The following is a 42,535-nucleotide window of genomic DNA, read 5'->3' as shown; positions in this document are numbered from 1 at the left end:
AGATTAAAGCAGCGATCTTTGCGCGACGATAGATCACGGGATGGCCGAAAGGCGAGCTGGAATGGTGTTACAGCGAGGAGTCATGTGGGGGCTAACACCTATTCGATCGCGGAGTGCGGTGTATTCGTCGGGTATAAACCCGAGGAATCGGATGTGGTTCGGGATGGATTCCTACACGAATCAAAGATGTATCTCCTTTCGTGCGGTGTATTCCCGCGGTGTAATCCCAAGCTTCACAGACGTGGCCATGGAGGGCGCGATGTCAAGGTACAGGCCGCGGGATTCGTCGGCAATTCCGAATAGGTCTCGGGGCGCCGCCGCCGGTTCTCCGGGGGCGAACCCGCCTGGTGTTCCAAGCGACACCTTCGAGGGGCCGGGGCCCCCGGCCCCGCCCGTCCGCCTGCTCGACCAGGTACGCGACCGCGTCCGTCGATTGGGGCTGGCCAAGCGTACCGAGGAGGCCTATGTCGGCTGGGTGCGCCGCTTCATCCTGGCCAACGCAAAGCGACATCCTCGCGACATGGGCGGTGTGGAGGTGGAGGCATTCCTCACGATTCTGGCCAGTCGCCACAACGTGGCGCCGTCTACGCAGAACCAGGCCTTGTCGGCGCTCCTGTTCCTGTATCGGGAAGTGCTTCACCAGCATCTGCCGTGGATGGAATCGATCCAGCGGGCGAAGAAGCCCGCGCGCCTGCCGGTGGTGCTCTCGCGCGACGAAGTGGCGGCCCTGTTGGGCCATCTGGCCGGATTGCATGCGCTCCAGGCCGGCCTCTTGTACGGCAGTGGCTTGAGGCTGATGGAATGCATCCGGCTCCGGGTACAGGACATCGACTTCACCCGGCTGGAGATCATCGTGCGCCACGGCAAGGGAGGAAAGGACCGGCGCACCATGCTGCCCAGGTCCCTTGCGCCGTCCCTTCAGGCCCAGGTCGAGGAGGTGCGGCGGCTCCATACGGCCGACCTGGCGGCAGGATTCGGCGAGGTGTGGCTTCCCCACGCATTGTCGCGAAAACTGCCACGCGCGGGGCGGGACTTCGGCTGGCAATACGTGTTCGCGGCCCGCTCGCGCAGCGTCGACCCGCGCTCGGGGGTGGTCAGGCGCCACCACGTCGATGAGGAATCCCTGCAGCGGGCGGTGTCCCGGGCCGCCCGCGTGGCGGGCATCGAGAAGCGCGTCACCTGCCATGCCCTGCGCCATTCCTTCGCCACCCACTTGCTGGAATCGGGCTACGACATCCGCACCATCCAGGAGTTGCTGGGCCACGCCGACCTGGCCACCACGCAGATCTACACGCACGTCCTCAACCGCGGTGGGCGGGGCGTGCGCAGTCCCCTCGACCCCGGCTGAGGCGGGCACGCCGCGCCCACCTTGCTTAACCGCATGCGTGGGCCCGGCATGCCCGGCGCCCCCGTGCCGGGCGCTGCGGTTATTCTTGGGCCATGATCCATCTCGCCTCGAAGTCGCCGCGCCGGCGCGAACTGCTCTCCCAGCTGGGCCTCGACTTCGGGGTGTTGGACGTGGACATCCCCGAACACCCCGCCGCCGGCGAGCCACCGCTGGACTACGTGCGCCGCGTGGCCCGCGAGAAGGCCGGGGCCGGGCTGCTGCGCGTGTCCGGCTCGCCCGGGGCCATCGTGCTGGCCGCCGACACCGAGGTGGTGGCCGATGGCGAGGTGTTCGGAAAGCCGGTCGACGCGCTCCAGGCGCGGGCGATGCTGGGCCGGCTCAACGGACGCGAGCACCAGGTCATCTCCTCGGTGTGCCTTGCCGACGCCGGCCGCGAGGCCCAGGCCGAGTGCGTGTCCAAGGTGCGCTTCGGCCAGCTCGGCGAGGACGAACTCGATGCCTACATCGCCTGCGGCGAGTGGCAGGGCAAGGCCGGCGGCTATGCGATACAGGGCCGCGGCGGGGCGCTGGTCGCCCACCTCTCGGGCAGCTATTCGGGGGTGATGGGCCTGCCGCTGTACGAGACCCGCCAGTTGCTGCGCCGCTTCGGGGTGGCGTTGTGAGCGAGGAGATCCTGATCAACGTCACCCCGCGCGAAACCCGCGTGGCGGTGGTCGAGAACGGCATGCTGCAGGAGGTGCACATCGAGCGCGCCTCGCGCCGCGGCTACGTGGGCAACGTCTACAAGGGGCGGGTGCAGCGGGTCATGCCCGGCATGCAGGCGGCCTTCGTCGACGTCGGCCTGGAGCGCGCGGCGTTCCTGCACGCCTCCGACGTCATCAAGCTGCCGGTGGCGGGCGTGGAGGAGGAGGTCGATGCGGGCCCGGCGCCGACGCTGCCGATCTCCTCGCTGGTCCACGAGGGCCAGGACATCATCGTGCAGGTGGTCAAGGACCCGATCGGCTCCAAGGGCGCGCGCGTCACCACCCAGCTGTCGATCCCGTCGCGCTACCTGGTGCTGCTGCCGTACTCCAAGGTGCTGGGCGTGTCGGTGCGCATCGAGGCCGAGGAGGAGCGCGCCCGGCTCAAGCAGGTGGTCGGCTCCCTGGTCGGCGAGGACGGGCCCGGGTTGATCGTGCGCACCAACGCCGAAGGCGCCGAGGCGCCGGCCCTGGCCCAGGACGTGGCCTACCTGCAGCGGGTGTGGTCGCTCATCCGCGAGGGCTCGCACAGTGCCAAGCGCGCACGCGCATCTACGAGGACCTCGGCCTGCCACTTCGGGCGATGCGCGACCTGGTCCGCGAGGACGTGGAGAAGGTGCGCGTGGATTCGCGGGAAACCTATGACCGCATGTGCGCCTTCGCCGAACAGTTCATGCCCGACATGGCCGGCCGCGTCGAACACTATCCCGGCGAGCGGCCCATCTTCGACCTGTTCGGCATCGACGACGAGATCCAGCGTGCGCTGCTCAAGCAGGTGCCGCTGAAGTCCGGGGGCCACCTGGTCATCGACCAGACCGAGGCGATGACCACGGTCGACGTCAACACCGGTTCCTTCCTCGGCCAGCGCAACCTCGAGGAGACCGTCTACCGCACCAACCTCGAGGCGGCGCAGGCGGTGGCGCGGCAGCTGCGGCTGCGCAACCTCGGCGGCATCGTCATCATCGACTTCATCGACATGACCGACGAGGACCACCGTCGCCAGGTGCTGCGCACGCTGGAGAAGTCGCTCGCGCGCGACCATGCCAAGACCACCGTGTACGACTTCTCGCCGCTGGGCCTGGTGGAGATGACCCGCAAGCGCACCACCGATTCGCTGGCCCGGCAGCTGTGCGAGCCGTGCCCGGAGTGCGGTGGCCGCGGCATCGTCAAGACGGCGGAAACCGTCACCTACGAGATCTTCCGCGAGATCACCCGCGCGGTGCGCCAGTTCGATGCCTCCGAGGCGCTGGTGCTGGCCTCCAGCCAGGTCGTCGCCCGCATCCTCGAGGAGGAGTCCGCGGCGGTGGCCGAGCTGGAGGAGTTCCTGGCCCGTTCCATCCGCTTCCAGGGCGATGAGGGCTACGACCAGGAACAGTTCGACGTGGTGTTGCTCTAAGGGCATGTCGCGGTCCGAACGCCACGACCCGCAATGGCGCCTGCGGCTGCGGCGCGTGCGCCGCCTGCTGGTGTACGGCACCGCGGTGGTGCTGATCGCGCTGGGCGTGGTGGTCGCGCGGCGGCCCAGCTGCTGCCGCTGGTGGAGCGCCACCCGGAGCGGGTGGCGGCATGGCTGACCCAGCGCACCGGCCAGCCCATCGCCTTCGAGCACCTGCAGGCGCAATGGACCCGGCGGGGTCCGTTGCTGGCCCTGCAGGGCTTGCGCATCGGCACCGAGGACGAACCCTTCCGCATCGACGAAGCGCAGTTGCTGGTGTCGATCTATTCCGGCCTGGTGCCGGGACAGCCGCTGACCGAGCTGCGCCTGGGCGGCATCGCGCTGGAGCTCAGCCGCGACGCCGAGGGTCGATGGAGTGCGGCCGGCCTGGCCGGGCGGGCCGGCGACACCGACCTGCAGGGCACCCTCGACGCCCTGCAGGGCCTGGGCGAGGTACAGGTGCGCGATGCCAGCCTCGCCGTCAGCCTGCACGACCCGGCGCGCAGCTGGCACGTGCCCCGCGTCGACCTGCGCCTGCGCGTCAGCGGGCGCCGCGTCCGCCTGGGCCTGCTCGGCTTCACCGACGCGGCGCGCGAGCCGCTGGTGCTGGTGGCCGACCTCGACCGCCGCAGTGGCGATGGCCAGGTGCATGTGCGCAGCCAGGGCGCGGAACTCGAGCGCCTCGCCGGCGAGGGTGACTGGCTGGGTGTGGTGCCGCTCGACGGGCACCTCGACCTCGATGTGCACCTGGGGCTGTCGGGCCAGCGGGTGGTTTCGGTGTCGGGAGGGATCGAACTCGACGGCGTGGTGCTGCAGGGCAGCCGCGTACCGGTGCCGGCCTCGGGCGATGTCGCACTGCTGGTGGAGCCGGTGCCGCGGCGGATCACGCTCGACACGCTGTCGCTGCAAGGCGCCTGGCGCATCCGGGAGGGGCACTGGCGCCTGCAGCTCTCGCAGTTGCTGCTCGGCAGCGGTGGGCAGCAATACGCCTTCGGCGGGGTTGGGGGGGCAGGGCGAGGCGGGGCGCATGGCGTTGGCACTCGACAGCGGGCACCTGGGCCCGCTGGTGCGCGTGGCTTCATTGCTCGACCCGGTCGCGCCGGCCCTGCAGGACTGGCTGTGGCAGGCCGCACCGCAGGGCCGGCTCGACGATCTGGAGCTGTCCTGGATCGACGGCGTGCCGGGGCCGGGGCGGGCACGCCTGGCCGGCCTTGCCTTTGCGGCGGTGGATGGGCGCCCGGGCGTCTCCGGCCTGGGGGGCGCGCTGGCCTTCGACGCCGGCGGCGCGATGCTGGAACTCGACCCCGCGGCGGTGGCGGTGGACTGGTCGCAGGCCTTCGGCGAGGTCCTGCACCCGGAGATCGAGGGCACCGTGGCGTTGTGGCGCGATGGCGACGCCTGGGGCGTCGGCAGCAGTGCGCTGCGCGTCCGGGGAGAGGACTACGGCGTCCACGCCCGCCTGGAAATGCGCTTCGAGCCCGACGGTGGCAGGCCCTGGCTGGCGCTGGCCGCACAGGTCGATGCCGCCCCGGTCACGGCGGCGAATCGCTTCTGGGTGCGCCACCTGATGCCCCCGGCCTCGGTGGAATGGCTGGAGCGGGCGCTCGTTTCCGGCACCGTCCAGGGGGGACACGCAGTACTGGCCGGTGATCTGGACGACTGGCCGTTCGCGGCGGGCGAGGGCATGTTCGATTCCGAGGCCACCCTGAGCGACGTCGAGCTGGACTTCAGTCCCGACTGGCCGAACGCCACGGGTTTGTCCGGCACCGCCGGCTTCACAGGCCAGGGCATGCGGCTGGAGGCCAGTGGCGTGGTCGGTGGGGTCGCGGTGAGCCGTGCCAGCGGGTCGATCCAGGACTGGAGCGACGCTGCGCTGCGCCTGCAGGCCGACGGCAGGGGCGATGGCCGCGCGATGCTGGCGCTGCTGCGCGCCAGTCCGCTGCAGGAACGCTACGGCGAACAGGTCGAAACGCTGCAGGTGCAGGGGCCGGCACGCACGCGCCTGGACCTGGTGCTGCCGTTGGGAGCGGATGCGGCGGCGCCAACCGTGCGCGGCACCGTCGACCTGGACGGCGTGCGCCTGGCGACCCGCGCTGGGAGCTGGAATTCACCCAGGCCAGCGGTCGCCTGCGCTACAGCGAGGCCGGCGTGTCGGCCGAGGAGCTCTCGGTGCGCTACGAGGGCCAAGTGGCAGCCTCAGCCTGGCGGCCGGCGGCCACACTTCCAGCGAGCAGCGCCTGCTCGAGGCCTCGCTGCGCGGGCGCTTCGGCGTCGAGCCGCTGCTGGCCAGGGTGGATGCCCTCGAGCCGTTCGCCGGACGCATCAGCGGTGAAGCCGACCTGGTGGTCGGCCTGCGGGTGCCGCGGCGCCCCGACGGCACCGCCGGCACCGCCATGCTCAGCGTGCGCTCCGACCTGCAGGGCGTCGATCTCGACCTGCCGGCCCCGCTGCGCAAGCGCCCGGGTTCGGCGCTGCCGCTGCGCGTGGACGTGGCCCTGCCGGTGGAGGAGGCGGAGCTGCAGGTGCGCCTGGGCGGCCTGGCCCATCTTCGCGGGCGCCTGGACGAGGTCAATGGCCTGGTCGGCATGCTGGCCCTGGGCCAGCCGGCCGAGGCCCTGCCCGCGGCCACGACGCTCACCGTGGTCGGACAGGTGGCGGTGCTCGATGCGGCCGGCTGGGCCGGCCTGGCCACCGACACGCTGGACGCGGGAGGCCGCGCGGCCGCCCCCGCCGCCGCCGACACGCCGCGCGGCACCCGGGTCGGCGAGGTCGACATCTTTGCCGGCCAGCTCGACCTGCTCGATCGCGCCTTCATCGAAACCCGGCTGCGGCTTTCGCCCATCCCGGAGGGCTTCCGCCTCAATGTCGATGGCCCCGAACTGCTGGGCGAGGTGCAGATTCCCGGCGAACTCGACCAGGGCCTGGTGGGCCGCTTCGAGCGCCTGCACTGGCCGGCCGGGCGCCAGGCCAGCGCCGGCGGCATCGACGTCGACCCCAGTGGCATCCCGCCGCTGGACTTCCAGGTGGCCGACCTGCGCTTTGGCGAGGCGGTGCTGGGCGAAGCGCGGCTGCTGACCTATCCCACGCCGGAGGGCATGCAGGTCGAGCGCCTGCAGGCGCAGTCCGCCGACATGGCCTTCAACGCGGTCGGCAGCTGGTCGCTGATCGAAGGCAGCGCCTATTCGCGCTTCTCGCTGGGCTTCACCTCCGGCGACCTCGGCCGCATGCTGGCGTCACTGGGCTATGCCGGCATCGTGGAGGGCGGGGTGACCGAAGCCTCCCTGGTGGCCGGCTGGGTGGGTTCGCCCGCCGCCTTCGGCCTGGATGCGGTGGAAGGCACGCTCGACGTGCAGGTGGGGCCGGGCCGGATCCTCGATGTCGAACCCGGGGCGGGGCGCCTGCTGGGCCTGGTCAGCCTGGCCGAGCTGCCGCGCCGGCTCACGCTCGATTTCAGCGACTTCTTCGGCCAGGGCTTCGGCTTCAATTCCATCGCCGGCAGCTTCGTGCTGGGCGGCGGCCAGGCCACCACCGACGACCTGCTGCTGGAAGGCCCGGCCGCGCGCATCGTCGTGCGCGGCAGCACCGCGCTGCAGGCCCAGACCTACGACCAGACCATCGAAGTGCTGCCGCGCACCGGGGGTGTCCTGCCGGTGGTCGGGGCGATCACCGGCGGGCCGGCCGCGCGGCCATCGGTGCCGTGGCCCAGGCCATCCTCAACCGGCCCTTCAGCGAGGCGGCGCGCACCGTCTATCGCATCACCGGCCCGTGGAGCGCGCCGGAGGTCGAGGTCATCGAGCGCGGCCCGGCGCCCCGGCCGCGCCCGTCGAAGGCGGGCCCTGAGTACCTGGCCCGGCACCTCGCGCACGCCGGCCGCCACCGCGGCGCGCATTGCGATCGGACCCGCCAGCCCCCCATCCTGAGGACATCTCCGCTGGCCCCACCGACATGACCGACCCGCTGTTGATCGCCGAAAACCAGTTGCTGAGCCCCTCGGGCCTGGCGGTCTCCGACCTCGATCTGCCTTCGGCAGCCTGCTGGGCCCCGGCATCGATTTCGGCGACCTGTATTTCCAGCACAGCCGTCGCGAAGGCTGGACGATCGAGGACGGCATCGTGCGCGAGGGCAGCCACTCGATCGAGCAGGGCGTGGGCGCGCGCGCGATCAGCGGCGAGAAGACCGGCTTCGCCTACTCCGACGAGGTGCGCCCCGACGCGCTGCTCGAGGCGGTCGGCGCGGCCCGCGCGATCGCGCGCAGCGGCACCCAGGCCACCGCCCGTGCCCTGGTGCGCGGCGGCAGCCACGGGCTGTATGCGGCGATCGATCCGGTCGATGGCCTGGAGGCCACGGCCAAGGTCGAGGCGCTGCGCCGCATCGACCAGCTGCTGCGCGACGCCGACCCGCGGGTCAAGCAGGTCACCGTCAGCATCGCCGGCGGCGTCGACACGGTGCTGGTGGCGCGTTCCGATGGCCGCCTCGCCGCCGACGTGCGTCCGCTGGTCCGCTTCAACGTGCAGGTCATCGTCGAACAGGGCGGGCGCCGCGAGAGCGGCTATGCCGGTGGCGGCGGGCGCTACGACTACGCCGAGCTGCTCGGCGACGGCCGGCCCGAGGGCTGGGCGCGCGAGGCGCTGCGCCAGGCCCTGGTGAACCTCGAGGCCGAGGACGCCCCGGCCGGGCAGATGCCGGTGGTGCTGGGGCCGGGCTGGCCCGGCGTGCTGCTCCACGAGGCGGTCGGCCACGGCCTGGAGGGCGACTTCAACCGCAAGGGCACCAGCACCTACGCCGGGCGCATCGGCGAGCAGGTCGCGGCGTCCGGCGTCACCATCGTCGACGACGGCACCCTGGCCGGTCGCCGCGGTTCGCTCAACGTCGACGACGAGGGCGAGCCGACCCGCTGCAACGTGCTCATCGAGGACGGCATCCTGCGCGGCTACATGCAGGACAGCCTCAATGCGCGGCTGATGGGCGTGGAGGCCACCGGCAACGGCCGCCGCGAGAGCTACGCGCACCTGCCGATGCCGCGCATGACCAACACCTACATGCTGCCCGGCCAGCACGTGCCCGAGGAGATCATCGCCTCGGTGAAGAAGGGCCTGTACGCGCGCAGCTTCGGCGGCGGCCAGGTCGACATCACCAGCGGCAAGTTCGTGTTCTCCGCCACCGAGGCCTACCTGATCGAGGACGGCAGGATCACCCGCCCGGTCAAGGGCGCCACGCTGATCGGCAACGGCCCGGAGGCGATGACGCGGGTGTCGATGGTCGGCAACGACCTCGCCCTCGACGAGGGCGTGGGCGTGTGTGGCAAGGACGGCCAAAGCCTGCCGGTCGGCGTCGGCCAGCCGACGCTGCGCATCGATGCGCTCACCGTCGGCGGTACGCGGCAGTAATGCCGCGGGCCGATCAGGTCTCGCCGGTGTCGGCCTCGTCCTCGCCCAGCAGGTCGCGCAGCGTGCGGAACAGCTCGCGCTGGGCATGCGGCGGCTTGTCGCGCGCACGCTCCTGGGTGGCCTTGCGCACCAGCTGGCGCAGCGACTGGCGGTCGGCCTCCGGATGCGCGTCCAGCAGTTCCCCCAGCGCCTCGTCACCCTCCACCAGCAGCCGCTCGCGCCAGGCCTCGGTGCGGTGCAGCGCGGCGGCTTCGCGCCGGGCCTCCAGCTTGTCGCTCTCCAGCACCGCGCGGATGCCTTCGAGCACCTCGTCGTCCTCGCGCCGCAGCATCTTCGCCAGGTACTGCAGCTGCCGCTTGCGCGCGATGTGCGAAGGCGTGCGCTGCACCGCCTCGACCTCCTCGAACAGCCCGTCGGGCAGGTTGATCTGCTTCAGCCGCGCGGCGGGCTGGGACACCAGCAGTTCGGCCAGCGAGCGGATTTCCAGCGCCTCGCGGCGCTGTTCGGTGCGGCTGGGCGAGAGGAATTCGCCGGTCTCTTCGTCTTTGCCACGCATATCGTCGGTCGTCCGGCACTGAAATCAATTGAGGAAGGATACGCAGGTGGATGATTCAATCGCAAAAACCCGCACCGACGCCGCCGGTGGGCCGGCCGAGCGCATCGATGAGCTGGCCGCGATCGCCGCGCGCATGGTCGAGCAGTGCCGCAGCCACGGCGCCGACCAGGCCGAGGTGGGCGTGGACGCCAGCCGCGGGCTGTCGGTGGGCGTGCGCCTGGGCGAGGTCGAGACGCTGGAGTACACCCGTGGCGCCGGCATCGGCCTGACCGTGTACTTCGGCGGCCGCAAGGGCTCGGCCAGCTGCGGCGACCTGCGTCCGGAAAGCCTGGCCGACACGGTCGAGAAGGCCTGCGCGATCGCCCGCCACACCGAGCCCGACCCCGCGGCCGGGCTCGCCGACGCCGCGCTGATGGCGACCGACCCCGGCGATTTCGACACCTGGCACCCCTGGGACATCGACGCCGAGGTGGCGATCGCGCGCGCGCTGGCCTGCGAGCAGGCCGGGCGCGAGGCCGATGCCCGCATCAGCAACGTCGACGGCACCTCGCTGGCCACCAGCGAGACGGTGTCGGTCTACGCCAACAGCCACGGCTTCCTCGGCACCGAACGCGCCACCCACCACAGCCTGAGCTGCGCGCTGATCGCCGGCGCCGGCAGTGGCATGCAGCGCAGCTACTGGTACACGCATGCGCTGGCCGCCCAGGACATGGAGTCGGCCGAGGCGGTCGGCCGGCGTGCGGCGGAGCGCACCGTCGCCCGCCTCGATCCGCGTCCGGTGCCGACCGGCCGCCACCGCGTCATGCTGGTGCCGGAGATGGCACGCAGCGTGATCGGCCACCTGCTCGGCGCTGTCTCGGGTGGGGCGCTTTACCGTCGCTCCAGCTTCCTGCTCGATCGCGTCGGCACCCCGGTGCTGCCCGGCTGGCTGAGCCTGGTGGAACGCCCGCACCGGCCTCGCGGGCTGCGTTCGGCCGCCTTCGATGCCGAGGGCGTGGCCACGCGCGAATCCGACCTGGTGCGCGATGGCGTGCTGGCGCGTTACCTGCTGTCGAGCTATTCGGCGCGGCGCCTGGGCCTGGAAACCACGGCCAACGCCGGCGGCGTCCACAACCTCGACCTCGAGGCCCCGCGCAGCCACCGCCCGGCCGACTTCCAGGCCGCGCTGGCGGCACTCGGCACCGGCCTGGTGGTGACCGAGCTGATGGGGCAGGGCGTGAACCCGGTCACCGGCGACTATTCGCGCGGGGCGGCGGGATTCTGGGTCGAGGACGGCCACGTCGTCCACGCCGTCGACGAGCTCACCATCGCCGGCAACCTCAAGGACATGCTGCTGGGCATCGAGGCGGTCGGTGCCGATGTCGACCCGCGTTCCCACGTCGCCACCGGCTCGATGATCCTGGGCGAGATGATGGTCGCCGGCGCCGGCTAGGCCATCCGGCAGGCTTGACACACCCGACGGGGGCGCAGAGAGTCCTTCACTGAGCTCAAGGCCGTCTTCACACCGAAACGGTCGCCATCGAATGGGGGAAACATCGATGCAAGAGAACGAGAACCAGGGTCCGCCGCAGTCGCCGCCGCCACAGTCGCCGCCACCGCAGTCACCGCCGCCGCAGACGCCGCCACCCTCCCCGGATCCCCATGACACGGCCGCCACCGCGGCGTTGCCGCCGCAGGAAGAACGCACCTGGGGCATGCTCGCCCACCTTGCCGCGCTGCTCGGCGGCCTGCTCAGCTCCTGGCTGGGCGGCCTGGGCGTGTTCATCGGCCCGCTGGTGGTGTGGCTGGTGAAGAAGGACACGATGCCGTTCGTCAACGACCAGGGTCGCGAGGCGTTGAACTTCAACATCACCATCGCGATCGGCGTGCTGGCGCTGATCATCATCACCGTCATCACCTTCGGCATCGGCATCCTGCTCACCGTGCCGCTGGGCATCGCGCTGGGCATCTACTGGCTGGTGTTCACGATCATCGCCGCGATCAAGGCGAACGAGGGCGTGGCCTACCGCTACCCGTTCACGCTGCGCCTGATCAAGTAGGCGTCCCACGCGGCGCTGCGCCGCAAGTCGCAAAGAAGACGCCCGCATCCGCGGGCGTTTTCCTTGCACGACCGGCCGGCCTGCAGCGTGCCGAAGCCGGCACGCGTCCGGGCGCGTGGCTCAGTGGTGGCGTTCGATCGCCAGGCGGCCCAGCGCGGCCAGCGCCGCGGTGTCGCCGGGCAGCGTGGCCAGCGCGTCCTGCATCGTCGCGGCCAGTGCCTCCAGGCGCGCGCGCGAAGCGTCCAGACCGATCAGCGCAGGGAAGGTCAGCTTGTCCTGTGCCTCGTCCTTGCCGGCCGTCTTGCCCAGCTGCGCCGCATCGCCCTCGATGTCGAGGATGTCGTCGCGGATCTGGAAGGCCAGGCCCAGCGCGGTGGCGAAGCGCGCCAGCGCCTGCAGCGTCGCCGGGTCGGCCTGCGCGGCCAGGCCGCCCATGCGTACCGCCGACTCGATCAATGCGCCGGTCTTGAGCGCGTGCAGGCGCTCCAGCGCAGCCAGCCGCGTGCCGTCCGCGCCCCCTGGGGGCGTCCGCCGCGCCCTGGCCCGTCGCGTCCAGGTCCAGGGCCTGGCCCCCGCACATGCCGGCGGCCCCGGCGGCATCGGCCAGCGCCCGCACCAGCGCCACCACGGTGGCCGCGGGTGCGTCCATGTGCGCCAGCAGCGCGAAGGCCTGCGCCTGCAGTGCATCGCCGGCCAGGATCGCGGTGGCCTCGTCGAAGGCCACGTGCACGGTCGGTTGGCCGCGGCGCAGGCTGTCGTCGTCCATCGCCGGCAGGTCGTCGTGCACCAGCGAATAGGCGTGGATCATCTCGACCGCGGCGGCGGGGGCGTCCAGGGTGGCGTCGTCGGCGCCGCAGGCGTGTCCGGCCGCGTACACCAGCAGCGGGCGCATGCGCTTGCCGCCGCCCAGCACCGCATGGCGCATCGCCGCATGCAGCCCATGCGGCGCGTTGCCCGGGTCGGGCAGGTTCGATTCCAGCGTGGCTTCCACCCGCTCGCGCCAGCGCGCGAGGCGCCCCTCAGTCGGCATCGAGGGGAAAGTCGATGGCGCTCTCGGGGTCGTCGAGGTCGCTGAGCAGCTTCACCCGCAGCTCGGCCTGCTCCAGCGTGCCGCGGCACTGCCGGTACAGCGTGACGCCGCGCTCGTAGGCGGCCAGCGACTCGTCCAGCGACAGGTCGCCTTTTTCCATCTTCTGCACCAGTTGCTCGAGCTCGTCGAGCGACTTCTCGAATTCGGCCACGGGTGCGGTCGGGGCGGGGGAGGTCTCGGCCATGCCCGAAGTGTGTCGGTTGCGGGCCGATCCGGTCAAGGCGGCCGGCGATGTACGGCGGGGCGGTTCAGTGCGGCGCGTGCCAGCGCAGGCGGGCATGGCGTTCCACCAGCCACTGCTGCAGGCGGGCCGACAGCAGCAGGTCGCCGGCGGCCAGCACCTCGCCGTCGTCTGCATCCACCAGCAGCGGCAGCTGGGCACGCTCCCAGGTGGGGATGTCGTTGGCCTGCAGCAGTTGCTTGAGGCTGGCGTGCTGCGTGCGCCCCGGTAGATGCAGGCGCTCGCCACCCTGGCGCGAGCGCACCCGGGTTCGCCACGGCAGCTGCAGGCCGGCATCGGGCTCCAGTGCCAGCGTGCCGCCATCGGGCAGCGCCAGCACGCTGCCGCCGGCCCACGCCAGGTCCATGTCGACGGCAGCGGTGCGCGCTCGGGGCCCGGCATGCGCCAGGTCGCGCCAGCGCTGGATGCGCACGCCGTGCCAGGCCACGCGCGCATGGGCGTCGCCCGGCGGCGGGGAGGAGTTCGCGCTGCAGCTGCTGGACGCAGCTGGCGGGGATCGGCGGCAGGTCGAGCGACGCCACCCAGGCGCGCAGCACGCGTCGTTGCCGGGCCGCGGGCAGCGCGCGCAGGTGGGCGAGGTCCAGCACGTTCGGATCCAGCGTCGCGACGTCGCCCAGCAGCACGTCGTCCTCGCGCGTGAGCAGCGCACTGGCCTCGGCGGCCAGCCGGGCACTCGCCGCCAGGTTCGCCTCGGACTGCGGCCAGCGCTCGTGCAGCAGCGGCATCACCGCCTGCCGCAGCCAGGAGCGGTCGTGGCGCGGGTCGCGGTTGGCCGGATCCTCGATGCCGGCCAGGCCGTGCTGCGCCAGATGCGCCAGCAACGTCTCGCGCGGCGTGTCCAGCAGCGGCCGCCACAGCCAGCCGGCGCCCAGCGGGCGCAGCGTGCGCATCGCCGCCAGGCCGTCCACGCCGGAACCGCGCAGCAGCCGCATCAGCACCGTCTCGGCCTGGTCACCGCGGTGGTGGGCGCAGGCCAGCCATTCGCCCGGGCCGAGTGCCGCGGCGAAGGCGGCGTGGCGTGCCTGCCGCGCCGCCCCCTCCTGGCCCAGCCCCGCCGCGTCGTCGACCCGCACCCGCAGCACCTCCAGCGGCACGTCGAATTCGCCGGCCATCGCCTCGCAACGGCCGGCCCAGTCGTCGGCGTCGGCATGCAGGCCGTGGTGCACGTGCAGCGCACGCAGCCCCGGTCGCCGGGCAGCGGGCAGCAGGGAAAGGGCGTGCAGCAGGGCGGTGGAGTCGGGGCCGCCGCTGAAGGCGACCGCCAACGGCGCGTCCGGGCGTGCGGACAGCGCGGTGTCGAGCGTGTGCATCAGCGCGTCAACGGACATGCCGCCCTCCACCAAACTGGGCCCGGTGCGGTGCGGCCCGATGCGAACCGGCCCGAGGCGAACCCGTCAGGCTGTCTCGTAGGCGCCGTAGCCGCGCAGGCGCTGGTAGCGGCGCTCCAGCAGCGTGGGCACGTCCAGCCGCGAAAGCTGGTCGAATTCCTTCAGCACGGCCGACTTCAGGCTCTCGGCCATCGCCTGCGGGTCGCGGTGCGCGCCGCCCAGCGGTTCGGTGATGATGCCGTCCACCAGGCCGTGCTCCATCAGCCGCGGGGCGGTCAGCCCCAGCGCCTCGGCGGCGTCGCGCGCCTTGTCGGCGGACTTCCACAGGATCGACGCGCAGCCCTCGGGCGAGATCACCGAGTAGATCGAATACTCCAGCATCAACGTGCGGTCGCCCACGCCGATGGCCAGTGCGCCGCCGGAGCCACCCTCGCCGATCACCGTGCACACGATCGGCACCTTGAGTTCGGCCATCTCGATGAGGTTGCGCGCGATCGCCTCGGACTGGCCCCGCTCCTCGGCACCGACGCCGGGGTAGGCGCCGGGCGTGTCGATGAGCGTGAGCAGCGGCAGGTTGAAGCGTTCGGCCATCTTCATCAGCCGCAGCGCCTTGCGGTAGCCCTCCGGGCGCGGCATGCCGAAGTTGCGCTTGATCTTGGCCTTGGTGTCGCGGCCCTTCTGGTGGCCGATCAGCATCATCGGCCGGCCGCCGATGCGGGCCAGGCCGCCGACGATCGCGGCGTCGTCGGCGTAGGCGCGGTCGCCGGCGAGTTCATGGAACTCGTCGCAGATCAGCCGCACGTAATCGTTGGTGTAGGGCCGCGCCGGGTGCCGGGCCAGCTGCGAGACCTGCCAGGGCGTGAGGTTGCGGAAGATCTCGGCGGTGCGGCTCTTGAGCTTCTCTTCCAGCCCGCGCGCCTCGCTCTCGATGTCCACGGCCGGGCCGTGGCTGGCGTGCCGCAGCTCCTGGATCTTGGATTCCAGTTCGGCGATGGGCTGTTCGAAATCGAGGAAGTTCGGGTTCATTCGATGCAGGATAGCGGCAGGAAGGGGTCTAAGCGAGGGCGCGAGTATAGCCGGGCTAGAGCAGCGGCTCTAGTTCGAGTTCCACGGCCGCTCCAGCACCGGCCGCACCCGGCCCACGCCGGGCTGGGCGCGCAGCAGGCCCAGCAGCTGCGGATCGCAGCGCACCGCGGCCGTGCCGTTCACGTCGAGCTGGCCGCGGCCGCTTCGCGTGGTCAGCTCCATGCGCAGCGGGGTCTTCCCGGGGCGGTACTGCGCCAGCATCTCCTGCAGCGCGGCGAACGCACCGTCGCCGCGGATGTCGATGCTCACGTCCAGTCGCCGCGTGTACTCGGTGCACACCTGGTTGAAGTCCCAGCAACGCCGCACGCGCAGCGCGTAGCCGCCGCTGAACTCGTCCTCGCGCAGGCCGCCCTCGACGATGATGATCCGGTCGCGGCCGATGAGGTGGCCGAATTCGCCGAAGCTCTCGCCGAAGAACAGGCATTCCAGCCGGCCGCCGGCGTCCTCGATCTGCACGAAGGCCTGGGTGTCGCCGCGCTTGCGCATCCCCACCACCATGCCGCCCAGCACCACCTGCGCCTCGCCACGGCGGTCCTTGCGTGCCGACCACACCGAGTCCAGCTCGCCCAGGCCGTAGCCCAGAAGGGCCTGCAGTTCGTCCTTCCACGGGTCGGTCGGGTGGCCGCTGAGGTAATGGCCCAGCGTGTCGCGCTCACCCGACAGCAGCCGCTGCAGCGGCCACTCGGGCAGTTCCGGCAGGTCCAGTTCGATCGTCGCGGTCTCGCCCACCGCCGGTGCGCCGAACAGCGACACCTGGCCGGCTTCGCGCTCGCGCGCCATCTGTTCGGTGGCGCGGATCACCTCGCCCAGGCTGCCCATCAGCGTCGCCCGGTTGCTGCCCAGCCCGTCCAGCGCACCGGCGTGCACCAGCGCCTCGATGACCCGGCGGTTGAGCTTGCCGGTCTCGATGCGGCGGCAGAAGTCGAACAGGTCCTTGTAGCTGCCCCCGGCCGCGCGCTCGGCGACGATCGCCTCGCACACACCGCGGCCCACGCCCTTCACCGCGCCCAGGCCGTAGGCGATGGTGCGCTCGTCGGTGGCGACGAACATGTATTCCGAGGTGTTGACGTCCGGCGGCAGCACGTTGAGGCCGATCGCGCGGCACTCGTCCAGGAAGGTGACCACCTTGTCGGTGGAGTCCATGTCCGAGGACAGCGTGGCGGCCATGAACTCGGCCGGATGGTGCGCCTTGAGCCAGGCGGTCTGGTAGGCCACCAGCGCGTAGGCGGCCGAGTGCGACTTGTTGAAGCCGTACTCGGCGAACTTCTCCATCAGGTCGAAGATCGAGGTGGCCACACGCGGATCGACGCCGCGCTCGGCCGCGCCGGCCTCGAACATCTTGCGCTGCTTGGCCATCTCCTCGGGCTTCTTCTTGCCCATCGCACGGCGCAGCAGGTCGGCGCCGCCCAGCGAGTAGCCGGCCAGCACCTGGGCGATCTGCATGACCTGTTCCTGGTACACGATCACGCCGTAGGTCGGCGCCAGCACCGGCTCCAGCAGCGGGTGCGGGTAGCTCACCTCGGCGTTGCCGTGCTTGCGGTCGACCCAGTCGCGGTCCATCCCCGAGCCCAGCGGCCCGGGCCGGAACAGCGCCGCCAGCGCGATGATGTCCTCGAAGCGGTCGGGTTTGGCGCGCTTGAGCAGTTCGCGCATGCCGCGCGACTCGAACTGGAACACCGCCACCGTGGCGCCGCGCGCGAACAGTTCGTAGGAGGCGGTGTCGTCGAGGGGCAGCGCGGCCAGGTCCAGCGGCTCGATCCCGGCACGGGCGTGGCGCACGTTGATCGCCTTGACCGCCCAGTCCAGGATCGTCAGCGTGCGCAGGCCCAGGAAGTCGAACTTCACCAGGCCCACCGCTTCCACGTCGTCCTTGTCGAACTGGGTCACCGCACCCTTGGTGGTGCCGTCGCGCGCGGCCTGTTCGGCGAACAGCGGGCTGAAGTCGGTCAGCGCGGTCGGTGCGATCACCACGCCGCCGGCGTGCTTGCCGGCATTGCGCGTGAGGTCTTCCAGCTTCAGCGCCAGGTCCAGCAGGTCGCGCACGTCGTCTTCGGCGTTGTAGCGTTCGATCAGTTCGGCCGAGGCGAGGTCGGGGTTCTTCTTCGCCTTCTCCGAGCGGCCCAGCGCGTCGTCCAGGCTGATGCCCAGCGTCATCGGGATCAGCTTGGCGATCGAGTCGACGAAGCCGTAGGGGTGGCCCAGCACGCGCCCGCAGTCGCGCACCACCGCCTTGGCCGCCATCGTGCCGTAGGTGATGATCTGGCTGACCTTGTCGCGCCCGTACTTGCGCGCCACGTAGTCGATCACCTCGTCGCGCCGGTCCATGCAGAAGTCGATGTCGAAGTCGGGCATCGACACGCGCTCGGGGTTGAGGAAGCGCTCGAACAGCAGGTCGTAGGGCAGCGGGTCCAGGTCGGTGATGCCCAGCGCCCAGGCCACCAGCGAGCCGGCGCCGGAGCCGCGCCCGGGGCCGACCGGGATGCCGTTGCCTTGGCCCAGTTGATGAAGTCCGCGACGATCAGGAAGTAGCCTGGGAAGCCCATCGAGAAGATGACCTCGAGCTCGGTCTCCAGGCGCTGGTCGTAGTCCTGGCGGCTGCGGCCCTCGGCCAGCGGGTGCTTCTCCAGCCGCGCCGCCAGGCCCTGGCGCGATTGCTCGCGCATCCAGCTCTCCAGCGTGTGGCCCTCGGGCACCGGGAAGTCGGGCAGGTAGTAGGTGCCCAGGCTGAGTTCCAGGTTGCAGCGCTTGGCCAGCTCGATCGTGTTTTCCAGCGCGTCGGGCAGGTCGGCGAACAGTTCCGCCATCTCCTGCGGCGACTTCAGGTACTGCGCATCGGTGTAGTCGCGCGGCCGCTTGGGGTCCTCGAGCACCCGGCCGGTGGCGATGCACACGCGCGCCTCGTGTGCCTCGGCATCCTCCTGGTCGATGAAGCGCACGTCGTTGCTGGCCAGCAGCGGCAGGTCCTTGCGCCGGGCCAGCGCGATCGCTGCCGTGGCGTAGGCGTCTTCGCCGTCGCGGCCGCAGCGGGTGATCTCGACATACAGGCGGTCGGGAAACTGCGCGGCCAGTTCATCCAGCACCGCCGCGGCGGCGTCCAGCCGGCCGCCGGCCAGCGCGTGCCCGAACGCACTGTGGCGCCCGACGATCGCGAACAGCCCGGCGTGGTCGGCGGCAAGCCATTCCGGGCGGATCGCCACGTAGTCGCCGGCGTGGCCCTCCAGGTAGGCGCGCGAGAGCAGCCGCGACAGCGCCAGGTAACCCTCGCGGTCCTGGCACAGCAGGGTGATGCGGTGCGGGCCCTGGCCATCGGGCTGGACCCACAGGTCGGCACCGCAGATCGGCTTGATGCCGGCGGCCTCGGCGGCACGGAAGAACTTCACCAGGCCGAACAGGTTCGACTGGTCGGTCACGGCGACGGCGGGCAGGCCCAGCGCCACGCAACGCCGCACCAGTTCCGGCAGCCGATGGTGGAGTCGGTCAGCGAATACTCGCTGTGGACGTGGAGGTGGACGTATCGGGGCGACATGCCGGTACCGCGGGGCGATCCGGCAGGTTAGCCCCGGGCCGGGGGGGCGGCAAGGCTTGACAGCCCGCCGCCCGGCCGGGTGCGGCCACGTCAGTGGATCAGCGGCCCGCTGCGCCACTCCGCCGAGGCCACGTAACGGCCCAGGCCGATGCGGCGTGCGCTGCGGAACAGCTCGCGTTCGGCCTGGCGCGCGTCCTCGTAGTCGCGGCGGTCGAAGTGGAAGCCGGCCCAGGACATGCCGCGCAGCTCGGCCTCGATCTGGCGCAGGCGACGGTAGTCGCAGTACACCACGACCTCGCCCGCGGTGGTGTCCCAGCCGGCGTCCACAAGGATGGCGTCGTCGAAGTGGCGCAGCGCCGGGCTGTCGACGCCCTCGAACACGCCGTCACCGGCGCGGATGTAGTCCACGATCGTCCGGCACAGCGCCTGCACGCGCGAATCGGCCCGCCACTGCGGGTCGTCGAGCAGCATCGCCATCGCCGCGGCGCAGCGCAGCCGTTCGCTGATGCAGGGGGCCAGCCGGGCCGGCCCGCGATGCCCCAGCAGTTTGCGCGCGGCACTGGCGAGGATGTCCTCGTCGATGTCGATACGCGTGCCGATGCGCTCGGCCGCCAGCGTCCGCAGGCGCTCGATGCGGCGGCGGTCCAGGTCGCGCCCGGCTACGAGGTGGCGACGATGCTGCTGCGCCGCCGGATCGGTCCGGGGCAGGGGCAGCGGATGCAGGGGTTGGGGTGCGCGCATGACGGCTCTCCGGCAGCAGTGGAGATGGCCAGTCTGCGCCCCTCATGGCGTTGGGTCGTGATGAATCCATGCGGAAAGCGCTGAGGATTCCCCTCCGAATTTCCCCCCGGGAGTCGACCACCGCATGCAACTCGGCCATGGCCCGCAAAGGACTGTCGGTGGAGATACCCTGCGTTTCGGCGATGTGAGGATCAACACCCAGGCCCACGCCGTGTGGCGCCAGGGGCGCGAGCAGTCACTCGAGCCCAGGGCGTGGGCCGTGCTGATGACATTGATGCAGCACCAGGGCGAACTGGTCTCGCACAATGCATTGCTCGATGCCGTCTGGGGCCACCGCCACGTCAGCCCCGGCGTGTTGAGCCGGTGCATCGCGCAGGTGCGCGCCGCGCTGGGCGACAGCGCGCGCAGGCCGAGCTTCATCCAGACCATCCATGGCGAGGGGTATCGCTTTTTCGCCGAGCCCGAACAGGCGTCCCGGACGGCTTCGACGATCGTGCCCGCCGCGGTCCCGCTGCCGGTGCCGCTGGCGCGCATGGTGGGTCGCCGGGCCCTGCTCAAGCAGCTCGAGCACGAGCTGGCCGGCCAGCGCATGCTCACGCTGGTGGGGCCGGGCGGCGTAGGCAAGTCGGTGCTGGGCCTGCGCCTGGCCCACCGCTGGCACCGCGCCAGGTCCGCTCCGGTCTGGCGGGTCGACCTCGCGGCCAGTGGCGCCCGCGGGGGGGCTGGTGCCCAGCATCCTGACGGCGTTCGGGCAGCCTCCCGACGAAGACCGTGCACGTCTGGCGGAGCTGGTCCAGGCCCTGCGCGACACCACCGGGCTGGTGTTCATCGACAACGCGGAAAACCATGTCGAATCCCTGTCGCGCCTGTGCGAGCGAGTGCTGGAGAGTTGCCCGGGCCTGCGCCTGCTGGTGACCAGCCAGTTGCCGCTGGGCGTGCCGGGTGAGCAGGTGCTTCGCATACCGGCCCTGAGCCTGCCGCCGGAGGGATGGCAGGCCCAGGACAACTGGGAACGCCAGCTCCTGCACTCCGAGGCCGTGCGCCTGCTGCTGCTGCGCGCACGCGAGGCCGATGCCGGCTTCCGGCCGGAGGGCAGCGCCCTGCATGCGCTGGCGGCGATCGTGCGATACCTCGACGGCAATCCCCTGGCCCTGGAGCTGGCGGCCTCGCGGCTGCCCATGCTGGGCGCGCGCTCGCTGCAGCAGCGCATCACCCTGTCGCCGGAGATGCTCAAGGACAACTCGGGCCACCGTTGGCCGCTGCACCACCGCAGCCTGACCGATGTCTACGCCTGGAGCCTGGGCCTGCTCAGCGAAGAGGAGTCGACGCTGCTGCAGGAGCTCAATGCGCTGCCATCGTCCTGGACGCTGGAGGAGGCGGAGGGCGCGCTGGCCGGCAACGGCGTGGGCGGCGACGTGCCCAGCCAGATCTGTGGCCTGGCCGCGAAGTCGATGCTCGAGCGCCTGCCCGTGGCCGGCGCGCCGCGCTACCGCATTCCCGAGGCGTTGCGTCGCTACCTGGCCGAGCGCGGCTCCCGCTCCCGGTCGCAGTGACGGGCCGGGGCCGCGTTCAGTCGAACAGGCTGCCCTGGATGCGCAGCGGGGCGAAGCTGCGACGGTGTTCCGGGCAGGGGCCCAGCCGCAGCAGGGCGTCGAGGTGTTCGGGGGTCGGATAGCCCTTGTGGCGGGCGAAACCGTAGCCCGGATGGCGTTCGTCGAGGGCCTGCATCCAGCGGTCGCGCGTCACCTTGGCCAGGATCGAGGCCGCCCCGATCGCCGCGTCCAGGCCGTCCCCGCCCACTAGCGCCTCGGCAGCCAGCCCCAGCCCCGGCGGCACCTGGTGGCCATCCACGCGGACCAGGGCGGGTACCGGCTGCAGGGCAGCCACGCAGCGGCGCATGCCCTGGAAGGTGGCCTGCAGGATGTTGATGCGGTCGATTTCCTCGGCCGTCACCAGCGTCACGTGCCAGGCCAGCGCCTGCGCCTGGATCAGGTCGAACAGCGCATCGCGCCTGGCCGCGCTGAGCTTCTTCGAGTCGTCCAGCCCCTCGATCGGCCGCTTGGGGTCCAGGATCACCGCCGCCACCGCCACCGGCCCGGCCAGCGGGCCCCGACCGGCCTCGTCGACACCGGCCACCAGCAGCCCCACGTCGCCGGCGGCGTGGCCGCCTGCCCGGGCCGGGTCGGCCAGGCACGGGTTCACTGGCGCACCAGCAGTTCGTCGACCGCGGCAGCGGCAGCCTCGGCGCCCCCGGCGGTGAGGGCGTGGTGGAGGGCGTCGAAGCGCGGCAGCAGTTCGGCCACCGCCGCCTCGTCGTTGAACCAGCGTTGCACCGCCGCGGTGATCGTTTCCGGCGTGCACTCGGACTGCATCAGCTCGGGCACCAGCGTTTCCCCGGCCAGCACGTTGGGCAGGCTGTAGCGGTCCACCTTGAGCAGGCCCAGGCGCTTCACCAGCCAATGGGTCAGCGGTGCGATGCGGTAGGCCACCACCATCGGCCGCTTGGCCAGCATCGCCTCCAGTGCCGCGGTGCCCGATGCCAGCAGCACCACGTCGGCGGCGAACATCGCCTCGTGCGATCGTCCGGCGACGCGCCGCACGCGCTGCCGCGGGTCGGCGGCGGCGAACGCGCGGTCGCAGGCCGCATTGGCCATCGGCGCGATCACCTGCAAGCCAGGGAGGGCGTCGTGCAGTTGCTCGACCGCGGCGATGAAGTCGCCCGCCAGTCGCTCGATCTCCCCCAGTCGCGACCCGGGCAGCACGGCCAGCACCGGTCCCTCCGCCTGCAACGCCAGGGCGGCCCGGGCCGCGCGCTGGTCCGCACGGCGCGGGAAGCGTTCGGCCAGCGGATGGCCCACGAAGCGCGCGTCGACGCCGTGGCGGGCATAGATCGGGGGCTCCATCGGGAACAGGCACAGCACCCGGTCGGCACTGCGGCCGATCTTCGCCGCGCGGCCCTCGCGCCAGGCCCAGACCGAGGGGCTGACGTAGTGCACGGTGCGGATGCCCTGCGCGCGCAGGCGGCGCTCCAGGCCGAGGTTGAAGTCCGGTGCGTCGATGCCGATGAACACGTCGGGCCGCCAGTCCAGCAGGCGGCGGGTCAGGCTGCGGCGCAGGCGCAGCAGGCGGGGCAGGTGGCGCAGCACCTCCACCAGTCCCATCACCGCCAGTTCGTCGCTCTCGTGCCACGCCTCCAGGCCCGCTCCCTGCATGAGCGGCCCGCCGATACCGGCGAATTCGGCGTCGGGGTGGCGCGCGCGCAGGCGCTCGATCAGCGGCGCACCGAGCTGGTCGCCCGAGGCCTCGCCGGCCACCAGGGCGATGCGGAGGGGGCGGGTGCTCACGGCCGCGCTCAGCGCAGGATCGAGCGTTCGCTGGTACCGATGAAGTCCAGCATCGCCTGGATGTCCGGGGCCTCGCCGGCCAGCGTTTCCAGCTCGGCCCGGGCTTCGGCCAGCGGGCGGCCGGAAACGAACAGCGTGCGGTAGGCGCGCTTGATCGACGCGATTCGCGCGGCATCGAAACCGCGCCGCTTCAGGCCTTCGCTGTTGATGCCGCGCGGGCGCGCGTACTGGCCCGCCACCATCACGTAGGGCGGCACGTCGGCGTTGATCAGGCTGCCCATGCCGATGAAGGCATGCGAGCCGACCTTGCAGAACTGGTGGATGCCGGTGAAACCGCCCAGCGTCACCCAGTCGCCCAGCTGCACGTGGCCGGCCAGCGTGGCGTTGTTGGCCAGCACGGTGTGGTTGCCGACGATGCAGTCATGGGCGATGTGCACGTAGGCCATGATCCAGTTGTCGTCGCCGATCGTCGTGACGCCGGTGTCCTGGCTGGTGCCGCGGTTGATCGTGACGTACTCGCGGATCGTGTTGCCGTTGCCGATCTCCAGCCGCGTCGGCTCGTCGTCGTACTTCTTGTCCTGCGGCGCGCCGCCGACCACGGCGAAGCTGTGGATGCGGTTGTCCCGGCCCATGCGGGTCGGCCCTTCCAGCACCACGTGCGAGTCGATCCGGCAGCCGTCGCCGATCTCCACGTCGGCCCCCACCACGCTGAATGCGCCGATGCTCACCCCTTCGCCGATCACCGCCGACGGGTCGACCTGCGCGCTGGGGTGGATGGTCGCCGCCCGGCTCATTGCCCGGAATTCTCCGCGCACACGATGTCCGCGCAGGCCACCTGCTTGCCGTCCACCCTGGCCACGCACGAGTACATCGCGATGTTGCGGATGGTGCGCGTGAGCTCCACCTCCAGGTCGAGCCGGTCGCCGGGCACCACGGTGTCGGAGAACTTCGCCTTGTCGACCTTGACCAGGTAGAACACCTTGCGCTGCTGGCTGGCGATCTCCTCCTCGCTTCGCGAGAGCTGGGTCAGCAGCCCGGCGGCCTGCGCCATCGCCTCGATCACCAGCACGCCCGGCATCACCGGGTGGTCGGGGAAGTGGCCCTGGAAGAACGGCTCGTTGAAGCTCACGCACTTGTAGCCGGTCAGCGACTTGCCCGGTTCGATCGCCGTCACCCGGTCCACCAGCAGGAACGGGTAGCGATGGGGCAGCAGCTCGGCGATGCGCTCGATGCCGATGGGAAGCTCAGGCGTTGGGATGCTCATGTGTCGTCGGTGTCCTTGGCAACGCGATCCAGGGTTCGCGCCATGTCGTCGAGCCGCTTGAACCGGGCCGCATTGCGGCGCCAGCTGCGGTTGTCCTGCAGGGGCAGGCCGGAAGAATACTCCCCGGGGGTGCTGATCGATCGCGTCACCAGGCTCATCGCCGTGATCGTCACGCGGTCGCAGATCTCCAGGTGGCCTAGGATACCCGCCCCGCCGCCGACCAGGCAGTAGCGCCCGATCCGGGCCGATCCGGCCACCGCCGAACATCCGGCCATCGCGGTGTGGGCACCGATGTGCACGTTGTGGCCGATCTGGATCTGGTTGTCCAGGCGCACGTCCTCGCCGATCACCGTGTCGCCCAGCGCGCCGCGGTCGATCGTGGTGTTGGCGCCGATCTCGCAGTCCTCGCCGACCACCACGCCGCCCAGCTGCGGCACGTTGATCCAGCGGCCGTCCTCCATCGCCAGGCCGAAGCCGGCCGCGCCCAGCACCGCGCCGGGATGGATGCGAACCCGGTCGCCCAGGCGCACCCGGGCCACCAGGGTCACCCGGGCCACCAGCTCGCAATCCTCGCCCACCACGCAGCCCGGACCGATCACGCAGCCCGGGCCCACGATGCTGCGCGCGCCGAGCGATGCGCCGGATTCCACCACCGCCTGGGCGCCCACGTGCGCGCTCGGGTCGATCCGGGCACCTTCGGCCACCACCGCGGACGGATGGATGCCGGCAGGACGCTCCGGCGCGTGTTCGAACAGGGCTGCGATCCGGGCGAAACTGGCGTAGGGATCGCGTGCGACCAGCACCGGCATCGGTGCCGCATCGGCGTCGGCGGCCCCCAGCACGACTGCGGCGGCTTGCGAGCCGGCCAGCCCGCCGCGGTACCGCGGGTTGGCCAGGAAGGCCAACTGCCCCGGGCCGCGTCGGCCAGGGTGGCGACGCCGGTGATCCGGGTGTCCGCGCCGCGCAGCTCGAGGCCGAAGCGGGCGGCCAGTTCAGACAGCGCGTAGCCGTTGGGCTTGTTCATCACGCGCTCCCCTGTGGCGAGTGGCCGGGTTCAGAAGGACGTGCCGAAGCTGAACTGCAGGCGCTCGATGAAATCGCCGTCCTTCTTCCGGATCGGTACGCCGTAGCTGATCACGATCGGTCCGATCGGAGCCTGCCACTGCATGGCGGCACCGGCCGAGGCCCTGAGTTCATCGGCATCCCAATTGTCCACGCCGTCGAACACGTTGCCCACGTCGACGAAGGCCGCCACGCGGATCGCGGGAGTGTCGAACAGCGTCGGGAAGATCAGCTCGATGCCGCCCACGGTGCGGAACGAGCCACCGATCGACTGGCAGAAGTCCGGCGCGAAGTCCGAGAAGGCACACGGGCCAAGGCGGTTGGTCTCGAAACCGCGCACGGAGCGGTCGCCGCCGGCGTAGAAGTTCTCGAAGAACGGCAGCCCGTTCTCGCTGGCGTTGCCGTAGCCGTCGCCGTAGCCCAGGTTGAAGTTGGTGTTGAGCACCAGGGCCGGGCTGATCGGCCAGTAGCGGGAGAACTGGTAGTTGAGCTTGTAGTACTCCTGGGTCGAACCCGGGAGCGTGACCTCGGCCGACAACGCCTGCTGCGTGCCGCGCGTGGGCACGAAGAAGTGGTTGCGCGAGTCGCGCCGCCACGACAGCTCAGCACGCCAGGCCTTGAACGTGCGCCGGCCGACGGCGTTGATGTAGTCGTCGATCACCCTCGGGGTGAAGCCCGGGATCGTCTGGATCTCGTTGCGGTCGATGCCGAAGATCAGGCCGACCGAGTCGGTCTCGCTGATCGGAACCCCGAAGATCGACTGGAAGTTGATCGCGTCGGAGTTGTACTGGGCGGCATTGAAGTCCTGCGAATTGAACTCGCTGTAGGACAGGTTGTAGCCCACCGACACGCCGTCCTGGGTGAAGTACGGGTTCAGGAACGACAGGTCCAGGCGCTTGGAGAAGACGTTGTTCTGGATGCCGATGCCGACGCGGTTGCCGGTACCCATGAAGTTGTCCTGGCTCAGCTGGGCCGTGGTGATCACGCCGGCGTACTGGGAGTAGCCCAGGCTGAAGGCGAACTGGCCCGACTGGCGCTCCTCGACCTTGATGACCAGGTCGACCTCGTCCTGCGAGCCCGGCACCGGGGTGTTCTCCACGTCGACCGCTCGAAGTAGCCCAGGCGCTGCAGGCGCACCTTCGAACGGTCGATGGCCGCCTGCGAGTACCAGGCGCTCTCGAACTGGCGCATCTCGCGGCGCAGCACTTCGTCGGCGGTCCGGGTGTTGCCCTCGAACACGATCCGGCGCACCTGCACGCGCGGGCCGGGCTCGACGAACAGGCGCAGGTCGACCGTCTTCTCCTCGCGGTTGAGTTCCGGGATCGGGGTGACCTCGGCGAACGCGTGGCCGATGTTGGACAGCACCGAGACGATGTTGTCGGAGGTGGCCTCCAGCAGGCGGCGCGAGAAGACCTGTCCCTCGCGCGGGATGATCATCGTCCGCACTTCATCGTGCGGCAGCACCGTGTCGCCGGTCAGCTCGATGCTGGAGATCGTGTACACCTCGCCCTCGACGATGTTCGTCGTGATGTACATGTCGGCCTTGTCCGGCGAGATCGCCACCTGGGTCGACTCGATGTTGAAGTCGATGTGCCCGCGGTCGAGGTAATGGGCGTCGAGCTTCTCCAGGTCGCCGCCCAGCTTCTCGCGCGAATACTGGTCGTCGCGGCGGTACCAGCTCAGCCAGTTGGTCGTGTTGGATTCCCAGTTGCGGCGCAGTTCCTTCTCTTCGAAGGTCTCGTTGCCGACGATGTTGATGTGCCGGATCCGGGCCGCCTTGCCTTCGGTGATGTCGATGGTGATGTCGACGCGGTTGCGGTCCAGCGGCTGCACCCGCGGCTGGATCGACACGTTGTACTTGCCGCGGTTGTTGTACTGGCGGGTCAGTTCGCCGGTCACGCGCTCGAGGTTGAGCCGGTCGAAGGTCTCGCCTTCGGCCAGTCCGATCTCGCGCAGGCCGCCCATGAGGTCCTCGGTCTTGACGTCCTTGTTGCCCACCAGGGTGATCGTGTTGATCGCCGGGCGCTCGTCGACCACCACCACCAGGATCCCGCCCTGGCGCTCGAGCCGGACGTCGTTGAAGAAGCCGGTGCGGAACAGCGCGCGGATCGCCTCCGAGGAGCGGTTGCGGTCGATCGTCTCGCCGCGCTCCACCGGGAGGTAGCTGAAGACGGTGCCCGCGGCGATGCGCTGCAGGCCATCGATGCGGATGTCCTCGACGACGAACGGCTCGAATTGCTGGGCCGTGGCGGTCTGGCTGAAGGCGAGGGCGGAAGCGAGCGCAATGGCAAGCAGGCGGGGAGCGGTGGGTCGCGTCATCCGTTGGTTCCGGTTGAAGCGGCACGCGTGTGGGCATGCCGCGGGCGGGCGAGTCGTTGTGTGCTCAGGAGCCAAAAAGGCGCAGGATATCGTTGTAGAAGGCCAATCCCATCAGTCCGGCCAGCATCGCCAGGCCGATGTACTGGCCCACGATCATGGTCCTTTCACTGACGGGACTCCCCTTGATCAGCTCGATAAAGTAATACAGCAGGTGCCCGCCGTCCAAAATCGGGATCGGCAGCAGGTTGATGATCGCCAGGCTCAGGCTGAGCAGGGCGAGGAAATTCAGGAACCAGGCCACCCCCAGTCCGGCCGAGCTGTTGGCGTACTGGGCAATGGTGATGGGGCCGGAGAGGTTCTGCAACGAGGCCGTGCCGTTGATCATCCGCCACAGCATCGCGAACGTGGTCGTGGTCAGGTGCCAGGTCTCGCGGCCGGCCGCGCCGATGGCATCGATGGGGCCGTAGCGTAACAGAGCATCGTATTCGGCCTCGCGCGGTTGCGGGGTGATGCCCAGGACCCAGCGTTCGCCTTCGTACAGCTGGGGTCGGACCTGCAGCGGCAGGCGCAGGCCGTCGCGCTCCACCACCACCTCCAGCGCCCGGTCCGGCCCGGCGGCAGCGGCCACCAGCCCGGTGATCTCGTTCCAGCTGCGCACCGGCCCGCCGTCGATCGACACCACCCGGTCGCCCGAGCGCAGCGGGCTGTCGGGGTAGGACACCTCGCCGATCACCGGTTCGAGCAGGAACTGCTGGGGCACCAGGCCGATCTCGCGCATCACGTTGCGCTCGTCGATCGCGGGCGCATTGGCGAAGTCCAGCGTCCGGGTGCGCTCGAAGCCCCCTGCGGTGCGCACGTCCACCTCGACCGCCTCGCGGTCGATCGCCGACACGGTCAGCGCCATCATCGCGTGGCTCCATGTGTCCACGCCGCGCCCGCCCACCGAGGTGAGGCGGTCGCCGTACTCGAACCCGGCCTCGGCGGCCGGCCCCTGCACGGTGCCCACCAGCGGCTCGTAGTCGGGCTTGCCGATGATGAACATCGCCCACAGCAGCGCCAGGCACAGGATCAGGTTGAAACCGGGACCGGCGGCGACGATCGCGATGCGCTGCCAGACGGTCTTGTTGTTGAACGCCTCGTGGCGGTCCTCGGGGCGCACCTCGATCTCGCGCTCGTCGAGCATCTTCACGTAGCCGCCCAGCGGGATCGCGGCGACCTGGTAGACCGTGCCGTCCTTGCCGCGGCGCTGCCACAGCGGCTTGCCGAAGCCCACCGAGAAGCGCAGTACGCGCACGCCGCAGCGCCGCGCGACCCAGTAGTGGCCGAACTCGTGGAAGGTGACGAGGATCCCGAGGCTGACGATCAGCCACCAGATCGATCCGAAGAAGGCCTCCATCTCAGGGGGTTCCGTAAGTGGTGTCGGGACGGGCCTGGCCGGCCAGGCGGGGCAGCAGTGCGCCCGCCACCCGGCGCGCCTCGGCGTCCGCGGCCAGGGTCGCGTCCAGCGAATCGGCGGGGTGCGTCTCGAGGGCGTCGAGCGTGGCCTGCAACAGGGCAGGGATGTCTAGGAAGCCTGCACGGCCCTGAAGAAAGGCTGAAACAGCCACTTCATTGGCTGCGTTGAGCACCGCCGGGGCCGTGCCGCCGGCCGCCAGCGCGGCGTAAGCCAGGCCCAGGCAGGGGAAGGTGGCGTGGTCGGGCGCCTCGAAGTCGAGCCGGCCCAGCGCGGCCAGGTCCAGCGTGCCGACGCCCGAGTCGATCCGTTCCGGCCAGGCCAGGCCGTAGGCCAGGGCGGTGCGCATGTCGGGCTGCCCCAGCTGCGCCAGCATCGACCCGTCGACGTAGTCGACCAGCGAGTGCACGATGCTCTGCGGGTGCACCACCACGTCGATGCGCGCCCGGTCCAGGCCGAACAGCCAATGCGCCTCGATGACCTCCAGCCCCTTGTTCATCAGCGTGGCGGAATCGACCGAGATCTTGCGCCCCATCGACCAGTTCGGGTGCGCGCAGGCCTGCTCGGGCGTCACCCCGGCCAGCTGCGCACGCGTGAAGCCCCGGAACGGGCCGCCCGAGGCGGTCAGCAGCACCCGGCGCACGCCACCGCGCTGCGCCGGGTCGCCGGGCAGGCACTGGAAGATCGCGTTGTGTTCGCTGTCCACCGGCAGCACGCGCGCCCCGTGTGCGCGGATCTCGCGCATCAGCAGGTCGCCAGCCAGCACCACCGACTCCTTGTTCGCCAGCAGGATGCGCTTGCCGGCGCGGGCCGCGGCCAGGGTCGAGGACATGCCGGCCGCGCCGACGATCGCCGCCACCACGGTGTCGGTGTCGGCGGCTTCGGCAGCGGCCTCCAGCGCCTCGGGGCCCGCGTGCGCCTCGGTGTCCAGGCCGGCATCGGCCAGGCCGTCGCGCAGCGCCGCGTAGGCGGCCGGGTCGGACACCACCGCACGTGCCGGGCGGAAGCGCCGGCACAGCGCCACCAGCGCGTCCACCTGCGAGTGCGCGCTGAGCGTGGTCAGCTCGAAGCGATCCGGGTGGCGGGCCACGACGTCGAGCGTCGAACTGCCGATCGATCCCGTCGCTCCGAGAATGGCCAGTCGCTGGCGTGTCATCGCCTCACAGCCCCAGCACCGCCTTCACCAGCACCGCCACCGGCAGCGCGGCCAGCACGCTGTCGAGACGGTCGTACACGCCGCCGTGGCCCGGGATCAGGGTGCCCGAATCCTTGCAGCCGGCATGGCGCTTGATCAGGCTCTCGAACAGGTCGCCGATCACCGCGGCCACGCAGACCGCCGCGGCCAGCAAGGCCATCGCCGGCAGTTGCGCCAGGCCCACGCCGAGGAACGGCGCCACCGCCAGGCCGACCGCGACGCTCAGCGCCATCCCGCCCCAGAAGCCTTCCCAGGTCTTGTTCGGGCTGATGCGCGGCGACAGCTTGCGGCGGCCGAAGCGCATCCCGGTGAAGTAGGCGCCGGTGTCGGATGCCCAGATCATCGCCAGCACCAGCAGGGCCCAGCCGGGACCGACCAGCGCCGGCTCGCCCGGGTTACCCGCGTGCAGGATGCCCAGGGCCACCCAGGCCGGGATCACCGCCAGCGAGCCGGCCAGCAGCTTGAGCAGGCGCGGCCCCGCGCCGTCGCCGGAGGCGAAATCGAAGCGCAGCAGCCACAGGCACACCAGCAGCCAGAACATCACGCCCAGCAGGACGATGACCAGGCCAAGGCCCGGCAGCCCGAACCAGGCCAGCCAGGCCATGATCGCGGCATTCCCCGCCAGGTAGGCCACCCGCCCGATCGTGTGCTCCACGCCGACCATGCGCGAGAGCTCCCAGAGCGCCAGCAGCAGTGTCACCGCGAACACGCCGGCCAGCCAATGCGTGGGCAGCAGCAGCACGATCGCGATCGCGACCGGCGTCATCACGGCCGCGGCCAGGACGCGTTGTTTCTTCATGCGGGGTCTCCAGGGGCCGGGGCGGCCAGCTGCGCGGCGGTCAGGCCGAAGCGGCGCTCGCGGTGGGCAAAGTCCGACAACGCAGCGCACAGAACGTTCCTGTCGAGGTCGGGCCAGAGTGTCTCGGTGAACCACATCTCGGTGTAGGCGAGCTGCCAGAGCAGGAAATTGCTCACGCGCTGGTCGCCACCGGTACGGATGAACAGATCGGGTTCGGGCAGGTCCGACAGGCACACCGCCTGCGCGAAGCGTGCCTCGTCGATCGCCTCGGGGTCGAGCCGGCCGGCGGCCACCTCGCGGGCGAGCTCACGCGCCGCCTGGGCGATGTCCCAGCGGCCGCCATAGCCCGCGGCGATGCACAGGTGCAGCGTCGAATTGGCCGCGGTGAGCTGCTCGGCGGCAGCCATGCGCTGGCGGATCGGCTCGGCGAACGGCTCGCGCGCACCGATGAAGCGCAGCCGCACGCCGCGCCGGTGCAGTTCCTCGACTTCGCGCTCGAGCGCGTTGAGGAACAGCCGCATCAGCGCGCCCACCTCGTCCTGCGGCCGCTTCCAGTTCTCGCTGGAGAAGGCGAACAGGCTCAGTGCCTGGATGCCCTGTTCCAGGCAGAAGTCGATGCAGATGTTGACCGCCCGTGCACCGGCGCGGTGGCCGATGCTGCGGGGGCGGTGGCGGCGCTGCGCCCAGCGGCCGTTGCCGTCCATGATCACCGCCAGGTGGCGGGGGACGGGGCGTTCGCTGGCGGCGCCGCCAGGCGCCTGTGGGGTGCCCGATGCGTTCGACATGCCGGGCTCAGATGGCCAGGAGTTCCTGCTCCTTGGCCTTGACCACCTCGTCGACGTCCTTGACGAAACGGTCGGTCAGCTTCTGGATGTCGTCCTCGGCGCGGCGCACGTCGTCCTCGGTGACCTGCTTCTCCTTCAGCAGTTCCTTGACCTGGTGGATCGCGTCGCGGCGCACGTTGCGGATCGCCACCTTGGTGTTCTCGCCCTCCGACGCCACGTGCTTGCCCAGCTCCTTGCGACGCTCCTCGGTCAGCGCCGGCAGGTTGATGCGGATCGTGGTGCCGGCGGTGTTCGGGGTCAGGCCGAGGTCGGAGGCCATGATCGCCTTCTCGATCGCGGCCACCATGGGCTTCTCCCAGGGCGTGATCGTCAGCGAGCGCGCGTCGGACACGGCGATGCTGGCCACCTGCGAGAGCGGCATGTCCGAACCGTAGTAATTGACCTTGAGGTGCTCGACGATCCCCGTGGAGGCGCGGCCGGTACGAAGCTTGGTCAGCTCGTGGCGCAGGGCCTCGACACTCTTGCTCATGCGCGTCTGCGCGTCGTTCTTGATCTCATCGATCATGGTGGGCTCCGGGCTTGGCGAACATAATCCTGCGATTATAGGCGGAGCCGGCCACCGGCGGGGCGGGGCGGGGTGAATTGATGCCTCAATCCCCGCACGCGGGATCGCGCAGGAAGGTCTTGCTCGAATCGATCAGCGCATAGCCCTCCAGCGCCCGTCGGCCCAGCAGCACGGGATAGTTGAAGTTGCTGCGGTCGATCAGCGTGAACTCGACGCTGTGCAGCGTGCTGCCGAGGCACAGGTCCATCTCGATGACCGGGCGGCGCTGGTGGTTGCCGCTGTGGCGCACGATGCGCACGAACCGCTTGATCCGCTTCTCCAGCGTCGTCACCTCGCCGGTGTCGCGATCGTGCAGCTCGAAGCGCACGTGGCGCCGCCCGTCACGGCGGAATTCCTCGATCTCGCGGGCGTCGAGCGAGGAGGTCAGCGCGCCGGAATCAAGCTTGCCCTTCTTGCGGATGCGCTCGTCGCCCAGCTCGATCCACTCCACCCAGCCGAAGACGTCGGGGGTTTCGCTCGGCGGGGTGTCGCGGGCCAGGGCCGCGGGCGTGGCCAGGGCCAGGATCAGTGGGAAAAGCGCGAAGGTCCAGGTGCGCATGCGGGGTCTCCATGACGGATCGAAGGCGCACACCCTACCGATGGCAGCTGAACGTGGGGCGAAAACCCACGTGCTGCCGTTCACATGCGCAGCTCAGTGGCCGCTGACCAGCGTGCCCAGTTCCTCGCCCTGCAGGATGCGCATCAGCGCGCCCTCCTGGCCGATGTCGTAGATGCGCAGGGGGATGTCGTAGTCGCGGCACAGTGCGAAGGCGGCGGTGTCCATGACCTTGAGGTCGCGGTTGAGCACTTCCTCGTAGCTCAGATGGGTGAAGCGCTTGGCGTCCGGGTGCGTCTTGGGGTCGGCGTCGTACACGCCGTCGACCTTGGTGGCTTGAGCAGCAGGTCGGCACCGATCTCCACCGCGCGCAGCGCAGCGGCCGAATCGGTGGTGAAGAACGGATTGCCGGTGCCGGCGGCGAAGATGACGATGCGGCCCTTCTCCAGGTGGCGCACGGCGCGGCGGCGGATGAAGTCCTCGCACACTTCGTTGATCTTCAGCGCGCTCATCACCCGTGCGTAGGCGCCCACCTTCTCCAGCGCGTCCTGCATCGCCAGCGCGTTCATCACGGTCGCCAGCATGCCCATGTGGTCGCCGGTCACGCGGTCCATGCCGGCGGCCTGCAGGCCGGCGCCGCGGAAGATGTTGCCGCCACCGATCACCAGGCCCACTTCCACGCCGGAGTCGCTGGCGGCCATGACCTCGCGCGCGATGCGCTTGATCATGTCCGGGTCGATGCCGTAGTCGGCGTCCCCGAGCAGCGCCTCGCCGGACAGCTTGAGCAGGATGCGGCGGTACTTCGGGGCGGGTTCGGTCACGGTGGCGTCCTGTCATGGGTTCGGCGCGCGAAGTTTAGCCGAGCGCGGCCGCTGCGTCAGCGCCGCGTGAAAGAAAAAACCCCCGGGAACCTGCATTCCCGGGGGTTCTTTATCAACGCGCTGGCGCGATGGATCAGGCCAGGCCGGCCTGCTTCATCACTTCCGAGGCGAAGTCGTCTTCCTTCTTCTCGATGCCCTCGCCGACGGCCAGGCGGGTGAACGACACCACCTCGGCGCCTTCCTTCTTCAGCATCGCCTCGACGGTCATGTTGGTGTCGAGCACGTAGGGCTGGCCGGTCAGGCACATCTCCGACAGGGTCTTGTTGACCTTGCCGCTGATCATCTTCTCCAGGATCTCGGGCGACTTGCCGCTGTCCTTCACCTGGGCCATCGCGATGTCCTTCTCCTTCTGCACCAGCTCGGCCGGCACCTGGTCGGGCGACACGTACGGCGGGTTCATCGCCGCCACGTGCATGGCCAGGCCACGGGCGAGGTCTTCGCTGCCGTCCTTGACCTCGACGATCACGCCGATGCGGCCGCCGTGCACGTAGGCACCGACGGTGTGCGGGCTGGTGAGCAGCGACAGGCGGCGGATCTGCACGTTCTCGCCGACCTTGGCCACCAGGGCCTGGCGCGACTCGTCGATCGTGTCGTCACCGATCTTGGCGGCCTTGAGCGACTCCACGTCGGTCGCGCCCACGGCCAGCGCCGCGGCGGCGATGGCGTCGGAGAACGCGATGAAGTTGGAATCCTTGGCGACGAAGTCGTCTCGGAGTTGACCTCGACCAGGACCGCCTTGCCCGACTCGGCGGCCATGACGATGCGGCCCTCGGCGGCGACGCGGTCGGCCTTCTTGTCGGCCTTGGCGAGGCCGGTCTTGCGCAGGTGCTCCATGGCGGCTTCGACGTCGCCGTTCATTTCGACGAGCGCCTTCTTGCACTCCATCATGCCGGCGCCGGAGCGCTCGCGCAGTTCCTTGACCATGCTGGCGGTGATTTCCATCGTGGTGTCCTCAAAATGTCTCGTGGGGCGGATCGGGGGCGACGCGGATGCCGGCGCGGGGTGCGCGGCGGGCGTGGCGTGTCGCTCCCTGGATTGTGTGGCCGCCATGTTGCGGCCGTGCGGGGCGTGGGGCCCGCGATGCAGCGGCCGGCGGCGCGAGGGCCGCCGGCGTGGCGGACTTACTCGGCCGTGGCTTCGCCGTCGGCCTTCTTGGTCGGCACCTTGCGCGGCGCGGCCTTCTTGGCCGGCGCCTTGGCCGGGGCGGCCTTCTTCTCGCCCTCGTCGGCCACCGGCTTGCCCTCGGCGTCGAGCTCGACGAACTCGTCCTCGATGCGCGCGACCGAATTCGGGTTGGCGGCCTTGCCTTCCAGCACCGCGTCGGCGATGGCGCGGGTGTAGAGCTGCACGGCGCGGATCGCGTCGTCGTTGCCCGGGATCGCGTAGTCGACCAGCGACGGATCGTAGTTGGTGTCGACCACGGCGATGACCGGGATGCCCAGCTTCTTGGCTTCCAGCACGGCGATGTTCTCGTGGCCGATGTCGACCACGAACAGCGCGTCGGGCAGGCCGTTCATGTTCTTGATGCCGCCCAGCGAGTTCTCCAGCTTCTCGCGCTCGCGGCGACGCGCCAGCACTTCGTGCTTGACCAGCTTCTCGAACGTGCCGTCGGTCTCGGCGGCCTCGAGCTCCTTCAGGCGCGCGACCGACTGCTTGACGGTGCGGAAGTTGGTCAGCGTGCCGCCGAGCCAGCGCTGCGAGATGAACGGCATGCCGCAGCGGATCGCCTCGTCCTTGATCGCGTCGCGCGCGGAGCGCTTGGTGCCGACGAACAGGATGGTGCCGCGCTTCTGCGCCATGCCCGACACGAAGTTGGTCGCGTCGTTGAACAGCGGCAGGGTCTTCTCGAGGTTGATGATGTGGATCTTGCCGCGGGCGCGAAGATGTACGGGGCCATCTTCGGGTTCCAGTAACGGGTCTGGTGGCCGAAGTGGACGCCTGCTTCGAGCATCTGGCGCATGGTGACCTGGGGCATGGTGGAACTCCTTGCATGTGGAACCGGCCGCCGGTTGGATGGGGCGGGCAATGGTTCCGGGGTTGGGCCTCCCCGCGTCCTCCGTGGCCGAATCCCTTGCCCCATGGATCGCTCCATGGCGTGGGACACCCCGGCACGGGGCTTTGACGCGGGTGTGTATTCACCGGTGACGCCCGGTGTGGGCGGTACAGCCGAGGAAGTATAGCCGGCTCGGTGTTGCCAGTGCAATCAATCCCTTGCGCCGGCCTCCAACGCAGGACACCCCGGCGGGCCGGGGTGTCCTGGGGATGCCCCGCGGTGGCTCAGCGGGTGACCAGGTTCACCCCATAGCTGTTGAGCATCGGGACCAGCCGCTGGAACCAGGTGCGGCGCTGGTTCTGCGGGATGCCGCAGTTGGTGCCGTCGTTGCCCAGCGCGCCACCGGAGGTGACGCCCTGGGCCTGGTTGTAGGAGGCGACCCAGGAGCCGCCGGAGTCGCCCTGGCCGGCGCAGGCGTTGGATTCACGCAGCCCGTTCACCGCGCCCTGGCCGTAGTTCACGGTCACGTTGTTGCGGGTGAGCGTTCCGCAGCGCCAGCCGGTGCGGAAGCCCGAGCGGCACACCGCGGCACCGATCAGCGCTTCCTGGCTGCCTGTCACGGCGTAGGTGGAGCTGCCGCTGTACTGCCAGACCCGGTTGAACAGCGTGTCCTGGGAACGCACGGTGGCCCAGGCGGCATCGGCGCCGGGGAAGTTGCTGCGCTGGAAGCTCCCGACCAGCACGTTGTTGATCCGCACCTGGGTGCCCACGCTGCCGCAATGGCCCGCGGTGACGAAACCCTTGGTCGAGCCGCGGGTCACCGGGAAGCCGATCGAGCAGCCGTTGTAGCGGATCCCGCCGTAGATGTTGATCAGCGTGGAGGGCTCGTGCTCGGACACCTCGAAGTGCAGGGTGTCGGTATCGACGCCGGTGGCGGCCACGAAGTCCACCACGTCCCTGGCGGCATCGGGCGAGACGGTGACCACGACGCGGTTGTTGGGCAGGTCGATGCCCCACGACTGCAGGCCCCGCAGCGGACGCAGCATGCGCCGCTGGTTCGTCTCGTCGAGCAGCGACACGGCGTCTTCCAGGTCGCCGACGCTGTAGCGGACCTCCCGCACCTCGCTCCCACCCACGCGCATCAGGCTGGGATTGTCGCGCGTGGCGACGACCAGGCGGGCGTCGCCGAACTCGTCGCGCTCCAGCCATGCGCCGGCGAAATCGTCCCCGAACTCGCGCTGCGCCTGGGCCACCAGGTCCGCGGCCTCGCGTTCGACCTCCAGTTCGCGCAGGTACTGCGCCGTGGTCATGCCGAGGTCGCGCTCCAGCGCGGCCAGCATTCCCGGGTCGATCGCGTCGCGGGTGACCGCCGAGGCGGTGGTGGCCGCGCCCAGCAACGCGGCGGACACGATGGCGACCACGAGCGGGTGGCGACGTGCGGAATTCAATGCGTTCATCGATTACCTCCAGGTTGTCTTTCGATGCCGATCCTTCCCGAGAGGCGTGGATGGCCGACGGCCGGCCGAAACGGACCGGCCCGTCCTGCGCTTACGGCAACACGACGACAACGTGAAGCGACCCCGGGGCATCCCCGGGCGAATTCTCCAAATCCTGCCACTCCCCGGGCCGCCTCGACTGCGCAAGACCTGCCCGGGCCAATATCCCGGCCTGGTAACCGGAAAATTATCGGATGGGTGCCGGATTTCCCCTGAAAGATAATCCAATCACTAAATAATGTTATGGCCGCATTGTTATAAGAAGCAGTGTCGGCTTCTCTCAATGGATCCTGCCGGGGCGCTTCGTTCCGGACCATCCGGGTCGTTTTGGCCCAAGCAAGGCCGAGGCTATCCCCAAGCATCTGGAGCGTCAAGCTGAAAATCCATTCCATTTGCATGGCGGGAGGCGATTTTCATTAATGTAAATGAGCGGTGTAAATGGTTTTCGTCCGGCGGCAAGCATTTTCCGAGCGGCCTGGCGGCGGCGGGCGGCGGCGCAGGCGGGTGCCGGTCGGGGCGGGATCTGCGATAATTCCCGGCTATGCCAGTCACCATCAAGACCCCCGAAGAGATCGAGAAGATGCGCGTCGCCGGCCGCCTGGCCGCCGAGGTGCTCCAGGTCGTCGCGCCGCACGTGAAGCCCGGCGTGAGCACCGAGGAACTCGACCGCATCTGCCACGACCACATCGTCAACGTGCAGGGCGCGATCCCGGCGAACGTGGGCTACCGCGGTTTCCCGAAGACGGTGTGCACCTCGGTCAACAACGTGATCTGCCACGGTATTCCCAGCGAGGCCAAGGTCCTCAAGGACGGCGACATCGTCAACATCGACGTGACCGTCATCAAGGACGGCTGGCATGGCGACACCAGCCGCATGTACGTGGCCGGCGAGCCTTCGGTGCTGGCCAGGCGGCTCATCGACGTCACCCGCGAGGCGATGTTCCGCGCCATCCGCATGGTCCGCCCCGGCGTGACGCTGGGCGACCTCGGAAATGCCATCCAGCAGTTCGCCGAGGGCGAGCGCTTCTCGGTGGTGCGCGAGTACTGCGGGCACGGCATCGGCCGGGTCTACCACGAGGAGCCGCAGGTGCTGCACTACGGCCGCCCCGGCGAGGGCCTGGTGCTGCGCGAGGGCATGACCTTCACGATCGAGCCGATGATCAATGCCGGCAAGCGCCATACCCGGCTGCTCCCCGATGGCTGGACCGTGGTCACCAAGGACCGTTCCCTGTCCGCGCAGTGGGAGCACACCGTCCACGTCACCGCCGACGGCGTCGAGATCCTGACCCGGCTGCCGGGCGACGACAACGACCTGTGAGCCGCGTTGTGGCCGCGGACGACACGCTGGCCGCGATCGTCGATGACGCCGAATGGATCGAGCAGGCCCGCCGGGCGCTCGATGAGGCGGCGGGGCGCCTGGCCGAGCGCTTCGATCGTGGCGCCGATATCGATGGCCTGCTGCGGGAGCGCGCGGCGCTGGTCGACCGGGTGGTCGGCTCCGCCTGGATTCGCTGCGTTCCCGGCGACTGCGGTGCCTGCCTGCTGGCGACCGGTGGCTACGGCCGCGGCGAGCTGTTCCCCCAGTCCGACGTCGACCTCCTGGTCCTGGCGTCGCAGGATGTGCAGGACGCCTGTGGCGGCGCCCTGGCGCGCCTGTTCGCCCTGCTGTGGGACGCGGGCCTGGCGATCGGCCATGCGGTGCGTTCCGGGCCGCAGTGCCTGGAGTCCGCCCGCGACGACCAGACCGTGGCCTGCGCACTGCTGGAGATGCGGCTGCTGCAGGGAAATCCCGATGCCGCCGCTGCGCTGGCCCGCGAGCTGGCCCCGGACCGCATCTGGTCGCCGCAGGCCTTCTTCGCGGCCAAGCGCGAGGAACAGCGCCAACGCCATGCGCGCTACGACGACACCGCCTACAACCTCGAGCCCAACCTGAAGGAAGGCCCGGGCGGCCTGCGCGACCTGCAGAACCTGGCCTGGATCGCACGGCGGGTGCACGGCGTGCGCAGCCTGGCCGAGCTGGTGCCGCTGGGCGTGCTGGGCGAGGACGAGCACGAGACGCTGGAGCGCGAGCGCCGGCGCCTGTCGCGATTGCGCTTCGGCCTGCACCTGGTGGCCGGGCGGGCCGAGGAGCGCCTGCTGTTCGACCACCAGAAGCCGCTCGCCGCGCGCCTGGGCCTGAAGGACGAGCACCGGCAGAACCTGGCGGTCGAGCAGATGATGCAGGCCTTCTTCCGCTCCGCGGCCACCGTGCTGCGCATCAACGACCGGCTCCTGCAGCGCTTCGAGGAGCAACTCGAGGGGCAGGGCGAACCGCAGCCGATCGATGCCGATTTCCTGACGCGGCGCGGCTACCTGTCGCTGCGTGAACCGGCGCGCCTGGCGGGGCAGCCCTCGCTCGTGCTGCGCTTGTTCGAGGTGTGGGCGCGGCATCCCGGCCTGCGCGGCCTGCACTCCGAGAGCGCGCGCGCCCTGGCCGAGGCGCTGCCGGAATTCCCCGCCTATGCCGATGCGACGCCGGAGCTGCGCCAGGCCTTCCTGGCCCTTCTGCGCGGCCCACAGCCGGTGCCCACGCTGGCGCGCATGGCGCGCCTGGGCGTGTTGTCGCGCTACCTGCCGGCCTTCGGCCGGGTGGCCGGGCGCATGCAGTACGACCTGTTCCACGTCTATACCGTCGACGAACACACGCTGACGGTGCTGCGCAACATCGCCAGCTTCGAGAAGGCCAACGACCGCTTCGCGTTCGGCCACAGCGCGTGGCAGCGGCTGCGCAAGCCCGAGCTGCTGCTGCTGGCCGGGCTGTTCCACGACATCGCCAAGGGCCGCGGCGGCGACCACTCCGAGCTCGGCGCCGAGGATTTCGACCATTTCGGTGCCGCGCACGCGATGCCCGCGGCGGACATCCGCCTGGTGTCGTGGCTGGTGCGCCACCACCTGCTGATGTCGATGACCGCGCAACGCCAGGACATCTCCGACCCGGAGGTGGTGAACCGGTTCGCCACGCGCATCGGTGACCGCGAGCACCTCGACTACCTCTACACGCTGACCGTGGCCGACATCGCCGGCACCAGCCCGAAGCTCTGGAACGCGTGGAAGGACCGTCTGCTGGCGGACCTCTACAGCGCGACGCGCTTCGTCCTGCGGCGGGGGCTCGAGCACCCGGTGTACGGCGAGGAGCGGGTGGCGGAAACCCGCGCGGCCGCCCGCGCGCTGTTGCTCGAGCGCGGCATGGACGCAGCCGGCATCGACGCGATCTGGACGGAGTTTCCCGACGAGAGCTTCCTGCGCTACCGGCCCGAGCAGATCGCCTGGCAGAGCGAGGGCATCGCCGGGCGACGCAACGACAACGAGCCGCTGGTGCGCGTGCGGCCGCTGGCGAACGTCGTCAACGCGACCGGCGACCCGGCGCCGGGCGCGATGGAGGTGTTCGTCTACTCCCCCGACCGCGATGGCCTGTTCGCCGCGGTCACCGCCACGCTCGACCGGGTCGGACTTGGCGTGCTGGCTGCGCGCGTGGTCACCTCCAAGGCCGGCATGAGCCTGGACAGCTTCCAGGTGCTGGCCTCGGAGAACCACCACATGTCGCCCGGCGAGCTGGCCCAGCACGTCGAGAAGCGGCTTTTCGATATCCTGTGCCGCTCGCTCGACGACGTGCGTCCGCCCAGGCGGGCCTTGCCCCGTCATTTCCGCCACTTCCGGGTGCCGGTGCAGGTGGAGTTCGGCGAGGCGGCCTCCGGCCGCACCCAGCTCACGCTGGTGTGCACCGACCGGCCGGGCCTGCTGGCCGATGTCGCGCAGGTGTTCCGCCAGCAGGGGGTGCGTGTACACAGCGCCCGCATCGCCACGTTCGGCGAGCGGGTCGAGGACTTTTTCCAGATCAGCGACGAGCGCGACCGCGCGCTCGACGACCCGCAACGACTGCAGGACCTGCGCGATGCGCTGGCCGCCTGCGTGGATGGAGGAAATGAGGATGCAAAGCAATCTGCCGAAGGCTGAGCTCAGGGCGATCATCGAGGATGCGTTCGAGCGTCGCGCCCAGCTGACCACCGCCGAGATCGACGGCTCCACGCGGCCGGCCGTGGAACAGGCGCTGGCCGGCCTGGAGGCGGGCGAATTGCGCGTCGCCGAGCCCGGCAGCGACGGCTGGCAGGTCAACGAATGGCTGAAGAAGGCCGTGCTGCTGTACTTCCGCATCACCGACATGCAGCTCATGGACGGCCAGCCCGCGCCGTTCTGGGACAAGGTGCCGGCACGCTTCGCCAGCGCCGACGAGCAGGCCTTCCGCGAGGTCGGGGCACGCGTGGTGCCCGGGGCGCTGGTACGCGCAGGTGCCCACCTGGGCCGCGACGTGGTGCTGATGCCCAGCTTCATCAACATCGGCGCCTACGTGGGTGCCGGCACGATGGTCGACACCTGGGCCACGGTCGGCTCCTGCGCGCAGATCGGTCGCAACTGCCACATCTCCGGTGGCGCCGGCATCGGCGGCGTGCTCGAACCGCTGCAGGCGGCGCCGACGATCATCGAGGACGACTGCTTCATCGGTGCGCGCTCCGAGGTCGTGGAGGGCGTCATCGTGGAGCGCGGCAGCGTCATCGGCATGGGCGTCTTCCTCGGCCAGTCCACGCGCATCTACAACCGCGCCACCGGCGAAACCAGCTACGGCCGCATCCCGGCCGGCAGCGTGGTGGTCGCCGGGTCGCTGCCCGCCGCGGACGGCAGCCATGCGCTGTATTGCGCGGTGATCGTCAAGCAGGTCGACGAGAAGACGCGCTCCAAGACCTCGGTCAACGAGCTGCTGCGCGGCGCGGTCCAGGGGGGCTGAGATGGCCACCAGCGTCTATGGCCTCGCCACCTGCGACACCTGCCGCAAGGCGCGCAACTGGCTCAGGCGCTTCGACATCGACCACGCCTTCGTCGACTACCGCGAGCAGCGCATCGAGCCGGCCACGCTCAAGGCCTGGGCCGACCAGCTGGGCGGTTTCGACCGGCTCGTCAACCGCGCCTCGACCACCTGGCGCAACCTGCCCCAGGCGCGCCGCGCGCCGGGTTCCGACCCTGAATGGCAGTTGCTGCTGCGCGAACACCCGGCCCTGATCAAGCGTCCGGTGCTGGTGACCGGCGACGGCACGGTGTCGGTGGGCTTCACCGACAAGGCCTGGAAGATGCGTTTCGGCGTGTAGGCCGTCCCCGACCGTGTCCCGCTCCACCTCCCCGCCACGGCAGCCATGCGACACTCCCGGGCCATGAACAACGACGTCCTCGATCTCACG

The 42,535-nt window shown here is 70.4% G+C and carries 27 protein-coding genes and 13 pseudogenes (1 of these 40 running past the window's edge); 17 read left to right on the top strand and 23 right to left on the bottom strand.

Annotation, left to right across the window (positions count from 1 at the left end):
* Positions 1-400 precede the first annotated feature (400 nt).
* The 8 genes and pseudogenes from FU658_RS10145 to tldD all read left to right on the top strand — a co-directional run bounded on the left by FU658_RS10145 (position 401) and on the right by tldD (position 8,910).
* On the top strand, positions 401-1,348 hold the full coding sequence (locus FU658_RS10145; RefSeq protein ID WP_255505544.1) for an integron integrase: 948 nt from the start codon (positions 401-403) through the stop codon (positions 1,346-1,348).
* 92 nt (positions 1,349-1,440) lie between these two features.
* Positions 1,441-2,010 (top strand): Maf family protein, encoded by a 570-nt coding sequence (locus tag FU658_RS10140; RefSeq protein ID WP_147891964.1) that lies wholly within the window; start codon positions 1,441-1,443, stop codon positions 2,008-2,010.
* Positions 2,007-3,484, top strand: a pseudogene (gene rng / locus FU658_RS10135) (ribonuclease G). Before FU658_RS10140 ends, rng begins: the two are co-directional and overlap by 4 nt.
* A 4-nt stretch (positions 3,485-3,488) precedes the next feature.
* Positions 3,489-3,662 (top strand): hypothetical protein, encoded by a 174-nt coding sequence (locus FU658_RS14460; RefSeq protein ID WP_187266047.1) that lies wholly within the window; start codon positions 3,489-3,491, stop codon positions 3,660-3,662.
* Positions 3,626-4,447: pseudogene (locus FU658_RS16160) on the top strand (YhdP family protein); the annotation flags it as partial. The gene FU658_RS14460 and the pseudogene FU658_RS16160, both read left to right, overlap by 37 nt.
* Positions 4,371-5,855 (top strand): YhdP family protein, encoded by a 1,485-nt coding sequence (locus FU658_RS10130; RefSeq protein ID WP_484476960.1) that lies wholly within the window; start codon positions 4,371-4,373, stop codon positions 5,853-5,855. The pseudogene FU658_RS16160 and the gene FU658_RS10130, both read left to right, overlap by 77 nt.
* Positions 5,761-7,443, top strand: coding sequence for a YhdP family phospholipid transporter (locus tag FU658_RS10125; RefSeq protein WP_484476961.1), 1,683 nt, complete (start codon positions 5,761-5,763; stop codon positions 7,441-7,443). Before FU658_RS10130 ends, FU658_RS10125 begins: the two co-directional genes overlap by 95 nt.
* Positions 7,444-7,468: 25 nt before the next feature.
* A pseudogene (gene tldD / locus FU658_RS10120) lies at positions 7,469-8,910 on the top strand (metalloprotease TldD).
* A gap of 13 nt (positions 8,911-8,923) precedes the next feature.
* Here the strand turns inward: tldD and yjgA are convergent.
* Positions 8,924-9,466 (bottom strand): ribosome biogenesis factor YjgA, encoded by a 543-nt coding sequence (gene yjgA, locus FU658_RS10115; RefSeq protein WP_147891961.1) that lies wholly within the window; start codon positions 9,464-9,466, stop codon positions 8,924-8,926.
* Between the two features lie 46 nt (positions 9,467-9,512).
* Between yjgA and pmbA the strand changes: the two genes are divergently transcribed.
* Both pmbA and FU658_RS10105 read left to right on the top strand, forming a co-directional pair.
* Positions 9,513-10,898: a metalloprotease PmbA gene (gene pmbA / locus FU658_RS10110; protein ID WP_425477608.1), complete on the top strand. Its 1,386-nt coding sequence runs from the start codon at positions 9,513-9,515 to the stop codon at positions 10,896-10,898.
* Positions 10,899-11,004: 106 nt separating this feature from the next.
* A complete protein-coding gene (locus FU658_RS10105; protein WP_147891960.1) occupies positions 11,005-11,505 on the top strand; it encodes a DUF4870 domain-containing protein in 501 nt (166 codons plus the stop codon).
* Positions 11,506-11,625: 120 nt separating this feature from the next.
* Here FU658_RS10105 and FU658_RS10100 read toward each other — a convergent pair.
* From FU658_RS10100 to FU658_RS10075, 6 genes and pseudogenes are all read right to left on the bottom strand, one after another.
* Positions 11,626-12,535, bottom strand: a pseudogene (locus FU658_RS10100) (polyprenyl synthetase family protein).
* Entirely contained in the window at positions 12,525-12,779 is a 255-nt protein-coding gene (locus FU658_RS10095; protein ID WP_147891959.1) for an exodeoxyribonuclease VII small subunit, read from the bottom strand. The pseudogene FU658_RS10100 and the gene FU658_RS10095 overlap by 11 nt, the downstream one beginning before the upstream one ends.
* A gap of 64 nt (positions 12,780-12,843) precedes the next feature.
* A pseudogene (tilS, locus tag FU658_RS15740) lies at positions 12,844-14,146 on the bottom strand (tRNA lysidine(34) synthetase TilS).
* Positions 14,147-14,230: 84 nt separating this feature from the next.
* Entirely contained in the window at positions 14,231-15,190 is a 960-nt protein-coding gene (locus tag FU658_RS10085; protein ID WP_147891958.1) for an acetyl-CoA carboxylase carboxyltransferase subunit alpha, read from the bottom strand.
* Positions 15,191-15,259: 69 nt separating this feature from the next.
* Positions 15,260-18,776 (bottom strand): annotated as a pseudogene (gene dnaE / locus FU658_RS10080) (DNA polymerase III subunit alpha).
* 90 nt (positions 18,777-18,866) lie between these two features.
* A complete protein-coding gene (locus tag FU658_RS10075; RefSeq protein ID WP_147891957.1) occupies positions 18,867-19,517 on the bottom strand; it encodes a hypothetical protein in 651 nt (216 codons plus the stop codon).
* A 124-nt stretch (positions 19,518-19,641) separates the two neighbouring features.
* On the opposite strand from FU658_RS10075, the pseudogene FU658_RS16070 reads away from it, so the two are divergent.
* Both FU658_RS16070 and FU658_RS15330 read left to right on the top strand, forming a co-directional pair.
* A pseudogene (locus FU658_RS16070) lies at positions 19,642-19,908 on the top strand (winged helix-turn-helix domain-containing protein); the annotation flags it as partial.
* 334 nt (positions 19,909-20,242) lie between these two features.
* Positions 20,243-21,070, top strand: a complete 828-nt coding sequence (locus FU658_RS15330) for an ATP-binding protein (RefSeq protein WP_255505535.1) — start codon at positions 20,243-20,245, stop codon at positions 21,068-21,070.
* Positions 21,071-21,086: 16 nt separating this feature from the next.
* Here FU658_RS15330 and rnhB read toward each other — a convergent pair whose 3' ends face one another.
* From rnhB to FU658_RS09990, 16 genes and pseudogenes are all read right to left on the bottom strand, one after another.
* Positions 21,087-21,719: a ribonuclease HII gene (gene rnhB / locus FU658_RS10065; RefSeq protein WP_147891955.1), complete on the bottom strand. Its 633-nt coding sequence runs from the start codon at positions 21,717-21,719 to the stop codon at positions 21,087-21,089.
* Positions 21,716-22,873: a lipid-A-disaccharide synthase gene (gene lpxB, locus FU658_RS10060; protein WP_147891954.1), complete on the bottom strand. Its 1,158-nt coding sequence runs from the start codon at positions 22,871-22,873 to the stop codon at positions 21,716-21,718. The genes rnhB and lpxB overlap by 4 nt, the downstream gene beginning before the upstream one ends.
* Entirely contained in the window at positions 22,870-23,655 is a 786-nt protein-coding gene (gene lpxA / locus FU658_RS10055) for an acyl-ACP--UDP-N-acetylglucosamine O-acyltransferase (RefSeq protein WP_147891953.1), read from the bottom strand. Before lpxA ends, lpxB begins: the two co-directional genes overlap by 4 nt.
* The gene (fabZ, locus tag FU658_RS10050; RefSeq protein ID WP_147891952.1) at positions 23,652-24,125 is read right to left on the bottom strand and encodes a 3-hydroxyacyl-ACP dehydratase FabZ; all 474 of its coding nucleotides are present in this window, start codon (positions 24,123-24,125) and stop codon (positions 23,652-23,654) included. Before fabZ ends, lpxA begins: the two co-directional genes overlap by 4 nt.
* Positions 24,122-25,149: pseudogene (gene lpxD, locus FU658_RS10045) on the bottom strand (UDP-3-O-(3-hydroxymyristoyl)glucosamine N-acyltransferase). Before lpxD ends, fabZ begins: the two are co-directional and overlap by 4 nt.
* A gap of 30 nt (positions 25,150-25,179) precedes the next feature.
* Positions 25,180-27,506, bottom strand: a pseudogene (gene bamA, locus FU658_RS10040) (outer membrane protein assembly factor BamA).
* Between the two features lie 64 nt (positions 27,507-27,570).
* Positions 27,571-28,902: an RIP metalloprotease RseP gene (gene rseP, locus FU658_RS10035; protein WP_147891951.1), complete on the bottom strand. Its 1,332-nt coding sequence runs from the start codon at positions 28,900-28,902 to the stop codon at positions 27,571-27,573.
* A 1-nt stretch (position 28,903) separates the two neighbouring features.
* Positions 28,904-30,115, bottom strand: a complete 1,212-nt coding sequence (locus tag FU658_RS10030; RefSeq protein WP_147891950.1) for a 1-deoxy-D-xylulose-5-phosphate reductoisomerase — start codon at positions 30,113-30,115, stop codon at positions 28,904-28,906.
* 4 nt (positions 30,116-30,119) lie between these two features.
* The gene (locus FU658_RS10025) at positions 30,120-30,953 is read right to left on the bottom strand and encodes a phosphatidate cytidylyltransferase (RefSeq protein ID WP_147891949.1); all 834 of its coding nucleotides are present in this window, start codon (positions 30,951-30,953) and stop codon (positions 30,120-30,122) included.
* A complete protein-coding gene (gene uppS / locus FU658_RS10020; protein ID WP_147891948.1) occupies positions 30,950-31,738 on the bottom strand; it encodes a polyprenyl diphosphate synthase in 789 nt (262 codons plus the stop codon). Before uppS ends, FU658_RS10025 begins: the two co-directional genes overlap by 4 nt.
* A gap of 7 nt (positions 31,739-31,745) precedes the next feature.
* Positions 31,746-32,303 (bottom strand): ribosome recycling factor, encoded by a 558-nt coding sequence (gene frr / locus FU658_RS10015; protein WP_147891947.1) that lies wholly within the window; start codon positions 32,301-32,303, stop codon positions 31,746-31,748.
* Between the two features lie 85 nt (positions 32,304-32,388).
* Positions 32,389-32,901, bottom strand: a complete 513-nt coding sequence (locus tag FU658_RS10010) for an ATP-dependent zinc protease family protein (RefSeq protein ID WP_147891946.1) — start codon at positions 32,899-32,901, stop codon at positions 32,389-32,391.
* 93 nt (positions 32,902-32,994) lie between these two features.
* Positions 32,995-33,719 (bottom strand): annotated as a pseudogene (pyrH, locus tag FU658_RS10005) (UMP kinase).
* 133 nt (positions 33,720-33,852) lie between these two features.
* Positions 33,853-34,721 (bottom strand): annotated as a pseudogene (tsf, locus tag FU658_RS10000) (translation elongation factor Ts).
* A 179-nt stretch (positions 34,722-34,900) separates the two neighbouring features.
* Positions 34,901-35,754 (bottom strand): annotated as a pseudogene (gene rpsB / locus FU658_RS09995) (30S ribosomal protein S2).
* Positions 35,755-36,056: 302 nt separating this feature from the next.
* On the bottom strand, positions 36,057-37,229 hold the full coding sequence (locus tag FU658_RS09990; RefSeq protein ID WP_147891945.1) for a S1 family peptidase: 1,173 nt from the start codon (positions 37,227-37,229) through the stop codon (positions 36,057-36,059).
* 580 nt (positions 37,230-37,809) lie between these two features.
* Between FU658_RS09990 and map the strand changes: the two genes are divergently transcribed.
* The 5 genes and pseudogenes from map to dapE all read left to right on the top strand — a co-directional run.
* A complete protein-coding gene (map, locus tag FU658_RS09985; protein ID WP_147891944.1) occupies positions 37,810-38,586 on the top strand; it encodes a type I methionyl aminopeptidase in 777 nt (258 codons plus the stop codon).
* Positions 38,508-41,159 (top strand): annotated as a pseudogene (glnD, locus tag FU658_RS15325) ([protein-PII] uridylyltransferase); the annotation flags it as partial. The gene map and the pseudogene glnD, both read left to right, overlap by 79 nt.
* Complete coding sequence (gene dapD, locus FU658_RS09975; RefSeq protein WP_147891942.1) at positions 41,053-42,087, top strand: 2,3,4,5-tetrahydropyridine-2,6-dicarboxylate N-succinyltransferase; 1,035 nt, start codon at positions 41,053-41,055, stop codon at positions 42,085-42,087. The pseudogene glnD and the gene dapD, both read left to right, overlap by 107 nt.
* A 1-nt stretch (position 42,088) precedes the next feature.
* Positions 42,089-42,445: a Spx/MgsR family RNA polymerase-binding regulatory protein gene (locus tag FU658_RS09970; protein ID WP_147891941.1), complete on the top strand. Its 357-nt coding sequence runs from the start codon at positions 42,089-42,091 to the stop codon at positions 42,443-42,445.
* 63 nt (positions 42,446-42,508) lie between these two features.
* Positions 42,509-42,535 carry the 5' end (the start) of a succinyl-diaminopimelate desuccinylase gene (gene dapE / locus FU658_RS09965; protein WP_147891940.1) on the top strand. 1,119 nt of this gene lie beyond the right edge of the window, so only the first 27 of its 1,146 coding nucleotides appear in the window; it begins with the start codon at positions 42,509-42,511; its stop codon lies off the right edge, out of view.

The sequence above is a fragment of the Alkalisalibacterium limincola genome (assembly GCF_008017755.1).
In the GTDB taxonomy this organism is placed as follows: Bacteria; Pseudomonadota; Gammaproteobacteria; order Xanthomonadales; family Xanthomonadaceae; genus Alkalisalibacterium; species Alkalisalibacterium limincola.
The sequence above is the reverse complement of the archived record's forward strand: the minus strand, read 5'-3'. Positions and strand labels throughout refer to the sequence as shown.

Excerpts from the sequence above, each read along its gene's own strand:
- FU658_RS10030 (WP_147891950.1), bottom strand. The coding sequence starts at position 30,115 with ATGACACGCCAGCGACTGGCCATTCTCGGAGCGACGGGATCGATCGGC.
- FU658_RS09990 (WP_147891945.1), bottom strand. The coding sequence starts at position 37,229 with ATGAACGCATTGAATTCCGCACGTCGCCACCCGCTCGTGGTCGCCATC.
- FU658_RS10095 (WP_147891959.1), bottom strand. The coding sequence starts at position 12,779 with ATGGCCGAGACCTCCCCCGCCCCGACCGCACCCGTGGCCGAATTCGAG.
- uppS (WP_147891948.1), bottom strand. The coding sequence starts at position 31,738 with ATGTCGAACGCATCGGGCACCCCACAGGCGCCTGGCGGCGCCGCCAGC.
- FU658_RS10085 (WP_147891958.1), bottom strand. The coding sequence starts at position 15,190 with ATGAACCCGAACTTCCTCGATTTCGAACAGCCCATCGCCGAACTGGAA.
- lpxA (WP_147891953.1), bottom strand. The coding sequence starts at position 23,655 with ATGAGCCGGGCGGCGACCATCCACCCCAGCGCGCAGGTCGACCCGTCG.
- FU658_RS10140 (WP_147891964.1), top strand. The coding sequence starts at position 1,441 with ATGATCCATCTCGCCTCGAAGTCGCCGCGCCGGCGCGAACTGCTCTCC.
- FU658_RS10025 (WP_147891949.1), bottom strand. The coding sequence starts at position 30,953 with ATGAAGAAACAACGCGTCCTGGCCGCGGCCGTGATGACGCCGGTCGCG.
- FU658_RS10010 (WP_147891946.1), bottom strand. The coding sequence starts at position 32,901 with ATGCGCACCTGGACCTTCGCGCTTTTCCCACTGATCCTGGCCCTGGCC.
- rseP (WP_147891951.1), bottom strand. The coding sequence starts at position 28,902 with ATGGAGGCCTTCTTCGGATCGATCTGGTGGCTGATCGTCAGCCTCGGG.
- FU658_RS09970 (WP_147891941.1), top strand. The coding sequence starts at position 42,089 with ATGGCCACCAGCGTCTATGGCCTCGCCACCTGCGACACCTGCCGCAAG.
- dapD (WP_147891942.1), top strand. The coding sequence starts at position 41,053 with ATGTCGCGCAGGTGTTCCGCCAGCAGGGGGTGCGTGTACACAGCGCCC.
- FU658_RS14460 (WP_187266047.1), top strand. The coding sequence starts at position 3,489 with ATGTCGCGGTCCGAACGCCACGACCCGCAATGGCGCCTGCGGCTGCGG.
- frr (WP_147891947.1), bottom strand. The coding sequence starts at position 32,303 with ATGATCGATGAGATCAAGAACGACGCGCAGACGCGCATGAGCAAGAGT.
- yjgA (WP_147891961.1), bottom strand. The coding sequence starts at position 9,466 with ATGCGTGGCAAAGACGAAGAGACCGGCGAATTCCTCTCGCCCAGCCGC.
- FU658_RS10075 (WP_147891957.1), bottom strand. The coding sequence starts at position 19,517 with ATGCGCGCACCCCAACCCCTGCATCCGCTGCCCCTGCCCCGGACCGAT.
- FU658_RS10105 (WP_147891960.1), top strand. The coding sequence starts at position 11,005 with ATGCAAGAGAACGAGAACCAGGGTCCGCCGCAGTCGCCGCCGCCACAG.
- FU658_RS10130 (WP_484476960.1), top strand. The coding sequence starts at position 4,371 with ATGTCGCACTGCTGGTGGAGCCGGTGCCGCGGCGGATCACGCTCGACA.
- fabZ (WP_147891952.1), bottom strand. The coding sequence starts at position 24,125 with ATGAGCATCCCAACGCCTGAGCTTCCCATCGGCATCGAGCGCATCGCC.
- map (WP_147891944.1), top strand. The coding sequence starts at position 37,810 with ATGCCAGTCACCATCAAGACCCCCGAAGAGATCGAGAAGATGCGCGTC.